Origin of the sequence: Streptomyces hilarionis, assembly GCF_024539675.1 — a bacterium.
In the GTDB taxonomy this organism is placed as follows: Bacteria; Actinomycetota; Actinomycetes; order Streptomycetales; family Streptomycetaceae; genus Streptomyces; species Streptomyces hilarionis.
The window spans coordinates 1-56,963 of record NZ_JAHHIT010000052.1; the positions used below are offsets into that span (position 1 = coordinate 1).

General features: G+C 73.4%; 50 protein-coding genes (1 of these 50 running past the window's edge). 11 read left to right on the top strand and 39 right to left on the bottom strand.

The features are described 5' to 3' along the window. Window positions 1-2,185, bottom strand: a 2,185-nt coding sequence (locus KMS84_RS13010; RefSeq protein ID WP_438818927.1) for a molybdopterin oxidoreductase family protein, incomplete at its 3' end; no start/stop codon positions are given. A gap of 450 nt (window positions 2,186-2,635) precedes the next feature. Here KMS84_RS13010 and KMS84_RS13015 point away from each other — a divergent pair. Next, complete coding sequence (locus tag KMS84_RS13015) at window positions 2,636-4,534, top strand: M1 family aminopeptidase (RefSeq protein WP_256916341.1); 1,899 nt, start codon at window positions 2,636-2,638, stop codon at window positions 4,532-4,534. 10 nt (window positions 4,535-4,544) lie between these two features. On the opposite strand, the gene KMS84_RS13020 is transcribed toward KMS84_RS13015, so the two are convergent. From KMS84_RS13020 to KMS84_RS13035, 4 genes are all read right to left on the bottom strand, one after another. Continuing rightward, a complete protein-coding gene (locus KMS84_RS13020; protein WP_256916342.1) occupies window positions 4,545-5,054 on the bottom strand; it encodes an O-acetyl-ADP-ribose deacetylase in 510 nt (169 codons plus the stop codon). A 30-nt stretch (window positions 5,055-5,084) separates the two neighbouring features. After that, window positions 5,085-6,497: a phytoene desaturase family protein gene (locus KMS84_RS13025; protein ID WP_256916343.1), complete on the bottom strand. Its 1,413-nt coding sequence runs from the start codon at window positions 6,495-6,497 to the stop codon at window positions 5,085-5,087. A 316-nt stretch (window positions 6,498-6,813) separates the two neighbouring features. Next, window positions 6,814-7,677, bottom strand: coding sequence for an inositol monophosphatase family protein (locus KMS84_RS13030; RefSeq protein WP_256916344.1), 864 nt, complete (start codon window positions 7,675-7,677; stop codon window positions 6,814-6,816). A 95-nt stretch (window positions 7,678-7,772) separates the two neighbouring features. Further along, window positions 7,773-9,602: a gamma-glutamyltransferase family protein gene (locus tag KMS84_RS13035; protein ID WP_256916345.1), complete on the bottom strand. Its 1,830-nt coding sequence runs from the start codon at window positions 9,600-9,602 to the stop codon at window positions 7,773-7,775. 310 nt (window positions 9,603-9,912) lie between these two features. On the opposite strand from KMS84_RS13035, the gene KMS84_RS13040 reads away from it, so the two are divergent. Next, entirely contained in the window at window positions 9,913-10,299 is a 387-nt protein-coding gene (locus tag KMS84_RS13040; protein WP_256916346.1) for a hypothetical protein, read from the top strand. 9 nt (window positions 10,300-10,308) lie between these two features. Here the strand turns inward: KMS84_RS13040 and hypE are convergent, their stop codons facing one another. The 17 genes from hypE to KMS84_RS13120 form a co-directional block, all read right to left on the bottom strand. Further along, window positions 10,309-11,409 carry a hydrogenase expression/formation protein HypE gene (hypE, locus tag KMS84_RS13045; RefSeq protein WP_285893477.1) on the bottom strand — a complete coding sequence of 367 codons (1,101 nt, stop codon included), beginning with the start codon at window positions 11,407-11,409 and terminating at the stop codon, window positions 10,309-10,311. Beyond that, entirely contained in the window at window positions 11,402-12,529 is a 1,128-nt protein-coding gene (gene hypD / locus KMS84_RS13050) for a hydrogenase formation protein HypD (protein ID WP_256916347.1), read from the bottom strand. The genes hypE and hypD overlap by 8 nt, the downstream gene beginning before the upstream one ends. Next, window positions 12,526-12,831, bottom strand: a complete 306-nt coding sequence (locus KMS84_RS13055; RefSeq protein WP_256916348.1) for a HypC/HybG/HupF family hydrogenase formation chaperone — start codon at window positions 12,829-12,831, stop codon at window positions 12,526-12,528. The genes hypD and KMS84_RS13055 overlap by 4 nt, the downstream gene beginning before the upstream one ends. Window positions 12,832-12,899: 68 nt before the next feature. Then, complete coding sequence (gene hypF / locus KMS84_RS13060; RefSeq protein ID WP_256916349.1) at window positions 12,900-15,296, bottom strand: carbamoyltransferase HypF; 2,397 nt, start codon at window positions 15,294-15,296, stop codon at window positions 12,900-12,902. Then, window positions 15,293-16,048, bottom strand: a complete 756-nt coding sequence (gene hypB, locus KMS84_RS13065) for a hydrogenase nickel incorporation protein HypB (RefSeq protein ID WP_256916350.1) — start codon at window positions 16,046-16,048, stop codon at window positions 15,293-15,295. Before hypB ends, hypF begins: the two co-directional genes overlap by 4 nt. 3 nt (window positions 16,049-16,051) lie before the next feature. Beyond that, window positions 16,052-16,450 carry a hydrogenase maturation nickel metallochaperone HypA/HybF gene (locus KMS84_RS13070; protein WP_256916351.1) on the bottom strand — a complete coding sequence of 133 codons (399 nt, stop codon included), beginning with the start codon at window positions 16,448-16,450 and terminating at the stop codon, window positions 16,052-16,054. 140 nt (window positions 16,451-16,590) lie between these two features. After that, window positions 16,591-16,695, bottom strand: a complete 105-nt coding sequence (locus tag KMS84_RS43450; protein ID WP_370745891.1) for a DUF6893 family small protein — start codon at window positions 16,693-16,695, stop codon at window positions 16,591-16,593. After that, entirely contained in the window at window positions 16,692-17,258 is a 567-nt protein-coding gene (locus KMS84_RS13075) for a hydrogenase maturation protease (RefSeq protein WP_256916352.1), read from the bottom strand. Before KMS84_RS13075 ends, KMS84_RS43450 begins: the two co-directional genes overlap by 4 nt. Next, complete coding sequence (locus tag KMS84_RS13080; protein ID WP_256916353.1) at window positions 17,255-18,685, bottom strand: hypothetical protein; 1,431 nt, start codon at window positions 18,683-18,685, stop codon at window positions 17,255-17,257. Before KMS84_RS13080 ends, KMS84_RS13075 begins: the two co-directional genes overlap by 4 nt. Then, on the bottom strand, window positions 18,682-19,374 hold the full coding sequence (locus KMS84_RS13085) for a DUF6084 family protein (RefSeq protein WP_256916354.1): 693 nt from the start codon (window positions 19,372-19,374) through the stop codon (window positions 18,682-18,684). Before KMS84_RS13085 ends, KMS84_RS13080 begins: the two co-directional genes overlap by 4 nt. Further along, on the bottom strand, window positions 19,371-20,027 hold the full coding sequence (locus KMS84_RS13090; protein ID WP_256916355.1) for a DUF5947 family protein: 657 nt from the start codon (window positions 20,025-20,027) through the stop codon (window positions 19,371-19,373). The genes KMS84_RS13085 and KMS84_RS13090 overlap by 4 nt, the downstream gene beginning before the upstream one ends. Next, window positions 20,024-20,560 carry a NifU-related iron-sulfur-binding protein gene (locus KMS84_RS13095; RefSeq protein WP_256916356.1) on the bottom strand — a complete coding sequence of 179 codons (537 nt, stop codon included), beginning with the start codon at window positions 20,558-20,560 and terminating at the stop codon, window positions 20,024-20,026. The genes KMS84_RS13090 and KMS84_RS13095 overlap by 4 nt, the downstream gene beginning before the upstream one ends. Next, the gene (locus KMS84_RS13100; protein ID WP_256916357.1) at window positions 20,557-22,338 is read right to left on the bottom strand and encodes a nickel-dependent hydrogenase large subunit; all 1,782 of its coding nucleotides are present in this window, start codon (window positions 22,336-22,338) and stop codon (window positions 20,557-20,559) included. The genes KMS84_RS13095 and KMS84_RS13100 overlap by 4 nt, the downstream gene beginning before the upstream one ends. Before the next feature lie 106 nt (window positions 22,339-22,444). After that, complete coding sequence (locus KMS84_RS13105) at window positions 22,445-23,518, bottom strand: NADH-quinone oxidoreductase subunit B family protein (RefSeq protein ID WP_256916358.1); 1,074 nt, start codon at window positions 23,516-23,518, stop codon at window positions 22,445-22,447. Window positions 23,519-23,618: 100 nt separating this feature from the next. Further along, a complete protein-coding gene (locus KMS84_RS13110; RefSeq protein WP_256916359.1) occupies window positions 23,619-25,361 on the bottom strand; it encodes an enoyl-CoA hydratase-related protein in 1,743 nt (580 codons plus the stop codon). A gap of 211 nt (window positions 25,362-25,572) precedes the next feature. After that, entirely contained in the window at window positions 25,573-25,830 is a 258-nt protein-coding gene (locus KMS84_RS13115; RefSeq protein ID WP_256916360.1) for a hypothetical protein, read from the bottom strand. Beyond that, window positions 25,817-26,131 (bottom strand): DUF6400 family protein, encoded by a 315-nt coding sequence (locus KMS84_RS13120; RefSeq protein WP_256916361.1) that lies wholly within the window; start codon window positions 26,129-26,131, stop codon window positions 25,817-25,819. Before KMS84_RS13120 ends, KMS84_RS13115 begins: the two co-directional genes overlap by 14 nt. A 287-nt stretch (window positions 26,132-26,418) precedes the next feature. On the opposite strand from KMS84_RS13120, the gene KMS84_RS13125 reads away from it, so the two are divergent. Beyond that, the gene (locus tag KMS84_RS13125) at window positions 26,419-27,087 is read left to right on the top strand and encodes a hypothetical protein (protein WP_256916362.1); all 669 of its coding nucleotides are present in this window, start codon (window positions 26,419-26,421) and stop codon (window positions 27,085-27,087) included. 92 nt (window positions 27,088-27,179) lie between these two features. On the opposite strand, the gene KMS84_RS13130 is transcribed toward KMS84_RS13125, so the two are convergent. The 9 genes from KMS84_RS13130 to KMS84_RS13170 form a co-directional block, all read right to left on the bottom strand. Then, window positions 27,180-28,709 (bottom strand): NCS1 family nucleobase:cation symporter-1, encoded by a 1,530-nt coding sequence (locus tag KMS84_RS13130; protein WP_256916363.1) that lies wholly within the window; start codon window positions 28,707-28,709, stop codon window positions 27,180-27,182. A 152-nt stretch (window positions 28,710-28,861) separates the two neighbouring features. Further along, window positions 28,862-29,881 carry a TIGR03842 family LLM class F420-dependent oxidoreductase gene (locus KMS84_RS13135; protein ID WP_256916364.1) on the bottom strand — a complete coding sequence of 340 codons (1,020 nt, stop codon included), beginning with the start codon at window positions 29,879-29,881 and terminating at the stop codon, window positions 28,862-28,864. Window positions 29,882-29,892: 11 nt separating this feature from the next. Then, the gene (hydA, locus tag KMS84_RS13140; RefSeq protein WP_256916365.1) at window positions 29,893-31,296 is read right to left on the bottom strand and encodes a dihydropyrimidinase; all 1,404 of its coding nucleotides are present in this window, start codon (window positions 31,294-31,296) and stop codon (window positions 29,893-29,895) included. A gap of 94 nt (window positions 31,297-31,390) precedes the next feature. After that, window positions 31,391-32,233, bottom strand: coding sequence for a nitrilase-related carbon-nitrogen hydrolase (locus KMS84_RS13145; protein ID WP_256916366.1), 843 nt, complete (start codon window positions 32,231-32,233; stop codon window positions 31,391-31,393). A 180-nt stretch (window positions 32,234-32,413) separates the two neighbouring features. Further along, window positions 32,414-34,030, bottom strand: a complete 1,617-nt coding sequence (locus tag KMS84_RS13150) for a PucR family transcriptional regulator (RefSeq protein WP_256916367.1) — start codon at window positions 34,028-34,030, stop codon at window positions 32,414-32,416. Window positions 34,031-34,068: 38 nt separating this feature from the next. Beyond that, the gene (locus KMS84_RS13155; protein WP_256916368.1) at window positions 34,069-35,352 is read right to left on the bottom strand and encodes an aspartate aminotransferase family protein; all 1,284 of its coding nucleotides are present in this window, start codon (window positions 35,350-35,352) and stop codon (window positions 34,069-34,071) included. After that, window positions 35,349-36,191, bottom strand: a complete 843-nt coding sequence (locus KMS84_RS13160; RefSeq protein ID WP_256916369.1) for a nitrilase-related carbon-nitrogen hydrolase — start codon at window positions 36,189-36,191, stop codon at window positions 35,349-35,351. The genes KMS84_RS13155 and KMS84_RS13160 overlap by 4 nt, the downstream gene beginning before the upstream one ends. A gap of 203 nt (window positions 36,192-36,394) precedes the next feature. Further along, window positions 36,395-37,873 (bottom strand): hypothetical protein, encoded by a 1,479-nt coding sequence (locus KMS84_RS13165; protein ID WP_256916370.1) that lies wholly within the window; start codon window positions 37,871-37,873, stop codon window positions 36,395-36,397. Between the two features lie 220 nt (window positions 37,874-38,093). Continuing rightward, window positions 38,094-38,345, bottom strand: a complete 252-nt coding sequence (locus tag KMS84_RS13170; RefSeq protein WP_256916371.1) for a helix-turn-helix domain-containing protein — start codon at window positions 38,343-38,345, stop codon at window positions 38,094-38,096. A gap of 32 nt (window positions 38,346-38,377) precedes the next feature. Here KMS84_RS13170 and map point away from each other — a divergent pair, with 32 nt between their 5' ends. Continuing rightward, window positions 38,378-39,148 carry a type I methionyl aminopeptidase gene (gene map / locus KMS84_RS13175; RefSeq protein ID WP_256916372.1) on the top strand — a complete coding sequence of 257 codons (771 nt, stop codon included), beginning with the start codon at window positions 38,378-38,380 and terminating at the stop codon, window positions 39,146-39,148. Window positions 39,149-39,569: 421 nt separating this feature from the next. Continuing rightward, complete coding sequence (locus KMS84_RS13180; protein ID WP_256916400.1) at window positions 39,570-42,131, top strand: ATP-dependent Clp protease ATP-binding subunit; 2,562 nt, start codon at window positions 39,570-39,572, stop codon at window positions 42,129-42,131. A 3-nt stretch (window positions 42,132-42,134) separates the two neighbouring features. Here KMS84_RS13180 and ggt read toward each other — a convergent pair whose 3' ends face one another. After that, the gene (gene ggt, locus KMS84_RS13185; protein ID WP_256916373.1) at window positions 42,135-43,961 is read right to left on the bottom strand and encodes a gamma-glutamyltransferase; all 1,827 of its coding nucleotides are present in this window, start codon (window positions 43,959-43,961) and stop codon (window positions 42,135-42,137) included. Between the two features lie 142 nt (window positions 43,962-44,103). Between ggt and KMS84_RS13190 the strand changes: the two genes are divergently transcribed. Together KMS84_RS13190 and KMS84_RS13195 are read left to right on the top strand one after the other, a co-directional pair. Beyond that, window positions 44,104-44,850, top strand: a complete 747-nt coding sequence (locus KMS84_RS13190; RefSeq protein ID WP_256916374.1) for a hypothetical protein — start codon at window positions 44,104-44,106, stop codon at window positions 44,848-44,850. A gap of 79 nt (window positions 44,851-44,929) precedes the next feature. Further along, window positions 44,930-46,498, top strand: a complete 1,569-nt coding sequence (locus KMS84_RS13195) for a CocE/NonD family hydrolase (RefSeq protein ID WP_256916375.1) — start codon at window positions 44,930-44,932, stop codon at window positions 46,496-46,498. A 51-nt stretch (window positions 46,499-46,549) separates the two neighbouring features. Here the strand turns inward: KMS84_RS13195 and KMS84_RS13200 are convergent, their stop codons facing one another. The 6 genes from KMS84_RS13200 to KMS84_RS13225 form a co-directional block, all read right to left on the bottom strand. After that, entirely contained in the window at window positions 46,550-47,293 is a 744-nt protein-coding gene (locus tag KMS84_RS13200) for an amino acid ABC transporter ATP-binding protein (RefSeq protein WP_256916376.1), read from the bottom strand. A 134-nt stretch (window positions 47,294-47,427) separates the two neighbouring features. Beyond that, window positions 47,428-47,847, bottom strand: a complete 420-nt coding sequence (locus KMS84_RS13205; RefSeq protein ID WP_256916377.1) for a DUF6278 family protein — start codon at window positions 47,845-47,847, stop codon at window positions 47,428-47,430. Window positions 47,848-47,913: 66 nt separating this feature from the next. Beyond that, on the bottom strand, window positions 47,914-48,693 hold the full coding sequence (locus KMS84_RS13210) for an exodeoxyribonuclease III (protein ID WP_256916378.1): 780 nt from the start codon (window positions 48,691-48,693) through the stop codon (window positions 47,914-47,916). A 30-nt stretch (window positions 48,694-48,723) separates the two neighbouring features. After that, window positions 48,724-49,359 (bottom strand): MBL fold metallo-hydrolase, encoded by a 636-nt coding sequence (locus KMS84_RS13215; RefSeq protein ID WP_256916379.1) that lies wholly within the window; start codon window positions 49,357-49,359, stop codon window positions 48,724-48,726. 33 nt (window positions 49,360-49,392) lie between these two features. Further along, complete coding sequence (gene pcaDC / locus KMS84_RS13220) at window positions 49,393-50,721, bottom strand: bifunctional 3-oxoadipate enol-lactonase/4-carboxymuconolactone decarboxylase PcaDC (protein WP_256916380.1); 1,329 nt, start codon at window positions 50,719-50,721, stop codon at window positions 49,393-49,395. A gap of 413 nt (window positions 50,722-51,134) precedes the next feature. Next, window positions 51,135-51,890, bottom strand: a complete 756-nt coding sequence (locus KMS84_RS13225) for an SDR family oxidoreductase (protein WP_256916381.1) — start codon at window positions 51,888-51,890, stop codon at window positions 51,135-51,137. Between the two features lie 77 nt (window positions 51,891-51,967). Between KMS84_RS13225 and KMS84_RS13230 the strand changes: the two genes are divergently transcribed. From KMS84_RS13230 to KMS84_RS13245, 4 genes are all read left to right on the top strand, one after another. Continuing rightward, entirely contained in the window at window positions 51,968-52,837 is an 870-nt protein-coding gene (locus tag KMS84_RS13230) for a helix-turn-helix transcriptional regulator (protein WP_438818926.1), read from the top strand. A gap of 150 nt (window positions 52,838-52,987) precedes the next feature. Beyond that, entirely contained in the window at window positions 52,988-53,293 is a 306-nt protein-coding gene (locus KMS84_RS13235) for a hypothetical protein (RefSeq protein ID WP_256916383.1), read from the top strand. Then, window positions 53,290-53,982: an ABC transporter ATP-binding protein gene (locus tag KMS84_RS13240; RefSeq protein WP_256916384.1), complete on the top strand. Its 693-nt coding sequence runs from the start codon at window positions 53,290-53,292 to the stop codon at window positions 53,980-53,982. Before KMS84_RS13235 ends, KMS84_RS13240 begins: the two co-directional genes overlap by 4 nt. Then, window positions 53,979-56,342, top strand: a complete 2,364-nt coding sequence (locus KMS84_RS13245) for an ABC transporter permease (RefSeq protein WP_256916385.1) — start codon at window positions 53,979-53,981, stop codon at window positions 56,340-56,342. The genes KMS84_RS13240 and KMS84_RS13245 overlap by 4 nt, the downstream gene beginning before the upstream one ends. Window positions 56,343-56,476: 134 nt before the next feature. Here KMS84_RS13245 and KMS84_RS13250 read toward each other — a convergent pair whose 3' ends face one another. Next, window positions 56,477-56,963 carry the end of an SWIM zinc finger family protein gene (locus KMS84_RS13250; protein WP_438818928.1) on the bottom strand. The gene runs 1,334 nt beyond the window's last position, so only the last 487 of its 1,821 coding nucleotides appear in the window; its start codon lies off the right edge, out of view; its stop codon occupies window positions 56,477-56,479.

Here is a 56,963-nt window from a genome sequence, read left to right on the forward strand (position 1 = left end):
GAATCCCACCAGATAGCGGCGTTCCGCTTCGGTGAGGACGGGCGCCCGGGCCGGCGGACGGGCGGGGGACCGGCGTCCCGGCCGACGGGGACTGCACGCGAACCGGCGTGGACGCCTTGGTCAGGGACACCGCGCACACCTTCAGCTCGGGCTGGAAGGACAGCGGGTCCACGGCGTCGCTGGTGACGGCGTTCACGCTGAGGTACTCGCCGAACAGGTCGTTCCAGTGGAACGGCGCGAAGCAGGACCCGGGCAGCACCCGGTCGGTGACGACGGCGGGCAGCACGGCCCGCCCGCGCCGCGACGCGACCTCGACGGAGTCGCCGTCGGCGAGGCCGAGCGCGGCCGCGTCCTCGGGGTGCACCTCGACGAACGGGCCCGGGTCGAGCTTGTTCAGCTTGGCCACCCGGGCGGTCTTGGTCAGGGTGTGCCACTGGTGCTGGAGGCGTCCGGTGTTCAGCACGAACGGGTAGTCGTCGTCGGGCATCTCGGCCGGCGGGACGTGCGGCCGCGGGTGGAAGACGGCGCGGCCGGAGGGCGTGGGGAAGGTGGGCGTGCCGTCGCCGTCCACGTACCGGATCGGGTTGCGGTCGGGGCCGTCGGCGGTCGCGGCCGGCCACTGCACGGGCCCGGAGCGCAGCCGGTCGTAGGTGACCCCGCGCAGGTCGTAGCCGGTCGCCGGGTTGTGCGCCTGCTTGATCTCCTCGAAGATCTGCTCCGCGCTGTCGTAGGAGAAGCCTTGTTCGTATCCCATCGCGCGGGCGACGGCCGCGATGAGGCGCCAGTCGGCCGTGGCCTCGCCCGGCGCGTCGGCGGCGGGCCGGGCGAGGGTGAGGTTGCGCTCGCTGTTGACGAGGACGCCCTCGGTCTCGGTCCACAGGGCGGCGGGCAGGACGACGTCGGCGTAGGCGTTGGTCTCGGTGTCGGCGAAGACGTCCTGGGTGACGACGAACTCGGCGGCTTCCAGGCCCTCGATGACCGTCCTGCGGTTGGCGACGGAGGCGACCGGGTTGGTGCAGATGATCCAGCAGGCCTTGATCTCCCCGTCGGCCATCTTGCGGAACATCTCCACGGTGCCCTTGCCGACGCCGTCCGCCCTGATGCTGCCCGGTGCGATCCCCCACATCCGCTCGACGAAGGCGCGGTCGGCGTCCACGAGGACGGAGCGCTGGCCGGGCAGCCCGGGCCCCATGTACCCCATCTCCCGGCCGCCCATGGCGTTGGGCTGACCGGTCAGGGAGAAGGGCCCGCTGCCGGGGCGGCAGATCGCGCCGGTGGCGAGGTGGAGGTTGACGAGCGCGTTGGTGTTCCAGGTGCCGTGCGTGGACTGGTTGAGGCCCATGGTCCAGCAGCTGGTCCACTCCCCCGCCTCGCCGATCAGCCGGGCGGCCTCGCGCAGGTCGGCCTCGGGGATGCCGGTGAGCTCCGCGACGGCGGCGGGCGGGTAGTCGGCGAGGAAGTCCGGCATCGCCTCCCAGCCCTCGGTGTACGCGGCGACGAAGTCGGGGTCGGTGTGGCCGTTCTCGTGCAGCAGGTGCAGCAGGCCGTTGAGCAGCGCCAGGTCGGCGCCGGGCCGGATCTGGAGGAACAGGTCCGCCTTGGCGGCGGTGGCGGTGCGGCGCGGGTCGACGACGATCAGCTTCGCGCCGGCCTTCACCCGGTCCATCATGCGCAGGAAGAGGATGGGGTGGCAGTCGGCCATGTTGGAGCCGATGACGAGGAAGACGTCGGCCCGGTCGAGGTCCTCGTAGGAGCCGGGCGGGCCGTCGGCGCCCAGGGACAGCTTGTAGCCGGTTCCCGCGCTCGCCATGCACAGCCGGGAGTTCGACTCGATCTGGTTGGTGCGCAGGTAGCCCTTGGCGAGCTTGTTCGCCAGGTACTGCGCTTCCAGGCTCAGCTGCCCGGACACGTAGAGGGCGACCGCGTCGGGGCCGTGCTCGTCGACGATCCTCCGCAGCCGTCGGGCCGTCTCGGCGATCGCCGTCTCGACGGGGGCGGGCTCCGGCTCCTCGCCGCGGTCCCCTCGCACGAGGGCGGTGGCGAGACGGCCCGGCGCGGCGAGCATGTCGGCGGTGGTCGCGCCCTTGGTGCACAGCCGTCCGGAGTTCGCCGGATGGCGCTTGTCGCCGGAGGCCTTGAGCACGGTCCGGCGGCCGTCCGGTCCGCGGCCGATGTCGAGGACCATGCCGCAGCCGACACCGCAGTACGAGCAGACCGTGCGCACCTTCGTCTCGCTCGCGCAGTCGGTCCGCGGGTCCGGCGCGGCCACGGGCGCCCCTTTCTGTCTGACGATCAGCCTGGTGAGAGCCTCTGCAAGCCTCTGCGACGGTACGAACCGTGCATTACGCAGGTGTCTCCCCGACCGGCGGCCGGGGGTTAAGCCCGGCGCACAGCGCGCGCCGACGGGCTGTGAGCGTCGCCCTGTCCCGCGGCGGGGCGGCCCCGGGCGGGCGGGTGTCGGCGGACGGGGAGGGGCCGCCGCGCGCGGAGAGTCCTTTGCCCCCACCTGATGGCATGGTCGCGTCAAATCTGTCAGGCTTCCGGCAACCGTCGCGCACCGCCCTCCGGCACACCCACACCGCGAGGGACAGCAACCGAGCAGGCCGGACACCCGGCCGCCGCAAAGGAGCCATGTGTGAGACCCACGCCCCGCAAGGCCCTCGCCGCGAGCGCACTCACCCTCGCCGCGCTGGCCGCCGTGTCGCTCCCCGCCACCCCCGCGACAGCCGCGCCGGCCGCCGCACCGACCGCAGGGGTCGCGTCCGCCGCGCCCCCGGCCGCCGGTCCGGCCGCCGCCTGCACGCCCGCCCAGGTCGTCGCCAACGGAGGCTTCGAGAGCGGCGCCTCGCCGTGGACGCAGTCCTCGTCCGGCGTGATCACCAGCCGCGCCGGCCAGAGCGCCCACGGCGGCTCCGCCTTCGCCTGGCTGGACGGCGTCGGCGGCACCCACACCGACACGCTCTCCCAGAGCGTCACGATCCCCGCCGGATGCGCGGCCGCCACGCTCACCTTCTGGCTGCACATCGACACGGCCGAGACGACCTCGTCCACCGCCTACGACAGACTGACGGCCAAGATCGGCGCGACCACGCTGGCCACCTACTCGAACCTCGACAAGAACACCGGCTACGTGCGCAGGTCGTTCGACGTGTCGGCGTTCGCGGGCCAGACCGTCACCCTCGCCTTCACCGGGACCGAGGACTCCAGCCTCCAGTCGAGCTTCGTCCTCGACGACATCGCGCTCGACACCTCCGGCGACACCGTGCCGCCCGCCGACTCCACCCGCACCCCGGCCGCGCCGTCGTACACCGTCAGCCTCACCGGCAACACCGCCGGCACGGTCTGGACGGGCCACGAGAGCGCGACCTTCACCAACGCCTCCTCCAGCGCGCTCTCCGAGGTGTACCTGCGGCTGTGGGACAACTACCACGGCACCTGCTCCGCGATGCCGATCACGGTCGGCAACGTCACCGGGGGCGTCGCCGGAGCCCTCTCGGTCGGCTGCACGGCGTTGCAGATCACCCTCGCCGCGCCCCTCGCCCAGGGTCAGAGCGCCACGATCGGCTTCGACCTGGGCATCACCGTGCCCAGCGGCGCCGACCGGTTCGGCCACGACGGGGCGTTCAGCTTCATCGGCAACGCGCTGCCCGTGCTGGCGGTCAAGGACGGGGCGGGCTGGCACCTGGACCCCTACACGAACAACGGCGAGTCGTTCTACTCGCTGGCCGCCGACTTCCGGGTCACCCTCGACCACCCGACGAGCCTGCTGGTGCCCGCCACCGGAACCTCGGTCGACACCCCGGGCTCCAGCGGACGCACCGTGACCACGGCGACCGCCTCCAAGGTGCGCGACTTCGCCTGGGCGGCCGGCCCGTTCGCCAAGATCTCCGGTGTCTCCACGGCCGGGACGCCGATCAACGTCTACTCCGTCTCGGGCATCAGCTCGGCCAACGCCCAGTCGATGCTCACCACCGCCAAGTCCGCGGTGGACGCCCACGCCGCGCGCTTCGGCGCCTACCCGTACGGTGAGCTGGACGCCGTCATCGACAACAACTTCTGGTTCGGCGGCATGGAGTACCCCGGGTTCGTCCTGGACCTCGTCAGCACGACGGCGCTGACCCACGAGATCGCTCACCAGTGGTGGTACGGGATCGTCGGCGACGACGAGTACAACAGCCCCTGGCTGGACGAGTCCTTCACGGACTACGCCACCGACCTGGCGCAGGGCAAGACGGGCAGCGGGTGCTGGAGCGGCGTCTCGTGGGCCTCGTCCGCCGAGAAGATCACGAACTCGATGGCCTACTGGGACGCGCACTCCTCCCGGTACTCGACCGTCGTCTACGGGTACGGCAAGTGCGCGCTGCACGACCTGCGGCGGCTCCTCGGCGACACGGCGATGGCCAAGCTGCTGAAGGACTACGCCACTTCGCACTGGTACGGCGTGTCGACCACGGCCGAGTTCAAGGCCGCCGCCCAGGCCGCCACGACCACGGACCTGACGTCGTTCTGGACCACCCACCGGATCGAGGGCTGATCCACGGCCGTCAGCCGACCTGCCGGGCGAACGCCTCGTAGGCCCGCTCGTCGAAGAGGACGAACCTGACCTCCTCGACGTCCGTCCGCGCGGCCCGGACCGTCTCCACGGCGATCCGGGCCGCGTCGTCCATGGGCCAGCGGTAGACACCGGTGGAGACCGCCGGGAAGGCGACGGTCCGGGCGCCCTGCTCGTCCGCGACCCGCAGCGACTCGCGGTAGCACGAGGCCAGCAGGTCCGACCGGTCCTCGGTGGCGCTGTACACGGGACCCACGGTGTGGATCACCCAGCGCGCGTCGAGCTCGCCCGCGGTCGTGGCCACCGCCCGGCCCGTGGCGAGCCCCTTGCCGTAGGACGAGGCGCGCAGACGACGGCAGTCGGCGAGGATCTCGGAGCCGCCCCGGCGGTGGATGGCGCCGTCGACGCCCCCGCCGCCGAGCAGTGAGGAGTTGGCCGCGTTGACGATGGCGTCGACGGACTGACGGGTGATGTCCCCCTGGACGAGGGTGATCGTGGTCATGACCGTGTGTATATCAAGGCCGCCCCCCGTTCAGACCTGCTGCCGCAGCCTGCGCCACACGGCCTTCGCCGCGTTGTGTCCCGACATGCCGTGCACGCCCGGCCCCGGCGGCGTGGCCGAGGAGCAGAGGAAGACGGCCGGGTGCGGGGTGGCGTAGGGGAACGCGGTCAGCCGGGGGCGCAGCAGGGCCTGGAGCCCGGAGACGGCTCCGGTGGCGATGTCCCCGCCGACGTAGTTGGCGTTGCGGGCGGCGAGTTCTGCGGGACCGGCCGTGGCACGGGCGAGGACGCGGTCGCGGAACCCCGGTGCGAAGCGCTCCAGTTGGCGTTCCATGACGTCGGTGAGGTCGCCGGTCCAGCCGTTGGGCACATGGGCGTACGCCCAGAAGACGTGCTTGCCGGCCGGTGCGCGGGTGGGGTCGACCACGCTGGGCTGCACCGTGATCATGAAGGGCCGCTCGGGCGCCCGGCCCTCGCGCGAGGCGGCGCGCAGGGCGGCGCCGATCTCCGCGCTGTCCGCGCCGATCTGCACGGTGCCCGCGCCGCGGGCCTCCTTCGCCGTCCACGGGACCGGACCGTCCAGCGCGTAGTCGATCTTGAAGACGCCGGGTCCGTACGTGTACTTCTCGTAGTGGTTGCCGAAGCCCGCGATGCGGGCGAGCGCGGTGGGCGAGGTGTCGAAGACGTAGGCGCGGGCCGGAGGCAGGTCGTCCAGGCGCTTGACCTCGTAGTCGGTGTGGATGCCGCCGCCGAGGTCCTCGAGGTAGGCCGCGAGCGCGTCCGAGAGGGACTGCGAGCCGCCGCGGGCCACCGGCCAGCCGCGGGCGTGCGCGGCGAGGGCGAAGACCAGGCCGACGGCTCCGGTGGCGAGGCCGGTCAACGGGGCCATGACATGGGCGACGAGACCGGCGAAGAGGGTCTTGGCCGGCTCGTCGGTGAAGCGCCGCACGAGCCAGCTGGACGGGGGCAGGCCTGCCAGGCCGAAGCGGGCCAGGGTGACCGGGTCGCGCGGGAGCGCGGTCAGCGGCAGCGACATGAAGTCGCGGACGAGGGTGTCCCACCTGGGCAGGAACGGCTCGACCAGGCGGCGGTAGGCGCCGGCGTCGCGCGGGCCGAAGGAGGCGGCCGTCTCGGCGACCGACCTCGACAGCACCGCGGCGCTGCCGTCGAGGAACGGGTGGGCCATGGGCAGCTCGGCGTGCAGCCATTGCAGCCCGTAGCGGTCCAGCGGCATGGCGCGAAAGGCGGGCGAGTTGATGCCCAGGGGGTGCGCGGCGGAGCACGGGTCGTGCCGGAACCCGGGCAGGGTGAGCTCCTCGGTGCGGGCTCCCCCGCCCACGGCGTCCCGCGCCTCGAACAGCGCCACGGAGAAGCCGCGTCTGGCCAGCTCCACCGCCGCGGTCAGCCCGTTGGGCCCCGCTCCCACCACGACCGCATCGAGCATCGACGGCACTTCGACCCCTTCGTCAGCCGGTGGCCCCCGTAGACCGGTGGCCCCCGCGGTCAGGATATGCCGGGGGTACGACGACGCCTGCGGCGCGGGGGACGAACGGGCCACGGCCACCCGTCACCCGTCACCCGCCGGCCGCCGGCCGCCGGCCGGAGAACGATCCGGCACGCGGCCGTCGAGACGGCGCGCGAGTCGGTCGGCGCGGCACGTGACGCCGCCGCGGCCCGAGGGCGCTGACCGCGGCGGTACGAGCCCGCACCCGACCGGGTGCCTCGCCCGCGGTCCGGGGGCGCGTGGTCGGCGGGTCCGTTCAGGAGGCCTCTCGGAGGGAGCCGACGCCCGAGAGCAGTCCCGCCACGTGTCGGGCCGTCGCCGCGTCCCGGGCCGCGGTGAACGGCAGGGAGTTGCCGCCGGTGATGCGGAACGGCTCGCCGCTGAGGGTGAGATGGGCTCCGCCCGCCTCCTCCACCAGGAGCAGTCCGGCCGCGTGGTCCCACGCCGCCTCCCAGCTGAACGCCGTGGCGTCCACCTCGCCCCGGGCGACGGCGAGGTACTCCAGGCCGGCCGACCCGCAGGGCCGCGGAGCGACGCCGTCCGTCCACAGCGGCAGCAGGGCGCGCTTTTGCTCGTCGGTCGTGTACAGGGGGTGCGAGGTGGCCACCGTCAGGGCGCGGCCGGGCTCGGGCGGGCCGGCGAACAGCCGCTCGCCGTCGAGGAAGGCGCCGCCGCCGCGTACCGCCGTGGCCAGTTGGCCGCGGGCCGGGGCGTAGGTCCAGGAGGCGAGCAGGACTCCGTGCCGGACGAGCGCGACCAGGGTGCAGAAGCCGTCGTCGCCGTGCACGAACTGGCGTGTCCCGTCGACGGGGTCGACGATCCAGACCGGCGTGTCGCCCTGTATCGCCTCGTACGTGGCCGGGTCGGCGTGCACGGCTTCCTCGCCGACGACGACCGATCCGGGCAGCAGGGCGCCGAGGGCCGAGGTGAGGAACAGCTCGGCGTTGCGGTCGGCGTCGGTCACCAGGTCGTGCGGGCCGGCCTTCTGGTCGATCTCGTGCTCCGCGAGCTGCCGGAAGCGGGGCATGATCTCGGCCGCGGCGGCCTCGCGGACCGCCTCTTCCACGTCGGCGGAGTGACGGGCGAGAAACTCGTCGATGGTTTCCTTGTCTTCGATCATGCCTCCATGAGAGCACGCCCCACTGACAATCCCCGCCCGCCCGGTGCATCCCGGGTGGAATCGGGATGAAGAACCGGGGGCGGCGGTCCGCGTGGTCAGCGGCCGACGGCGTACCCCTGCATCCCGCGCGGGTTGGCGGCCGCCGACAGGACGCCGGTCTCCGGATCGCGGGCGACCGCGCACAGCCGGCCCTCGGACCACGGGTCGCCGACGGTGACGTCATGGCCGCGCCGCCGCAGCTCCCGGACCACCTCCGCGGGCATGCGGGACTCCACCGTGACGCTGCCCGGCCGCATCCCGCGCGGGTAGAACGAGCCGGGGAAGCCGTCGTTGTGCCAGTTCGGGGCGTCGATCGCGCCCTGGAGGTCCAGGCCGCCGCGGACGGGCGCGCGAAGGGTGACGGCCAGCAGGAAGTGCAGCTGCCACTGGTCCTGCTGGTCGCCGCCGGGTGTGCCGAAGGCCAGCACCGGCACGCCGTCGCGCAGCGCGATCGAGGGGGTGAGGGTGGTGCGCGGGCGGCGGCCGGGGGTCAGCGAGTTCGGCAGCCCGTCCTCCAGCCAGGTCATCTGCAACCGGGTGCCGAGCGGGAAGCCGAGCTCGGGCACGACCGGGTTGGACTGCAACCAGCCGCCGCTGGGCGTGGCGGCCACCATGTTGCCCCAGCGGTCGACGACGTCCAGATGGCAGGTGTCCCCGCGGGTCTCTCCCCCGGCGCTCACCGGCGGCTCGCCCGGAACGGCGGACGTCGGGTTCCTGGCGACCGTCGGCTCGCCGACGCCCATGGGGCTGAAGCCGGGTTCGTCGACGGCCACCACGTGGGCGTGCCCGCTCAACCGGGGGGCGCGCCCGCCGGGGCTGCCGGGCCGCAGCTCGTAGGACGCCCTGTCGCCGATGAGCCGCCGTCGCCGCGCGTTGTAGGCGGGGTCGAGCAGTTCGGCCAGCGGGACGTCGGCCGCGTCGCCGTACCAGGCCTCGCGGTCGGCCATGGCGAGCTTGCAGCCCTCGATCAGGAGGTGGACGTAGTCGGCGGAGCCGTAGGCGGGCAACTCGGGCGGCAGCAGCGCGAGTTGCTGGAGCAGGGCCGGTCCCTGGCTCCAGGGGCCCGCCTTGCAGACGGTCCAGCCGTTCCAGTCGTGGGCCGCCGGCTTCTCGTACGTCGCGGACCAGGCGGCGAGGTCGGCGGCCGTCAGGACGCCGGTGTGCCGTTCGCCGCTGGTGTCGAGGGTGGGCCGGGCGGTCTGCCGGACGAGCGCCTCGGCGACGAACCCGGTCCGCCACACCTCACGGGCGGCGTCGATCCGCGCCTCGCGGCCGCCGGCGCCCGCGGTCTCGGCGAGCAGCCGCTTCCAGGTCGCGGCGAGGGCGGGGTTGCGCAGCAGCTCCCCGGGCCTCGGCGGCCTCCCGTCCGGCAGGTAGACCGCCGCCGACGAGGTCCACTCCGTCTCGAAGAGCCGCCGCACGGTCTCGACGGTCGCGCCGACGTTGTCCACGGGCGCGTGCCCGTGTTCGGCGTAGCCGACGGCGTACTTCAGCACGTCGTCGAGGGATTTGGTGCCGTGGTCGCGCAGCAGGAGCATCCAGGCGTCGAACGCGCCGGGCACCGCGGCGGCGAGGGGTCCCGTTCCGGGCACGAGGTCGAGACCCAGTCCCCGGTAGTGCGCGACGGTCGCGCCGGCCGGGGCCACGCCCTGGCCGCACAGCACCCGGACCTCGCCGCCGGCGGGCGCGAGGAGGATGGGCGCCTCGCCCGCGGGCCCGTTGAGGTGCGGTTCGACGACGTGCAGGACGAAGGCCGCCGCCACGGCCGCGTCGAAGGCGTTGCCGTCGTTCTCCAGCACGGCCATCGCCGACTGCGCGGCCAGCCAGTGGGTGGCGGAGGCCATGCCGAACGTTCCCTGGAGCGTGGGCCGGGTGGTGAACCGCATCCCTCACCGTCTCCCCGTGATGCGTCGCCGGAAATGCGTCACAGTATGCACGAGCGTGGGAACAGCGGTTCGGGACGCCGGGCGTCGTCCGGTCGCGGGCGGCCACACCCGCACACGGGCGCCGCCGCCCCGGTCGGCCCCGTCGCCGTGCGGTCCGGCGCCGGGGTCCCGCAGGGGTCGGCGATATGCGCGGAACGGAACGCAAAGGGATAATCGAGGTGGATGTGTCCCGGGGCGCCGTGGCGCCCCCCAATCCCCCGGCCGACACGGGCCGACACGAACAGGCCGACACGAACAGGCAGGTCGAACCATGTCGAAGAAACCAGGGTCGTCCGAGCCCTCGCACGGCGGGGGCCCGAGCCGTCACGAGGGCGCCGGGCAGCACGGCTGGTCGCCCGACGTGGACGAGACCCGTCAGCAGGACAACCCGAGCGCCCGACGCTCCTTCCACGCGGCCGAGCACGCCGGCGACAGGGGTCCCGGCCGGACCAGGTCCGCCGAGGAGACGAAGTCCGTCCCGGGCGGCACGGTCGAGAGCCGCAACGCCCGCGGGGAGGAGTACGGCGACGCCGACGAGAAGGGCCGGCGCGACACCGGGCGCAGGGGACGCGCCCAGCGCCCCAGCGGCGCCAGGGACGCCTCCGCCACGACCGGCGTCGACCCACAGGACCCGCCGGCCGGGCGGGACGGGCGCTGAGCGCCGCCCTCAGCAGATCCGCGGCAGCTGCTCCCCGATCGGCAGATCGACCACCCGCGTCCCGCCCAGGCCGGTGGCGGCCACGACCATGCCGGGGTGCGCCTCCACGGCCTCGCCGATGATCGCGGACTGCGCGCCCAGCGGATGCGCGCGCATCGCCTCCAGGACGGCGTCGGCGTGCTCGCGCGGGACGAAGGCCACCAGCTTGCCCTCGTTGGCGATGTACATGGGGTCCAGGCCGAGGATGGCGCAGGCGTTGGCCACCGCGGGCGGCACCGGCACGTCGCGCTCGCGGACGACCACCCCGGCGCCCGAGGCGGCCGCGATCTCGTTGAGCGAGGCGGCCAGGCCGCCCCGGGTGGGATCGCGCAGCACGTGCAGATCCGGGGTGACGCCGAGCATCGCGTCGACCAGGCCGCCGAGCGCCGCGCAGTCGCTCTGGACCTCCACCCCGAACTCCAGGCCCTCGCGCACGCTCATGACCGCCACGCCGTGCGCGCCGATGGCGCCGCTGACGATCACGACGTCGCCCGGGACGACCCGCTGCGGGCGCAGGTCGACGCCCGCGGGGACGAGGCCGACGCCCGCGGTGTTGACGTAGATCCCGTCGCCGTGCCCGGCCTCGACCACCTTGGTGTCGCCGGTGGCCACCTCGACCCCGGCGGTGCGGGCGGCCGCGCCCAGCGCCTCGGCCACCCGCCGGACCACGTCCAGCTCGACGCCCTCCTCCAGGATGAACCCGCAGGAGAGGTAGGCGGCACGGGCTCCGCTCATGGCGAGGTCGTTGACGGTGCCGTTGACCGCCAGGTCACCGATGCTGCCGCCGGGGAAGAACAGCGGCCGCACCACGTAGGAGTCGGTGGAGAACGCCAGCCGGGCGCCCCCGAGGGAGAGGACGGCGGCGTCGCCGAGCTGCGCCAGGGCCTCGCCGCCGTAGGCGGGGGCGAAGATCTGCTGGACCAGCTCGGCGGAGAGGACTCCCCCGCCGCCGTGGCCCATGACGACGCGGGGCCGGTCACGGACCGGCGCCGGGCACGTCCAGGCTTCCAGGTCGAGGACGGGGGCCGGTGCCGGGGCGGGGAGACCGGTGGTGTCCGTGGTGTCAGACAACGGGGCTCGCCTCCCGGGCCGCGGCGGTCGGCATGTCCAGCCGGCGGTAGAGGTAGTACGCGGCGCAGGCGCCCTCGCTGGAGACCATGGTGGCCCCCAGCGGGGTGCGGGGGGTGCACAGGGTGCCGAAGGCCTCGCACTCGTGCGGCTTGAGCAGCCCTTGCAGGACCTCCCCGCTGCGGCACGCGGCGGGCTCCTGCGTCCGGATCCCCTCGACCGAGAAGCGGTGTTCGGCGTCGTGGTCGCGGTACTTCGGCGACAGCCGCCAGCCGCTGTCCGGGATCACGCCGATGCCGCGCCAGGCCCGGTCGGTGACCTCGAAGACGTCCTCCAGCATGGCCCGGGCCGCCGGGTTGCCCTCCGGGCGGACGGCGCGGGCGTAGGCGTTGTCGACGGTGTGCTCGCCGCTCTCCAGCTGACGAACGGCCCGGCGCACGCCTTCGAGGATGTCGAGCGGCTCGAAGCCGGTGACGACGATCGGGACGCGGAACCGTTCGGCCAGTTCCGGGTACTCCTGCACGCCCATCACGCTGCACACGTGCCCGGCCGCGAGGAAGGCCTGCACCCGGCAGCTCGGCGACGACATGATCGCCTCGATGGCCGGCGGCACCCGGACGTGGGACACCAGCATGCTGAAGTTGCGGATGCCCAGCTTGCGGGCCTGGTGGACCGTCATGGCGTTGGGAGGCGCCGTCGTCTCGAAGCCGATGCCGAAGAACACGACCTCGCGGTCGGGGTGCAGGCGCGCGATGCGCAGCGCGTCGAGCGGCGAGTAGACGACGCGCACGTCGCCCCCCTCACCGCGGACCTGGAACAGGTCCCGCCCGGTGCCCGGCACGCGCAGCATGTCGCCGAAGGAGCAGAAGATCACCCCCGGGCGGGAGGCGATCTCCAGCGCCTTGTCGATGACCTCCAGCGGGGTCACGCACACCGGGCAGCCCGGCCCGTGGATCAGTTCGACCTCGTCCGGCAGGAGTTGGTCGATGCCGTGGCGGATGATGCTGTGCGTCTGGCCCCCGCACACCTCCATCAGCGCCCACGGCCTGGTCACCGTGGCGTGGATGTCGTCGAGGAGCCGGCGCGCCAGCTCCGGGTCCTGGAACTCGTCGATGTACTTCACTTCCGCGCCTCCCGCACCGCGTCCTCGTCGGCCCCGACTGCCGCCGCCGCTTCCCAGGGATCGCCGAACTCCTCCTGGAGCATGCCGAGTTCGGCGAAGAGTTCGAGCGTCTGCCGCGCCGACTCCTCATCCAGCCGTTGCAGGGCGAAGCCGACGTGGACGATCGCGTACTCGCCGACCCGGAGGTCGGGCAGGTACTCCAGGCACACCTCCTTGACCACGCCGCCGAAGTCGACGGTGGCCATCCGGGTACCGTCCCGCTCCTCGATGTCCAGCACTCTGCCGGGTACCGCCAGGCACATGGGCCTCTCCTCGCCGTCGGTCGCGCGTTGCCAGGTCGGGTGGTGCAGTCGGGTGGCCGGCCGGGTGCTCAGCCGGGCGGCGGCCCGGTGGACGCCGCCCGGGCGGCCACCATCAGCTGGCCCAGCGCCAGTCCGCCGTCGTTGGGCGGCACCAGACGGTGCCGCAGGACGGTGAAGCCGTCCTCGCGCAAGGCGGCGGCGCAGGCCGAGGAGAGCAGCGTGTTGGCGAACACGCCGCCGGTCAGGGCGACCGTGTCCGGCCCGTGCCGCTCCCGGGCCAGGGCGCACAGGCGATGAACCAGGGCGGCGACGCCGCGATGGAAGCGCGCCGCGACGACGGCCGGGCCGAGGCCCGCGCGCAGGTCGTCGACGATCGCCGCGAGCACCGGCGCCGGATCGGCCCGGACGGGGCCGCCCGCACCGTCGCGCGCCGCGTGCAGGGCGAAGGCGTACGCGGTGGAGTCCTCGGAGGGCGCGCGCAGAGCGGCGCCCTCCAGCTCGACGGCGGCCTGCGCCTCGTAGCCGGCGCGGTGGCACACCCCGGCGAGAGAGGACACCGCGTCGAAGAGCCGGCCCATGCTGGAGGTCGGCGCACAGTGCAGGCCGCACTCCAACTGCCGCTCCAGCACGCGCAGTTCCTCGGGCGGGCAGGCGGCCGTACAGGCGAGGTCCGCGGACCGGGGGATGCCGGCCGCCCTCAGGTGGGCCAGCGCCATGCGGTAGGGGCGGCGCACCGCGGCGTCGCCACCGGGCAGCGGGACGTACGCGAGGTGCCCGATCCGGGTGAAGCCGTCGTAGTCCGCGAGCAGGAACTCCCCGCCCCACACGGCCCCGTCGTCGCCGTGGCCCGTGCCGTCGAAGGCGACGCCGATCACCGGCCGGGCGCCGTCCAGGCCGTGCTCGGCCATCGCCGAGGCGACGTGCGCGTGGTGGTGCTGCACGCGCACGACGGGACGGCGCGCGGCGTTCCGCTCGGCCCACCGGACGGAGCGGTAGCCCGGATGCCGGTCGGACGCCAGGACCTCGGGCCGTACCCCGGTGAGGGACTCCAGTTGCCCCACGGCCCGTTCGAAGGCCTGCTGCGTGCCGACGTCGTCCATGTCGCCGATGTGCGCCGACAGCCAGGCCCGGCGGCCGTCCGCCAGGGCGAAGGCGTTCTTCAGGTCCCCCCCGACGGCCAGGACCGGCCGCACGGGCAGCGGCAGCGTGAGCGGCAGCGGGGCGTGACCGCGGGAGCGGCGGATCACCAGCGGCTGCCCGTCGCAGACGCGGACCACGGAGTCGTCGCACGGGACGTGGATGGGCCGGTCGTGGGTGAGCCAGGCGTCGGCCAGGTGCGCGAGCCGCTCCAGGGCCTCGGCGTCGTCGGTGACGATCGGTTCGCCGGACACGTTGCCGCTGGTCATGACGAGGAGGCGGGGGCCGTCCGGGTCGCCGGGCAGGCCGAGCAGCAGCTGGTGCAGGGGGGTGTACGGCAGCAGGACGCCCAGGTCGGGGCTGCCGGGCGCGACGGCCTCGGCGGGCCGCGGGCCCGCGGCCGCGCCCGGCGCCCGCGGCCGCCGCCTCATGAGGACGACCGGCCTGACCCGGTCCTCGAGCAGGCTCCGCTCCTCGGGGCCCATCCGCACCAGGGGGCGGACGTCGTCGGCGCTCGCGGCCATGACGGCGAACGGCTTGTCCCCGCGCGCCTTGCGGCGCCGCAGGAGGGCGACCGCCGCCTGGTTCGTGGCGTCGCAGGCCAGGTGGTAGCCGCCCAGGCCCTTGACGGCGAGGATCGCGCCGCGGGCCAGCAGGGCGCGCGCCTCGGTGACCGGGTTCCCGTCGAGGGCGCTCGGCGGCTCCGGCCGGCGGGCGACGAGCAGGCGCAGCCGGGGCCCGCAGGAGGGGCAGGCGACCGGCTGCGCGTGGAAGCGGCGGTCGGCGGGGTCGGCGTACTCACGGGCGCAGTCGGGGCACATCGCGAACCCGGCCATGGTGGTGTGGGCCCGGTCGTAGGGCACGCCGGTGACGATCGTGAAGCGCGGGCCGCAGTGGGTGCAGTTGACGAACGGGTGGCGGTGGCGCCGGTCGTCGGGGTCGGCCAGCTCGGCGAGACAGTCCGCGCAGGTGGCGGTGTCCGGGGAGACCAGGGTGCGGGCGGGTCCGTCGGTCCGGGAGGTGAGGATGGCGAAACCGGAGCCGCCGACGGAGGGCACCTCGCGGTGGTCGACGGAGTCGACGCGGGCCAGCGGCGGCGCCTGGGCGCAGATCCGCTCGCAGAACCGGTCCACGGCTGAGGCGGCGCCCTCGACCTCCACGACCACGCCCTCCGGGGTGTTGGTGACGTGCCCGGACAGCGCGAGTTCGGTGGCGAGGCCGTACAGGTAGGGCCGGAAACCCACGCCCTGCACCACTCCCCGGACGGTGACGAGGCGCCGTCGCGGGGCGTCCTCGGCGGCCGGGGCCGGAGCCTGCGGAGCGCTCACGGGTGGGTGTGGGCCATCGTGGCGGCGGCCTCCGGGTGCGCGTGCGGGTGACCGGCGCGGGTGTGCGTGCCGGCCATGACGGGCGCGTGGACGGGCGCGCCGTCCGCGGCCGCCAGCGCCCGGTCGAGCAGCGCGCCGACCCCCTGCGCCCGGCGCGCCGAGGTCAGGATCACCTCGACTCCCGGGTTCACCTGCTCCACGTTGGCGCGGAAGGCGTCCTCGTCGAACTCGACGGCCTGGGCGATGTCGGTCTTGGTGATCACGACGAGGTGGGCGAGCCCGAAGGCGGTGGGGTACTTGAGCGGCTTGTCCTCGCCCTCCGTCACGGAGGCGAGCGCGACCCGAAGCGTCTCCCCGAGGTCGTAGGAGGCCGGGCAGACCAGGTTGCCGACGTTCTCCACGAACAGCAGCCGGGTGCCGTCGGGCAGCCACCCGTCCAGGTGCCCGGCGAGCATCCCCGCCTCCAGATGGCACAGCCCGTCGGTGAGCACCTGTTTGACCGGGACGCCCGAACGGGCCAGGCGCGCCGCGTCGTTCTCGGTGGCGAGGTCGGCGCTGAGCGCCGCGACGGGAACGGACCGCTCCCGCGCCCGCAGCAGTTCGCGTTCCAGCAGCGCGGTCTTGCCGCTGCCCGGACTGGACAGCAGGTTGACGACCGCGGTGCCGCGGTCCGCGAGCCGGGCGCGCAGTTCGTCGGCGCTCGCGTCGTTCTTCGCGAGCACGGCCTGGCGCAGGTCGACGACACGGCACATGGTTCAGCGCTCCTCGGACAGCGGTTCGCGGGTGGTCGCGCACGCGGGGCCGCCGTCCACCCAGTGCACGTCGGCGATCTGCAGCTCCCGGCCCGCGAGGAGCTCGGTGTCCGTCCCCCCGCAGACCGGGCAGGTCAGCCGGGGCGGCATGCCGACGGCCCATTCGTGGGCGTGGGGCGAGCAGCGGGCCCGCCCCGGCACGGCCTCGGTGACGAGTTCGGCGCCTTCCAGCAGGGTTCCGGCGCAGACCAGTTCGAAGCAGAAGGCGAGCGCGTCGGGGACGACGCCGGCCAGTTCGCCCACCAGGAGCCGGACCGACCGCACCGCCGTGACGTCACCGGCCCGCTCGGCGGCTTCTGCCACCTGGTCGACGACGGCCAGCGCGACGGACATCTCGTGCATGGGTCTCCGTCCTCGCGCGGGCTGCCTCCGGTCGGCCTTCATTAGAGGCGTGCGCCGCCGGGTCGCACGGCCCGGCGCGCCGTCGCCGACCGGCGGGTACGCCGTTCGACGCAACGGGACGGCGCCGCGGCGGGCGCCGTTCACATCCGTCGGATCCGCAGATAGCGCCGCACGTCGGGAAGCACCTCGACGCCGAGGGCCACCAGGGCCGCCAGGGCCGCACCGCCGATGACGAACTTCTTCATCCCGTCTCTCCTCGTGTCGAGATCCCGCCGGCCGTGGCCCGCGGCGCGGACTCTCCCGGCCCGCCGTCGTGCAGCAGCTCTTCGATCAGCCGGACGGCCTCCGGCACGGCGTCGGACACCGGCGCGCTGAGGCCGACGCCCTCGTCCACCGAGGCCGGTTCGCATCCGACGACCAGGACGCGTCGCGGTGGTTCGCCGCCCGTCCCGGCGCACAGGGTGCCCAGCAGGGCGAGGACGGCGTCGGGGGTCATCCGGTGGCCGTCCAGCGCGGGCGCGGGCGGCGCGGGGCTCGCGCCGCCGAGGTCGTGTTCGATCACGTACAGCGTGCCGGGGGCTTCGCCGCGCGCCGTGGCGTCCACCAGGACGAGGGTGTCGTAGCCGTCCAGGAGCTGGTAGGCGAGGTGCACTCCGCGCACGCCGACGTCCACGACCTCGACGTGCGCGGGCAGTCGGCGTCCGGCCAGTCGGCGGGCGGTCTCCACGCCGAAGCCGTCGTCGCAGAGGAAGACGTTGCCGATGCCCGCCACGAGCGTCCGGGGGCGGGCCGGTGGGGAGGGGTTCATGCGCCGTCCTCCAGCGGGGTGACCTCGTCGGGCTGGAAGTACAGGAAGCGTCCCTGCTCGCGGCGGATGTCGGCGCCCGGGTCGCCCTCGACCGTGACCGCCAGGTGCACGGCGCCGTCGACGTCGTGCAGCACCGCCTCGACCGTCGCGGTGCGGCCGTGCAGGAAGATGTCCTGCGCGTCGGTGCGGCGCCGGCCCGGGCGCAGCTGGACGCGGCTGCCCTTGCCCACCCGTCGGCCGTCCACCGCGACGTGGTCGCGCGCCGGGTCGAAGCCCGCCTCGCTCGCGGGGTCCCACCAGGGGGTGTCGGGGCGCCGCACCCCGTGCTCGTCGGGGAAGCCGTCGTCCGGGGCGGCGGGGCCCGGGCCGGTCGCCTCGCGCAGCCCGCGCACCGCTCCGTGCAGGCGTTCCAGCACCTCGGGGGGCATCGAGTCCGCCAGCTCGATCACGGCGGCCGCCCGCTCGTCGGTGCCCCTGGCCTCGCGTTTCTCCTCGTCGGTGAGGGCCGCGGTGCGCAGGGCGAGGATCTCGTCGATCTCGGTGGCGTCGTAGAGCGCGCCGGGGCTCTCCGGCGCGATGGCCGGATGGTCCTCCAGGATGATCGGCGAGGACAGCACGAGGTCGGCGCTGCCCCGCTCGCCGGCGAGCACGGGCCAGGTGTGCAGGTTGCGGCAGGCGGCGACCGCGCCCCTGGCCCACTCGGGGGGGTCGGTCATCGACAGGAAGGATCCGGCGCTGAGGGCCATGAGCGTGTGGGTCGCCACCAGCGAGTGCGGCAGCGCCGCGTCCCGGCCGGCCTCACCGCCGTCGGGCGGCGTCCAGGCGCTGGTGTTCTCGACGACGGCGGTCAGCCGCACGGCCCGGTAGGGGCCGTCGAGTTCGCGGGCGGACAGCCGGACGGTGCCGCAGGCCTCCTCCCACCGCCGCAGCAGGCGGCCCACCGTGCGGCCGGCCGCGTCCAGGACGGGTCGGGCGTCCTCCCCGGCGGGCCGCCGGAAGGGTACGGCGACGCCGTCGCCGAAGAGGTCGTCCACCGGGGCGACCACCTCGACGCGCTCCTCGGCCCCCTCGTCCCAGGGCATCAGCACCCGGTCGTCGAGGCGGAGTTCGCCGACCGTGTCGAAGCCGCCGTCCGGGCGGGCCCGCTGCACGGTGCGCCGCCGGGCGCGCAGGAAGCGCACCTCGACGGAGAGGGTCGCGCCGGCCGCCGGCTCCATCAGGCACTCGGTGTGCTGGAAGTCGTGCTCCTCGCACTCGGCGCCCCAGCCGGGCGGCACCAGCACCCCGAACTGCCAGCGCAGCCGGTTCTTCGCCGCCGAGGCCCGGTAGGGGTAGAGCACATAGCCCTCGAACAGGACGGCGTCGGCGACCTGCCGGGCGAGGGCGAATCGCGCCTGCGTCGCGGAGGCGAACGCGGTGACGGTCACGGGTCCGTCCTTCCGGTGGTGCCGGTGAGCGCGCGCAGCGGGTCGCTGCGGGGCGCCTCCGAGGCGCGGCCGTCGTCCAGGAGGGCCTGCAAGGTGGCCTCCCAGGAGGGCAGGGCGCGCCGGGAGCGGTAGGCGAGCAGGGCGTCCATGGTGTCGCTCGGCAGCCGGATCCAGCCGCAGCCGGGGAAGTGCTGCTCGACCATCTCCCGCCAGGTCGCCACCGGCATCCGGAAGGCGGCCTCCCGGTCCCACGGCACCGGTTCGACCCGGAAGCCGCCGGCTCCGGTGAACGCCGTGCCGGAGAACAGCATCAGCAGCGGGACCTCGCCGCCCGCGAGGGCGGTGAGGTAGCGGGTGGCCGCGATGTCCATGTCGTAGGTGCACGGCACCACCAGGTCGGTCTCGGTCTCGCCGGTGAAACCGGGGACCATCAGGGCGACTTGGGCGAACTGCACCGGTTGCAGGGTGCTGCCCCAGCGGGAGCGCTCGCCGAAGAGGTCCGCCAGTCCGTCCGCCTCGGCCGCGTCGTAGCCGCGGCGGGCGGGCTCGACGCGCAGCTGGCAGCGCAGCGCGAGCGCGTGCACGGGGGTGTCGCCGGACGCGGTGATGCGCAGCCGGAAGACGAGGGTCGGCCCGGCGGCGTAGCGGTCGGCGCGCACGCCCGTGCAGGCGAAAGAGAACTCGGTCACGGGCGCGCCTCCTCGTCGACGGGCCTGACACGTCGGGCGACGTCCGCGAAGAACGCGTCGAGCGCGGCGCGCGCCTCGGCCCCGCCGTCGAAGCCCTGCCACAACAGGCGCATGCGGCCGACGAGTTCGTAGCAGACGTCAACGGGTACGAGGTGGCACTCGAAGCGGCCGTCGGTGCGGCGCAGCAGCAGTGCCTCCACGTCGGGTTCGAGGAGTGCGGCGAGGGGGCTGCTTCCGAGGACGGCCGTCCAGGTGGCCGGTTCGAGTTCGCTCTCGGTGGCTCCGGCCGGGCTCGGGTAGAGGGCGACGAGCCGGTCGAGCGCCGCGTTGCGGAACAGGAAGGCGACGCCGACGGGGATCTGCAGGGCGTCCCAGGTGCTCTCGTCGAGGCGGTGACCGGGGTCGGTGAGGTAGCGGGCCGGGACCGTGCGGAAGCGGCCCGCGGCCGCGCCCGGCTGTTCCATCAGCAGGGCGCAGGCGGCGCAGGCGCAGACCAGGGCGCGCTTCTCGGTGTCGACCAGGTGGCGGTGGTCGGCCTCGGACACGGTCGCCGCGCACAGTTCGCACCGCTCGGGCCGGGGCGTGCGCTCGGTGCGGAACCGGCGCAGGCCTGCGGGGCGCGCGTGCCGGGCGGGCGCCGGGGAGGCGCTCACCTGGTGCCCGTCGGCGCCGGGCCGGTGCCGATCTGGAGGAGGGCGGGCCCGGCGGGCGCGGTCTGCACCTCGACGTCCGTGACCTCGGGTGCGAAGCAGGCGAGGGCCGCCCGCGCGGCTTCCCGGGCGCCCGCGCCGGAGCCGCAGCCGCAGCCGCCGGCCTCCCGGGCCCGCAGGGTCAGCGCGCCGCTCTCCTCGTCGAACTCCACGACGTCCAGGGCGTGTTCGCGGACGCTGTCCAGGGCCCGGGCGATGCGCGTGTCGCGGTCCTCGGGGTGCAGGTCGTGCAGGACGAGCAGGCTCGCGACGAGTTCGTCGCCGAGCAGGCGGGCCGACGGGTCGCCCGGAGCGTCGGCCAGCAGGTGCAGGGTGCGGGCCAGGCCGGCGCCGTAGAAGTCCATGAGGGAGCGGACCAGTTCCTCGGCGGCCGCGGCGGCGGCCGGGTCGCTCCCGGCCAGCCGGTCCAGCACCTCCTCGACCCGGCGTCCGGTCCGTTCGGCGTCGACGGGTCGCGCCGCCGTCGGCGCGCTCATCCGCCCAGTCCGCTCAGGCCGGTGGGGACATGCATCGACTTCACCGTCTTGCCGCCGCCGACGTACATGTGGACGCCGCAGGGCAGACAGGGGTCGAAGCTGCGGACGGCGCGCATGATGTCGATGCCCTTGAAGTTCTCCGGGGTGTTCTCCTCGAAGATCGGGGTGTTCTGCACCGCGTCCTCGTACGGGCCCGGGGTGCCGTAGGAGTCGCGGACGCTGGCGTTCCAGGGGGTGGGCGGGTACGGGTGGTAGTTGGCGATCTTGCCGTCCCGGATCACCATGTGGTGGGAGAGGACTCCGCGGACCGCCTCGGTGAAGCCGACGCCGACGCCCTCCTGCGGCACCTCGAACTTCTCCCAGGTCTGGGTGCGTCCGGCGCGGACCTCCGCCAGTCCCTTCTCGGCGCAGTGCAGGGCGACGGCGGCGGCGTACGCCTGGAAGTAGGTGCGCGCGCGGTTGCGTTCCAGGGCGTTGGACCACTTCGGGATCCGCCACTCGAAGGTGGTCTCCGGTTTGGTCATGGTGCGCGGCAGGTTGATGACCACGCTGTGCCCGGTGGCCTTGACGTAGCCGATGTCGACGAGCCCGGACAGGGCGGTGGACCACAGGCGGGCGATGGGGCCGCCGCCGGTGTCGAGGGCGAGGTGGTCCTTGCCGTCGAACCAGCGCGGGGACATGACCCAGCTGTACTTGTCGTCGAAGTCGCGCTTCTGCGGGGCGGGGATGGTGTGCTGGTTCCACGGGTGGCGCGGGTCCACCGGGTTGCCGAGCGGGTCGTGGGTGACGAACTGCTCCGCCCCCTGCCAGTCCTCGTAGTAGGAACTGCCCAGCAGGATGCGGATGCCGAGGTTGATCTCGGTGAGGTCGTTGGTGACCAGCTTGCCGTCCACGACGACACCGGGGGTGACGAACATCTTCCGTCCCCAGTCGGTCATGTTGGCGTAGGTGAAGTCGCAGTGCTCGGGGTCGTTGAGCGCGCCCCAGCAGCCGAGCAGGACACGGCGGCGGCCCACTTCCTCGTAGCCGGGCAGCGCCTCGTAGAAGAAGTCGAACAGGTCGTCGTGCAGGGGCACGACGCGCTTCATGAACTCGACGTAGCGCATCAGCCGGCTGAGGTAGTCCGTGAAGAGCTGCACGGAGGCGATGGTGCCGACGCCGCCCGGGTAGAGCGTGGAGGGGTGCACATGGCGGCCCTCCATCAGGCAGAACATCTCCCGGGTGTAGCGGCTGACCTGGAGGGCCTCGCGGTAGAACTCCCCTTCGAGGGGGTTCAGCGAGCGCATGATGTCGGCGATCGTGCGGTAGCCGTGCTCGGCCGCGTGCGGGGCCTCGGTGCGCTCGGCGAGTTCGAGGACGCCGGGGTTGGTCTCCTTGACCATCTTCTCGCAGTAGTCGACCCCGACCAGGTTCTCCTGGAAGATGTTGTGGTCGAACATGTACTCCGCGGACTCGCCGAGGTTGATGATCCACTCGGCCAGGTGCGGCGGCTTCACGCCGTACGCCATGTTCTGCGCGTACACCGAGCAGGTGGCGTGGTTGTCGCCGCAGATCCCGCAGATGCGGCTGGTGATGAAGTGGGCGTCGCGCGGGTCCTTGCCGCGCATGAAGACGCTGTAGCCGCGGAAGACCGACGAGGTGCTGTAGCACTCCGCGACCCGCTTCTGCTTGAAGTCGATCTTCGTGTGGATGCCGAGGGAGCCCACGATCCGGGTGATCGGGTCCCAGGCCATCTCCACCAGGCCGCTGCCGTCGCCGGCCGCCTTCGTCGTTGCCATCGTGTGCCGTGCCCTTCGTTGCGCGGGGGTGCTCGGTCGTGGGGGGGGTGCGCTGAGCAGAAACGGGTCGGTCGCAGGTCGTGCGCGGGTCAGTCGCGGCGGGGTGTCACCAGGGCGGCCGGTAGCCGGTGGTGATCTTCTGCCCGGTACGGCGCCACCTGGGCTCCTGGTCCACCGTCCTCGCCGTGATCGAGCGCAGTCTGCGGACCACGGCTCCGTAGGCGCCGCTGGCCGTGCTGGAGACCTTGGCGCCGGGCGGCTCGTCCATGAACGGCATGAACTTGTCGGGGAAGCCGGGCATGGTGCACGCGATGCAGATGCCGCCGACGTTCGGGCAGCCGCCGATGCCGTTCATCCACCCGCGCTTGGGCACGTTGCACTTGACGACCGGTCCCCAGCAGCCCAGCTTGACCAGGCACTTCGGGGAGTCGTACGACAGGGCGAACTCGCCCTGCTCGTAGTAGCCGGCACGGTCGCAGCCCTCGTGGACGGTGGCCCCGAACAGCCAGGTGGGCCGCAGCTTGTCGTCCAGCGGGATCATCGGCGCGGCGCCGGTGGCCTGGTAGAGCAGATACGTGAGCGTCTCGGAGAAGTTGTCGGGCTGGATGGGGCAGCCGGGGACGCACACGATGGGGATGCCGGCGTGGGACTTCCAGTCCCAGCCCAGGTAGTCGGGCACGCCCATCGCGCCGGTCGGGTTGCCCGCCATGGCGTGGATGCCGCCGTAGGTGGCGCAGGTGCCGATGGCGACGACCGCCAGGGCCTTCGGGGCCAGCCGGTCGATCCACTCGCTGGTGGTGATGGGCTGGCCGGTCTCCGGGTTGTCGCCGAACCCGCACCAGTAGCCCTCCGGCTTGATCGCCTCGTTGGGGATCGACCCCTCGACGACCAGCACGAACGGGTCGATCTCGCCCCGCTCCCCCTTGAAGAACCACTCGATGAACGTGTCCGAGCCGCCGACGGGACCGCATTCGAAGTCGATGAGCGGCCAGTGGACGGCGATCTTCGGCAGCCCCGGCAGCACGCCGAGCACGATCTCCTCGATGCTCGGCTGCATGGCCGCGGTCAGCGCGACGGAGTCGCCGTCGCAGCTCAGACCCGCGTTGATCCAGAGGATGTGGATCGTGGGCGTCTCGTCGGCGGGCGCAGCGCCGTCCGTCTTCGCCGTCGCCTCAGTCATGGGACCGCCTCCTGGGGAGGTGAGGGATGAGAGCCTGCGTTCAGGCCGTCGTTTCTTCGTAACAGGCGCGGGGCCGGGACGGGACGTCGGCGAGGGCCGTTCAGGTGACGTCCGCGGTGGAGGGGGCCGGGCCCGTTTCGGCAACCGCGGCCGGGGCGAGGTGCGGCGGGGTGCACGAGGGCCGCTCCTTGTGGACGAAGCTGCGGCGCAGTGCGTGGTACGGCGCGTCGGGGTCGTCGAAGGTCCGGCGCATCCGGGTGAGCTCCCGCTCGCGGAAGGCCGCCAGCGCGGTCGCGCTGCGCGGTCCGTCCCGCCCGGCCTTCTTGGCGGCGATCCGGGACGCGGTCGCCGGGAGCGCCGCCAGCCGCAGGGCCAGGCCGGCGACCTCGCGCGCGAAATCACCGGGACCGCTGTCGACGACGCGGTCGACGAGCCCGAGGCGCAGCGCGCCCTTCGCGCTCACCGGCAGGGCGTCGCTCAGGAGCCGCCCGGCCGTCTCGGGGCCCACCCTGCGCGGGAGCGTGTGGGTCCAGTACTCCGAGCCGTACAGGCCCATCAGGCGGTAGTGGGGGTTCAGCACGGCGCCCGAGCGGCACCACACCTCGTCGGCCGCGAGGGCGAGCATGACGCCGCCCGCCGCGGCGTTTCCCGCGAGCGCCGAGACCACCAGCCGGTCCGTCGTCGTCAGGACCGCCTCGACCAGGTCGTCGATGGCGTTGATGTTCGCCCAGGACTCGGCCGCGGGGTCGTCGGCCGCCTCGATGACGTTGAGGTGGATCCCGTGGGAGAAGACGTCCCGTTCGCCGCCCAGCACCAGCACCGACGTGGGACGCCCGCACGCTTCCCGGTAGGCGTCCAGCAGACGCCGGCACTGCTCGGTGCTCATGGCGCCGCCGGGGAAGGAGAAGGAGAGGAAGCCCGCGTCGCCGTCCTCGCGGTAGCGGATGTCCGCCCAGGTGCGGCGCCGGTCGGACGAGAGGGCCGCGGGCCTCTCGGGCAGCGGCGGCAGCCGGTCGCCCAGGGCCCGCACGGCGGGCAGCTTGAACGTGGGGGGCCGGCCGGGTGCGCGCCGGGGCCGCAGCTCGGGGATCCACACGGCGCCGTCCCGGGTGGCCCGGCAGATCGCCCCGGCCCTGGTCGCCAGCAGTGCGCCGGGACGGCCGCGCAGCACGTCCTCGGGGTGACCGCCGTGCAGGTACCACTCGCCGCCGAGGAGCGTGTCCAGCACGCCGGGCTGCGAGTCGGCGGCCCTCAGCTTGCGCAGGACGGTCCGCGTCGAGTCCTCGGCCCAGTCGATCCGCCGGACGCTCTGGTCGAGGTGGGGACGCGTGCGCAGAGGGGCATCCCCCGTGGCTGCGGGGCCCTGTCCGCGCGGCACGTGCACGCCCCCGGCGAAGCGTTCCACGGCGAGCAGCAGGGCCTCCAGCGCGGCATCGGCGATCTCGCCCCGGTACAGGTCGCTCTTGGACACCGCCTCGGGAAGCCGGCAGGGCGCCTCGGCCCACACGTCCCCCGCGTCCATCTCCCGGTCGGCCTGAAGCACGGTGACGCCCCACCGATCGACGCCCTCGTGGATCGCCCAGTCGAGGGAGGACGGCCCGCGGTCGCCCACGGGCCCCGGATGGACGACGAAGCAGGGATACGCCGCCCAGACCTCCTCGGGGATCGCCGACTTCAGCATCGGCGCCACGACGAGCTGCGGCGCGTGCCGCCGCACGGCCTCCGTCGGCGAGCGGTCCGGCAGGGCGAGCTCGACGGCCACCCGGTGGCCGCGGTCGCGCAGTTCGGCGTGGACGCGCTGGGTCAGGCTGTTGAACGCGCTGGCCAGGATCAGGATGTGCACGGCTGCCTCCGGGCGGGCGGGCGAACGGCCGGCAGCGAGGGGCCGCCGACGCGATCCTCGGCCACGGAGGGTTGGCGGCCCCGGCGGCAGGCGGCGCGGTCATCCGAAAGCGGACCCCGATGCGCCGTCCGGCCCCGCCCGCACCGGCCCGGGGCCCGGCGGTGCGATGACGCGGGGGGCCCGGCCGGGCCGGGCCGGCGGCGTCCGGTGGTCAGCGGCGCCGCAGGGCGTCGGTGACGCGCTCCCACGGGGTGCGGGTGGCGCCGAAACCGGTCTCGTGGGACCAGAGGTGGGTGCAGGAGGGGCACTGGAGGTGGAGCAGGCTCCCGGCGTGGGAGAGCAGGTAGCGCCAGTGCTCCGAGCAGGTGCGCCCCTCCTCGCAGGTGGCGCACCCGCGGTGGTCGCCGCAGTTCGGGCACGCGACCCAGGCGCGGCGGCCGACGTCGGCCTGCGGGTCAAGCGGCAGCATGGCCGTCTCCCCGCCGCGGCAGCACGCCGGCGGCGACCAGGTCGTCGTACACCCGCTGCTGCTCCGCGCTGAGTCCGGAGTACAGCAGCCCGTACGCCGCCTCCTCGCCCCGCAGGGCGGCCACGGGGTCCCAGTCGGGGCCGAGGGCGTCCAGGACGTGGGCGCGCCGGAGCATTTCGTGCGCGCTGAGGTCGACGACCAGGTCGGCCGGGGGCGGGTCGTCGCGCCGGTCCGCCGTGGGCCCGCTCGGCGCGGCGGGCTCGTCCGGGTCGCCGGGCAGGGCGCGGTCGTGGGTGGACATGCGACCGAACGTAGGCAAACGGTCCTCACCCGGGCAAGAGCGGGTGGGAGACGTCACAGAGGGACGAACGCACCGAGGACACCCTCGGTCGGCCCGAAGAGTCCCGTTGGCGTGATTTGCGAGCTTGCACCCCAATGGGACGCCGATGCCGGGGAATTGACGCGCCCTTCGTCACCGCCCGTGCACGCAGCGAGTTTTCGCTTCCGCCCCACAGGGAGTCGTGTGAGACTGACGTCCACCGTCCGCATCGCGGACCCCGTCCGCACCGTCCCCCACGAAAGTGCGCCGTGCGCTCTCTCCCACTGCCGCTCACCCTCACCGCGCGCCTGTCCCCCGTGGCCGTGCTCGCCTGCGCGGGCTGGGCGCTGACGTCCGGACCGCTCACCGCCACCCAGGACACCGCGGCCAAGGACACGCAGAAGACCCAGTCCGAGACGACGGCCGCGCCGTCCACGACGGCCGCGTCCAAGACGTACGGCGCCGCGCCCGCGCCCTGCACCGGCGTGGCCGCGAAGACGATCACGACGCTGGTGCCGGGCGCCAAGACGGCCGGCAAGGAGATCCCGTCCACGGACACCGGTCTGCGCCGCACCTGCTCGTGGAACGCGCTCAAGGGGTACGACTACCGCTGGCTCGACGTCTCCTTCGAGATCACGGACTCGGACGACGCGGCGCAGAGCTCGTACAAGGAGCGCATCAAGGAGAAGAGCGGCGGCGGGGCGGTGCCGGGGCTCGGGAACGCGGGCTACTCCGTGGTCAACCTGACGACGGAGGACAAGCAGCAGACCCGGGAGGGCGTCGTCATCGCCCAGGTCGCGAACGCGCTGGTCGTCGTCAACTACAACGGCAGCGACTTCGAGTCGAAGAAGGCGCCTTCCACCGACGAGATCAACAAGGGTGCGATCAAGGCGGCCAAGGAAGCGGTGGCGGCCTTGCAGAACGCGCCGAAGGCCTGACCGCTCGGGGCGCCGAGCGGGCGAAGGCCGGAGGAGCGTGAGCGCCCCTCCGGCCGTTCGGCGCGGCACGCGCGACGTCATCGTCCCGCACGTCAGACGGCGGACTCCTCCCGGCCTCGGCGCAGCAGCATCAGGCCCAGGTACACGACGGTCGAGGCGCCGAGACCCACCGCCCAGCCGTAGTCGGCGAGGGGTTCCAGCGCCGGGATCGGCCGGCCGTCGATCAGCGGCTGGAAACTGGCGCCGCCGACGGCGAGGACGCCGCCCGTCACGAAGGCGACCACCGCCCGCCAGTTCCAGCCGGCCTCGTACCAGTAACGGCCGCCCGCGCGGTACAGGTCGGCCAGGTCGAGCCGGCCGCGGCGCAGGATCCAGTAGTCGGCGATGAGGATGCCGGCGACCGTGCCCAGCAGACCGCCCACCAGGCCGAGCCAGGTGAAGATGTAGCCCTGCGGGTCGGAGTACAGCTTCCACGGGAAGATCAGCACGCCGAGGACGCAGGTCGCCAGGGCGCCGGTGCGGAAACTGATCCTGCGCGGCGCGATGTTGGAGAAGTCGAACGCCGGCGAGACGAGGTTGGCGGCGATGTTCACCGACAGGGTCGCCACCAGCACCGTCACCAGGGCGAACAGCAGCCCGAAGACGTTGTCCGTCTTGGCGGCGAGCTGTACCGGGTCCCAGACGGCCTCGCCGTAGACGGCCTGGGAGCCGGAGGTGACCAGCACCGACAGCAGCGCGAAGAGCGTCATCGTGGTGGGAAGGCCGAGCGCCTGTCCCCAGGTCTGCGCCTTCTGCGACTTGCCGTAGCGGGTGAAGTCGGGGATGTTCAGCGACAGCGTCGACCAGAAGCCGATCATGCCCATCAGCGACGGCCAGAACAGCTTCCAGAAGTCGCCGCCCCAGCCGAGCTTGGAGGGCTGGTCCAGCAACGGGCCGAAGCCGCCCGCCTTGTCGCTCATCCAGATCAGCATCACGACCGCGCCGACCAGGACGAAGGGCGCGGCCCAGTTCTCGAAGCGGCGGATCGTCTCCATCCCGCGGTAGATGATGGCGACCTGGATCGCCCAGAAGATGGCGAACGACAGCCACATGGTCCAGGGGTGGCCGCCGATCGTCCCGGCGTCGGACCAGCCGTTGCCGATCAGCTTCCCGGCGAGGAAGTAGATCGCCTCGCCGCCGATCCAGGTCTGGATGCCGAACCAGCCGCACGCCACCAACGCCCGCACCACGGCGGGGAGGTTGGCGCCGCGCACGCCGAAGGAGGCGCGTGCGAAGACCGGGAACGGGATGCCGTACTTCGGCCCCGCGTGCCCGGTGAGCAGCATGGGGACCAGCACGATGAGGTTGGCCAGGCCGATGGTGAGCACCGCCTGCTTCCAGTCCATGCCGACGGCGATCAGACCGGAGGCCAGCGTCCACGACGCCGTGTTGTGGGCCATGCCGACCCACAGCGCGGAGAAGTTGTACGTGGTCCAGGTGCGCTTCTCCACGGGGACGGGGAGCAGGTCGTCGTTGGCGTAGGGGCCGCTGGGCGGCGGTGAGCCCGGGGCGAGCTCCACGCGTCCGTCGGGACGGGTGACTTGGTCGGCCATGGGTATGGCCGTGGGAGCGGTGTCGGTCATGGGCAGGCCAATCAAACGAGGGGCGGATCCGGAAAGGCCGTGCGGGTCTCCGGGTCCCCTCCTCCGGGGAGGTGGAGGAGGGGAGAACGGGAGTGGGGGGAAGGGGAGTTGCTCCTGAGGACGAGTGGGCGGGCCCCTGGGGACGGGCCGGGTCAGCCGCCCACGGCCGGGATGACGGTCGTGCCGTAGGCGTCGATGGTGGCCTCCTGCGCGTCGTGCATGTCGTAGAGGGCGAACTGGTCGACGCCCAGCTCGCGCAGTGCGGTCAGCTTCTCGATGTGCTTCTCGACCGGTCCGACGACGCAGAACCGGTCGACGATCTCGTCGGGCACGAACGCGGTGTCGGGGTTGTCGGCCCGGCCGTGGTGCGAGTAGTCGTACCCCTCACGGGACTTGATGTAGTCGGTGAGCTCGTCGGGGACGGCGGCGGAGTGCGCGCCGTACTTGGAGACGAGGTCGGCCACGTGGTTGCCGACCATGCCGCCGAACCAGCGGCACTGCTCGCGCGCGTGGGCGAGCGCCTCGGGCGAGTCGTCCTCGGTGACGTACGCCGGGGCGGCGACGCAGATCTTCACCTCGGCGGGGTCGCGGCCGGCGGCGACGGCGGCGTCCTTGACGGCCTTCACCATGTACTCGGTGAGGTAGAGGTCGGCGAGCTGGAGGATGAAGCCGTCGGCCTCCTCGCCGGTCATCTTCAGCGCCTTGGGACCGTACGCGGCCATCCAGACGGGCAGCTGCGCGCCCTCCTTGATCCAGGGGAACCTGACGACCGTGCCGCCGAGGTCGGCCTCCTCGCCCGAGCCGAGCGCCCGGATGACCTTCATGGCCTCGCTGATGCGGGCCAGGGTGTTCGGGGCGCGGCCCGCGACGCGCATCGCGGAGTCGCCGCGGCCGATCCCGCACACGGTGCGGTTGCCGAACATGTCGTTGAGGGTGGCGAAGGTGGAGGCGGTGACCTCCCAGGTGCGGGTGCCGGGGTTCGTCACCATCGGCCCGACCGTCAGCCTGCTCGTGTTCGCGAGGATCTGACTGTAGATCACGAACGGCTCCTGCCACAGGACGGCGGAGTCGAAGGTCCAGCCGTAGGTGAAGCCGTTGCGCTCGGCGCGCTGCATCAGCTCGACGACCCTCGTGGCCGGCGGGTCGGTCTGAAGGACGAGTCCGAAGTCCATGTGCGCTGCTCCTAGTCGAGGTACTGGCAGGTGGAGCGCGGGGTGTAGACGCCGTGACCGGCGTGTCCGGTGTACTCCCGCTCGGTGATGACGAGTTCGCCGCGCGACAGGACCGTCTCGACGCGGCCGGTGAGCCGTCTGCCCTCGTACGCCGAGTAGTCGACGTTCATGTGGTGGGTCTCGGCGGAGACGACCTGCTCGGCGTGCGGGTCGTAGATGACGACGTCGGCGTCGGCCCCCGGGGCGAGGGTGCCCTTCTTGGGGTACATGCCGAACATGCGGGCCGGGGTGGCACAGGCGATCTCGATCCAGCGGCGGCGGCTGATGTGCCCGTCGACGACGGCCTGGTGGAGCAGGTCCATGCGGTTCTCGACGCCCGGCAGACCGTTGGGGATCTTCGAGAAGTCGCCCCGGCCGAGCTCCTTCTGACCCACGAAGCAGAAGGGGCAGTGGTCGGTGGAGACGACCTGGAGGTCGTTGGTGCGCAGCCCCCGCCACAGCTTCGCCTGGTGCTCCCTGGGCCGCAGCGGTGTGGAGCACACGTACTTGGAGCCCTCGAAGCCGGGCTCGGCGAGGTTGTCGGTGGACAGGAACAGATACTGCGGACACGTCTCGCCGAAGACGGGCAGCCCCTCGTCGCGCGCCCGGGCCAGTTCCGCGACCGCTTCCGCCGCCGACACGTGCACCACGTACAGCGGGGCCCCGGCGACCTGCGCGAGCCGGATGGCGCGGTGGGTGGCCTCGGCCTCCAGAAGGGCCTTGCGGACCTCGCCGTGGAACCGGGGATCGGTCTCGCCGCGCGACAGGGCCTGCTCGACGAGGACGTCGATGGCGATGCCGTTCTCCGCGTGCATCATGATCAGTCCGCCGTTCTCGGCGGAGCGCTGCATGGCGCGCAGGATCTGACCGTCGTCGCTGTAGAAGACGCCGGGGTAGGCCATGAACTGCTTGAAGGAGGTGACGCCCTCCTCCACCAGCAGGTCCATCTCCTTGAGCGTGTCCTGGTTCACGTCGGAGACGATCATGTGGAAGCCGTAGTCGATCGCGCAGTTGCCCTCCGCCTTGGCGTGCCAGGCGTCGAGGCCCTCGCGCAGGCTGCGCCCGACGCTCTGCACGGCGAAGTCGACGATCGTCGTCGTGCCGCCCCAGGCGGCCGCCCGGGTGCCGGTCTCGAAGGTGTCGGAGGCGAAGGTGCCGCCGAACGGCAGCTCCATGTGGGTGTGGACGTCGACCCCGCCCGGGATGACGTACTTCCCGGTGGCGTCGATGACCCTCTCGGCGGTCCAGGCCCCGGCGGCCGGGGTGCCGGAGGCGGCGAGGGCGGCGATCCGGCCGTCCTCAATCAGGACGTCGGCGTGGATCTCGTCGGACGCGGTGATGACGAGACCACCCCGGATGACGGTACGGCTGCTCATACTCCCTCTCCTGCCGTGTTCAACACTGGTGTCGTGCCTGGAGGGCGCCGCCGGCCCGGTTCCCGTGCCCCGGACCGGCGACGGCTGCGGCCGGTTACGGCGCGGTCAGCGGGGGGTAGGCGTCGGGACGGCGGTCCCGGTAGAACTGCCAGCGGTCGCGCACCTCGCGCAGCTTGGCCATGTCCAGGTCGCGGACGACGAGTTCGCTCTCCTTGTCGCTCGCCACCTCGCCGACGAACTGGGCTTCCGGGTCCACGAAGTACGAGGTGCCGTAGAAGTCGTTGTCGCCGAGCTCCTCGACGCCGACCCGGTTGATCGCGCCGACGAAGTACTCGTTGGCGACGGCGGCGGCCGGCTGCTCCAGCTGCCACAGGTAGGCGGAAAGACCGCGCGAGGTCGCCGACGGGTTGAAGACGATCTCCGCGCCCTCCAGCCCCAGGGCACGCCAGCCCTCCGGGAAGTGGCGGTCGTAGCAGATGTAGACGCCGATCCTGCCGACGGCGGTGTCGAAGACCGGCCAGCCCACGTTCCCGGGCCGGAAGTAGAACTTCTCCCAGAAGCCCTTCACCTGCGGGATGTGGTGCTTGCGGTACTTGCCGAGGTAGGAGCCGTCCGCGTCGATCACGGCGGCGGTGTTGTAGAGGACGCCCGGCTGCTCCTCCTCGTACATGGGCAGCACCAGGACGATGCCGTGCTCCTCGGCGAGCGCCTGGAACCGCCTGACGATCGGCCCGTCCGGGATCGCCTCGGCGTACTCGTAGAACTGCGGGTCCTGGACCTGGCAGAAGTACGGTCCGTAGAACAGCTCCTGGAAGCACAGGACCTGGGCGCCCTGCGCGGCCGCGTCGCGGACCGCCTGCTCGTGGACCTGGATCATCGATTCCTTGTCGCCGGTCCAGGCAGTCTGGAAGACGGCGGCACGGATCACTCTGCTCATCGGGACCTCCGGTCGCTCGGTGTACGAGGAGCCTAGGAAGCCGGCCGGTCCGCTCTGAGTGGCACGCTGTCACGCCTGAGGGCGTCCGGCGTGCCACCGTGTCACGTCTTGGTCGCCCCATGTTTCACCACCGTTTTCGCAGGTCGTTCCATGTTTCCGGGTGGTTGCCCGGGCTCGGGTTCAGCTTTGCTGCGCGTCGTGCGCGAGGAGCGCGATATGCACCGAGGCGGCCTGTTCGAAGTCGTCGAGGTCCACGCCGAGCCGGCCTTCTATGGCCTCCAGCCGGCGGTACAGCGCGGGCCGTGACACATGGTGGAGCTGCGCCGTGCGGGACTTGTTGCGGCCGGTGGCCAGATAGGTCCGCAGGACGGCGAGCAGGTCGTCCCCGCCCGCGCACAGCAGCCCGTCCAGCTCGCGCTCGGCGAAGGACTGCACGTGCGGGTCGTCCCGCAACAGCCGCACCAGGCCCCGCAGATGGACGTCCTTGAGCCGGACGACGGCCGGGAGGTCGAGCGCCGCCGAGGAGTCGGCGACGGCGTCGGCGACGTGCTGGGCCTCGCGCAGCCCGGCCGGCACGTCCTCCCACGCGGTCCGCGGGCCGGCCGCCGCGACGACGGTGCGGGGCTGCCCCGACTCGGTGCGCAGCCGGGCGGCGAAGTGGGCGGCGAGCCCGTCGGCGTCCTGGTCGCGGGCGAGGCTGAGCAGCACGGCGGTGGCCCCGTCGGCGAGCTCGGCGACCAGCCCGGGCAGGCCCAGCAGCCGCAGCGTCCGTTCGAGCCGGGCCGGTTCGCCGTCGCGCACCACGAGCGGGACGAAGGTGCGCCGGTTGACGGGCAGGCCGGCCGCCCGGGCCCGGGGCAGCAGGTGGCGCGCCGGCACCACGCCGGAGATCAGGTCGGTGAGCAGGCCCTGCGCGGACTGCTCCTCCCAGCTGTGGGCGGAGGCGCCGCCGAGCATGCGGTGCAGGACGAGGGCCTCGGCCGCCCGGTCGGCCAGCAGCCGTCCGCCCGCGGTGTCGCCGCGGTGGCCGCAGAGCATGATCTGCCCCCAGCGCTCGCCGCGTCCGCCCAGTTCGGCGCGGATCCAGCCGTCGCCCACGTTGCCTCCCCCCGTGCCGGAAGGACCTGGGTGGTGCCCCCATGCCTGGCGGGCGATGCGCTCCCAGTCCCGCAGCACGTCGTCGACCGCCGAGCGCTCCCCCGCCGTGGCCAGCACGCGGTGGGCCAGGTTGGTGACGACGACGGGACAGGCGGCGTGCTGGGCGATCTCGTCGAGCAGCAGTTGCAGTGGGGCGCCCGCGGTGATGAGCGTCGTCAGCGCGGTCCGCACGGCCTCCGACAGGCTGACGGCGGCGAACTTGCGCCGCACCAGCCGGGACTGGACCTCCTCGGTCAGTTCGGCGAAGGGGAACGGGCGGTGCAGGACCACCATCGGCAGTCCGCACCGCTCGGCGGCGCGCCGCATCACGTCCGGCGCGGTCGGGAAGGCCCGGCCCAGGCCCAGCACCACGGCGGCGGCCTCCGCGCGGTGCAGGGAGAGGATGTACTCGGCCTGCGCGTTCTCGTCGCCGGCGAGCAGCACTCCGGTGGTGAGGACCATCTCCCCGCCGCTGAGCATCACGCCGACGTCGGCCGCCTCGGCGACGTGCACCCAGCGCACCGGCCGGTCGAGCTGGGACGCGCCGGCCACCACCTCGGGCTCCCCGGCCAGCACCCTTTCCAGGGCGAGGACCTGACGGACCGACAGTGCGGGTTCCAGGGGCTCTGCGGGCCCCCGGGGATCCAGGGCGATGGTCATGGCGGTGTGTTCCCTCGGCTCAGGTGCTCAGGCCTGCCCTACTGCGTGCTCCGCAGGGCGCGTTCGAGGATCGCGGCGCCCTCCTCGGCCTCCGCCACGGTCAGGGACAGCGGCGGGGCGATGCGCAGGGCGCTGGTGTCGTGGCCGCCTCCCTTGCCGATCAGCAGGCCCTCGGCGCGGGCCGCCTCCAGGACGGCGGCCGCGCGGCCGGGGTCGGCCAGGCCGGTGCCGGGGCGGGTCAGCTCGATGCCGATCATCAGCCCGCGCCCGCGCACCTCCCGCACGCCCGGGTCCTGGGCGGCGACGGCCCGCAGCCGCTCGATGAGCAGGCCGCCGACCCGCCGGGCGTTGCCCTGGAGGTCGTGCTCCAGCAGGTAGGAGAGGTTCGCGAGGCCCGCGGCCATGGTGACCTGGGTGCCGCCGAAGGTGGAGATGCTGTTGGCGTCCAGGCAGTTCATGATCTCGGAGCGGGCGACGACGCCGCCGACGGACATGCCGTTGCCGATGCCCTTGGCGAAGGTGACGATGTCCGGCGGGCCGTTGCGGGCGTGCGCCTGCCAGCCCCAGAAGTGCTCCCCGGTGCGTCCCCAGCCGGTCTGCACCTCGTCGGCGATCCACAGGATCCCGTGCTCGTCCAGCACCTCGCGGAAGGCCGCGTAGAGGCCGTCGGGCGGCGAGGTGAAGCCGCCGACTCCCTGGATGGGCTCGGCGATCAGGGCGGCGGGCGCGCGCGTGTGCCCCAGCAGGTCCCTCAGGTCGGCGACGCAGGCGTCGATGAACGCCGCGTCGTCCAGGTCGGCGAACGGGCCGCGGCCGCGTACCCCGCCGTGCACGTACAGCGTCTGCAACGGGGACAGCGACGTCGGCGACCAGCCGCGGTTGCCGGTGATGCCGACCGCGCTGAAGGACCGCCCGTGGTAGCTGTTGCGCATGGCCAGGACGGTGTTGCTGCGCCGGTGGGTGGTGGCGAGCAGCAGGGCCGTGTCGTTGGCCTCGGTGCCGGAGGTGGTGAAGAAGACGCGGGCGTCGGGGATGCCGCTGACGTGCGCGATCCGCTCGGCCAGCTCGACCATGGGGCGGTTGAGGTAGAGCGTGGAGGAGTGGACGATGCGCCCGGCCTGCTCGCTCACCGCCTTGGTGACCTCGGGCAGCGCGTGCGCGGTCATCGTGGTGAGGATGCCGCCGAAGAAGTCGAGGTACTTGTTCCCCTCGGCGTCCCAGACGTGCCGGCCCTCCCCGTGGGTGATCTCCAGCGGGTCCTCGTAGTAGAGGGCGAGCCAGTCGGGCAGGACGAGGCGGTGGCGGTCGTGGAGTTCGCTCACGGCCGCACCAGCCCCTCGTAGGCGTCCGGGCGGCGGTCCCGGTAGAAGGCCCACTGCCGGCGGACCTCCTCGACGAGGTCGAAGTCGAGGTCGCGGACGACGAGTTCCTCCTCCTTGTCGCTCGCGACGTCGCCGACGAACTTGCCGCGCGGGTCGACGAAGTAGGAGGTGCCGTAGAAGTCGTTGTCCCCGTACTCCTCGACGCCGACCCGGTTGATCGCGGCGACGAAGTACTCGTTGGCGACGGCGGCCGCCGGCTGCTCCAGCTGCCACAGGTGGGCGGACAGGCCGCGGTGGGTGGCGGACGGGTTGTACACCAACTGTGCGCCCTGGAGGCCGAGTTGCCGCCACCCCTCCGGGAAGTGCCGGTCGTAGCAGATGTACACGCCGACCCGGCCGACGGCGGTGTCGAAGACGGGCCAGCCCGCGTTGCCCGGCCGGAAGTAGTACTTCTCCCAGAAGCCCTTGACCTGCGGGATGTGGTGCTTGCGGTACTTGCCGAGGTAGGAGCCGTCCGCGTCGATCACGGCGGCGGTGTTGTAGTAGAAGCCGGACTGCTCGACCTCGAAGACCGGGACGACCACGACCATGCCGGTCTCGCGCGCGAGGTCCTGCATCCGCCGCACGGTCGGGCCGTCGGGGACCGGCTCGGCCCAGCGGTAGTGCTCCGGCTCCTGGACCTGGCAGAAGTAGGGAGCGTTGAAGACCTCCTGGAACCCGATGATCTTCGCGCCCAGGCGGGCCGCCTCGCGGGCGTGCGCCTCGTGTTTCGCCACCATGGACTCGGTGTCGCCGGTCCAGGTGGCCTGGACCAGTGCGGCACGTACGACGTTGGCCATGAGCTGCTCCTTCGACAGGACGCCAGAGCCTCTACGCCCGTAGACGATGGTCGTAGAGGGACGAACGTAAGCCTCCTGGACGAGCTTGCCAAGACCATCGTCGTCAACCCGCGGGGTCGATCGCGTTTCACACTCCTGTGGGTGAGTCGCGACGCGTCCGGCCCAGCGCCGGTCCCGTCGGTCCCGCGCGCGCCGCGCCCCGCTCAGGCGGTGAATCCGGCCACCCGGAGTGCGTGCACCAGGTCCCAGCGGCGTTCCTCGGACACGGTGCGGGCGGCTTGCAGCAGCAGCGGGACGAGGGCCCGCGGATCCGGGGCGACGCTGCGGGCGGCCTCCTCCGGGGTGCGGACCCGGACACAGGCGTCGAGCAGGGCGCCGGCCTCCCGCCGCCGCCCCTCCCCGACCAGGGCCAGGACGGCCTGCCCGATCTCGGCGGCGGGGCGGGCGACGCCCTGGCGCAGGATCTGTTCGCCGTCCCCACCGCGCCCGACCGCGACCAGCGCGTCGGCCGCGGCGACGAGCCGCTCGGGCGGCAGGGAGGCCGCCTCCCAGAGCAGGGTGGTCCAGTCGGCGGCGAGCCCGGCGCGCTGGAGCTCCGCCGCCAGCAACGGGATCCTGGCGGCCGGCCAGCAGGCCAGCTCCACCAGCAGCGCGTGCGCCTCGCCGCTGCGGCCCTCGGCGCGCAGCCCCACCAGGCGCCGCACCGCCTCCACGGTCTCCCGCCGCGCGGCGGCGTCCAGCGGCTCGCGCTGCGGCCCGGCGTCGCGCTCCACGTGCTCGACGCGCTCCCCTCGCTCGACGGTCGCTCCGGCGAAGCGGGCGCCGCGCGGGGTGCGGCGCGTGGGCGCGGCGGGCGCGGGCACGGCGGGGTCGGCGGCGGGCGGCGCGGCGACAGGGGTCGCGTCGTCCTCGGCCATGCCGGCGAACCGGGCGCTGCCTCGACGTCGCTTGCGCTGCTTGGGCGCGGGGTCGGGTGCGGCGACGACCTCGCGGGCCGCTGGACGCGAGGCGGCGTCACCGGCCCCGGGCGGTGTCGTGACGTCGCCGGCATCGAGGGGGGCGTCGCCCAGGACACCGGGCCTGACCGCGGCCCCGTCGCCGTGGCCGGGACGGGTGTCGGGGCCGGGACGGGTGTCCGGGCCGGACGGCGGGGCCGGGCGAGGGGACGGCGCGGGGAGGCGGTCCAGGTGTGCCATGCGGTGGCGGAGTTCGGCGCACCGGGCGGTGGCGCGTTCGTGGTCGTCGTGGGCCCAGGCGAGCTCGAGGCGGAGCGCGTCGGCCTGTTCACGGGTGGCCACGGAGGCGAGCCGGCGGCCGAGGTCGGCGAGCCGGTCGGCGGCGTAGCGCTGCTCGCGGAGCATGACGTCGAGCCGGTCCCCCAGGGCGTCGCGGCCGCCGGGGCGGGCGTCGTGGGCGGTGAGCGCGCCGGCGTGCAGGGGCCGCAGCCGTCGCGTCTCCCGCGCGGCGGTCTCGGAGCCGTGGGCGGCGCCGAGGTCCTGGAGGAGCGCCTCCACCACGTCCCAGGGGGGCACCTCGCGTCCGTCCAGGCAGGCCTGCATGCCGTCGGGATCACGCTGCCAGAACACCGCGCACCAGCCGGCGCCCTGGTCCAGGCGCGCCAGCACCGCGTTCAGATGGCTCACGAACTCCCGCACCCCGCCCGGGAGTTGATGCACAGTCATCGCCGAACTCCCGCCCCGACCGGAACACTCCGCTTCGTAGCGAACACCAGTCGTGTTACAGCGGGGCTACGGGGAGTTTTCGAAGCGGACGCGACCGCGTCACCGCGCGGCCCCGGCCGAGCGGCACCTCACCGGACATCCCCCCGCGCGAGGGCGGGGCGGCGGCCGGGGCGAGGGTGGGACGGCGGCCGGGGCGAGGGATCCGGAGACGAGGCCGGGATCAGGCGGGGGCCAAGGCGCACAGTCCGGCCAGCTCGTCCATGGACAGGTCGAGCACCCGGGCCAGGGCGGCCACCGTGAAGAACGCCGGGGTCGGCGCCCGTCCGGTCTCGATCTTGCGGAGGGTCTCGGCGGAGATGCCCGCGCTCGCCGCGATCTCGGTCATGCTCCGGCCGCCGCGCGCTTCGCGCAGCAGCAGGCCGAGCCGCTCGCCGCGTTCGCGCTCTTCGGGGGTCAAGGGGGTGCGCACCATGACACCATTCTAATACCGGTATAGTAATTGGCATGGTAGAGCTGAAGACGGACCCATCGATCGACGCCATGTACGAGGCGGGCCAGGTCGTCGCCCGAGCCCTGACGGCCGTGCGCGAGGCCGCCGACGTGGGCGTCTCCCTGCTGGAGCTGGACGAGGTGGCGCACGACGTGCTGCGGGAGGCGGGGGCGTCGTCGCCCTTCCTGGGCTACCGTCCGTCCTTCGCGCCCACGCCCTTCCCCGCGGTGATCTGCGCGTCCGTGAACGACGCGATCGTGCACGGCGTCCCCACCGGCCGGCGGTTGCGCGACGGCGACCTGGTCTCGATCGACTGCGGCGCCGCGCTGAACGGCTGGGTGGGCGACTCCGCGATCAGCTTCGTCGTGGGCCGGGCCCGCCCGCAGGACGTCCGGCTCGTCGAGACCGCCGAGCGCGCCCTGGCCGCCGGCATCGCGGCGGCGGTCGTCGGCAACCGCGTCGGCGACATCGCGCACGCCGTCGGCACGGTCTGCCGCGGGGCCGGCTACGGGATCATGGACGACTTCGGGGGCCACGGCGTGGGCCGCCGCATGCACGAGGACCCGGCGATCCCGAACGAGGGCCGGCCCGGCCGGGGCCTGCCGCTGCGCCACGGCATGGTCATCGCGATCGAGCCGATGCTGATCGCCGGCGGGGGCGACGACTACCACGTCGCCCCCGACGGCTGGACCCTGTGCACCAACGACGGCTCGCGGGCCGCCCACACGGAACACACGGTGGCCGTCACCGACAACGGCCCGCGCGTACTGACGCAGCGGGGCTAGACGACAGGGACGCGACGGGACGGGGCGAGGCGACAGGAGGCGGGCGCCGGAGGCCGACAGCCCGGAAAAAACGCGGAGCGCGAGCCCGCGCCCGCGCCCGCCGGCGAGGCTCCCGCGTCCCGGCGAGGCCGCCGACGGGGAGTGCAGGGGCGGATCGCCGGGCAGGGGGCGGATCCCCGTGCGGGGGGGCAGAAGCGAATCCCCGATCAGGGGCGGACCGCCGGGCTGCGGGCGGCCCCGACGAGGGCCGGGGCGAGTCGCCGGGGATGCTGCCGCGGGCCGTCGGGCGGGGGATCGGGCGGGGCCGTGCCAGGGGTTCCTTTCCCGCGTGCCCGGCGTGGGCGGGCGTGCGAAGGTGGGTGTGACCGCCCCAGCCGAGGGCACCCCGCACCCGCATCGCACGTCCATGGAACGGAACGCCATGACCAACGGCTTCACCGGCCCGGAGGGCTACGGCGACTACGGAGACCCCTACGGCGAGTTCCTTGCCCGCTTCTTCGGCGGGCCCCGCCCCGGCCCCCGTCAGATCAACATAGGCAGGCTCCTCAGCCAGCCGGCGAGAGACCTCGTGCGCGGCGCGGCCCAGTACGCCGCCGAGCACGGCAGCAGGGACCTGGACACCGAGCACCTGCTGCGCGCGGCCCTGACGGCGGAGCCGACCCGCACCCTGCTCAGCCGGGCCGGCGCCGACCCCGACTCGATGGCGACGGAGATCGACGAGCGCTCGGGCCCGGCCCAGCACCCGCCGGGCGAGGCTCCCCCGCCCACCTCGCTCGCGCTGACCCCGGCCGCCAAACGGGCCCTGCTGGACGCGCACGACCTGGCCCGTTCCCGGGGCTCGGGGCACATCGGGCCCGAGCACGTGCTCAGCGCGCTGGCCTCCAACCCCGACTCCGCCGCCGGGCACATCCTCAACGCGGCCCGGTTCGCCTCGACGGGCATGCCGCCCGAGCCCCCGGACACCTCGACGCCCGCCGCCCGTGCCGCGGACCGCCAGCAGGCTACGGGCACCCCCACCCTGGACAAGTACGGGCGCGACCTCACCGAACTGGCCGGTCAGGGCCGGATCGACCCGGTGATCGGCCGGGACGACGAGATCGAGCAGACCATCGAGGTCCTCTCCCGGCGCGGCAAGAACAACCCGGTGCTGATCGGCGACGCCGGCGTCGGCAAGACCGCCATCGTGGAGGGGCTGGCCCAGCGGATCGCGGAAGGGGACGTGCCCGACGTCCTGCTCGCCCGGCGGGTGGTCGCCCTGGACCTCACCGGCGTGGTGGCGGGCACCCGTTTCCGCGGCGACTTCGAGGAGCGGCTGAACACCATCGTCGACGAGATCCGCGCGCACTCCGACCGGCTGATCGTCTTCATCGACGAGCTGCACACGGTCGTCGGCGCGGGCGGGGGCGGTGAGAGCGGCTCGATGGACGCCGGCAACATCCTCAAGCCGGCGCTGGCCCGCGGCGAGCTGCACATCGTGGGCGCGACGACGCTCGAGGAATACCGGCGCATCGAGAAGGACGCGGCGCTCTCCCGGCGCTTCCAGCCGATCCTCGTGCCCGAGCCGTCGGTCGCGGACACCCTGGAGATCCTGCGCGGGCTGCGCGACCGGTACGAGGCGCACCACCAGGTCCGCTACACCGACGGCGCGCTGGAGGCGGCGGTGGGGCTCTCCGACCGCTACCTCACCGACCGCCGGCTCCCCGACAAGGCCATCGACCTGATCGACCAGGCGGGCGCCCGGGTCCGGCTCGGCGCCCGCACGAAGGGCACCGACGTGCGGGCCATGGAGCGCGAGGTCGAGCAGCTCGCCCGGGACAAGGACCAGGCCGTCGCGGACGAGCAGTACGAGGAGGCGACCCGGCTGCGCGACCGCATCGTGGAGCTGAAGGAGCGCGTCGAGCGGGCGAGCGGCGAGGTCACGGTCGACGAGGGCCGGGACCTGGAGGTCACCGCGGAGGCGATCGCCGAGGTCGTGTCCCGGCAGACCGGCATCCCCGTCGCGAGCCTGACCCAGGAGGAGAAGGACCGGCTGCTCGGTCTGGAGGACCACCTGCACGAGCGGGTGGTCGGCCAGGAGGAGGCCGTGCGGGTCGTCGCGGACGCGGTGCTGCGCTCGCGCGCCGGGCTCGCGAGCCCGGACCGGCCGATCGGCAGCTTCCTGTTCCTCGGCCCGACCGGCGTCGGCAAGACAGAACTGGCCCGCGCGCTCGCCGAGTCCCTGTTCGGCAGCGAGGAGCGCATGGTGCGCCTCGACATGAGCGAGTACCAGGAACGGCACACCGTCAGCCGTCTGGTGGGCGCCCCGCCCGGCTACGTCGGCCACGAGGAGGCCGGACAGCTCACGGAGGTCGTCCGGCGCCACCCGTACTCGCTGCTCCTGCTGGACGAGGTGGAGAAGGCCCACCCGGACGTCTTCAACATCCTGCTCCAGGTCCTCGACGACGGCCGCCTCACCGACTCCCAGGGCCGCACGGTGGACTTCACCAACACGGTCATCGTGATGACCAGCAACCTGGGCTCGGAGGCGATCACGCGGCGGGGAGCGGGCATCGGCTTCGGCCCGGGCGGCGCGGACGCCGACGAGGAGGCGCGGCGCGAGCGGATCCTGCGGCCGCTGCGCGAGCACTTCCGGCCGGAGTTCCTGAACCGGATCGACGAGATCGTCGTCTTCCGTCAACTGACGAGCGATCAGCTGCGGCGGATCACCGACCTGTTGCTGGAGAAGACCCGCCAACTGGTGCGGGCGCAGGGCCTCACGGTCGAGTTCACCGCCGCCGCCGTCGACTGGCTCGCCGAGCACGGCTACCAACCCGAGTACGGGGCGCGGCCGTTGCGCCGCACGATCCAGCGCGAGGTCGACAACCGGCTCTCCCGGCTCCTGCTGGACGGCCGGGTCGCGCAGGGCGACCGGATCACGGTGGACGTGGCGGACGGGCGGCTGGCGTTCCGCACGCAGCCGCCCGTCCCCACCGCCGAACTGTGAGGGCTACCGCGCCGGGCGGACCACCTGGGCCGAACCGCCGCCGCGCCGTACGGTCTCGGCCGCGGCCAGCCACTTGCCGTTCGGCAGCCGCTGCACGCCCGTGGCGGCGCCGATCTCGGGGTTGAGCTTGAAGGAGTGCCCGAGGGCCTCCAGGCGGGCCCGCACTCCGGCGGGGCTGGTGTCGCCGTAGAGGGCGGGCTCCAGTTCCGTCTGGGCCGCGTTGCGCTGGCTGGCGCGGGGCGCGGCGATCGCGTCGACGAGCGGCAGCCCGCGGTCGAGGAACTCGGTCAGGGTCTGTAGCACGGTGGTGATGATGGTCGCGCCGCCGGGCGAACCGAGCGCCACGACCGGCCTGTCGTGCCGGTCGAGCACGATGGTCGGCGAGATCGACGAACGCGGGCGCTTTCCCGGACCGGGCAGGTTGGGGTCGTGGACGGCCGGGTTGGCCGGGGCGAAGGAGAAGTCCGTCAGCTCGTTGTTGAGCAGGAAGCCGCGGCCGGGCACCGTGATGCCGCTGCCGCCGGTCTGCTCGATGGTGAGCGTGTAGGAGACGACGTCGCCCCACTTGTCGGCGACGGTGAGGTGCGTGGTGTTCTCACCCTCGTAGGTCGTGGGCGCCGCGGTGCCGCCGGCGCCGCAGGCGGCCGGGTGGCGCGGGTCTCCGGGCGCGAGCGGGCTGGCGAGCACCGCGTCGTCCCTGATGAGGCAGGCGCGCGAGTCGGCGTACTTCTGCGACAGCAGCTGCCGGGTGGGGACGTCCTCGAAGGCGGGGTCGCCGACCCAGCGCCCCCGGTCGGCGAACGCGACGCGGCTGGCCTCGATGTAGCGGTGCAGGTACTGCGTCTCGCTCGCCTTCGCCAGGTTCGTGCGCTCCAGGATGTTGAGCGCCTCGCCGACCGTGGTGCCGCCCGACGACGAGGGCGCGATGGAGTAGACGCCGAGGCCGCGGTAGGCGGTCCTCGTGGGGGCCTGGAGCTTGGCGCGGTAGGCGGCGAGGTCCTTCGCGGAGAGCCGGCCGGGCCGGGCGTTCCAGCCCGAGGCCGGGTCCACGGGCGGGTGGTTCACCGTGGAGACGATGTCCTCGCCGAGGTCGCCGCGGTAGATCGCGTCGACGCCCCTGTCGCCCAACTCCTTGTAGGTGCGGGCGAGATCGGGGTTCTTGAACGTGGAGCCGACGGCGGGCAGCCGGCCGCCGGGCAGGAACAGCTTCGCCGTGTCCGGGAAGGCGCGGAAGCGGGTCTCGTTGGCGGCGGTCTGGGAGCGGAAGGTGTCGTCGACGGTGAACCCGTCGCGGGCGAGGCGCTCGGCGGGCCGCAGGAGCGTGCCGAGCCGTTCGGTGCCCCACCTCTTCAGCGCCGTCGCCCAGGTGGCGGGCGTCCCCGGGGTGCCGACGCCGAGGCCGCTGGTGACGGCGTCGGCGAAGGCGAGCGGCTTGCCGTTCTCCAGGAAGAGTCCGGAGTCCGCGGTCAGCGGGGCGGTCTCGCGGCCGTCGACGGTGTGCACCGTCCGCGACCGGGCGTCGTAGTAGACGAAGTAGCCGCCCCCGCCGATGCCGGAGGAGTAGGGCTCGGTGACGCCGAGGGCCGCCGCGGTCGCGACGGCCGCGTCGACGGCGTTGCCGCCCTTCCTCAGCACCTCGATGCCGGCCGCCGTGGCGTCCGCGTCGACACTGGCCACGGCGCCGCCGTAGCCGACGGCGACGGGCGTCTTGCCGACGGCCGTCCCTCCGGCGGCGGGTGGCGCGGCGCTGGGCGGCGCCGCGGCCCCCACCGCGACGACGGCGGCCGAGACCGCCAGGACCGACAGTTTCCGCGCGACAGGGCGACGCATCCGTACCTCCAGTCCGAACCGTCCGCGCAGCGTAACCACATTCGCGGAGCCCGGACAGACTCCTTCAAGGCACTGTCATACGACTGCCACACCTCGAACACGGGTACGCCTGGGGCCCGCTCGCCCGCTAGCATGCGCGCCCATGAACGACGACGTGCGCAACATCGTCCTGGGCGTGGTGGCCGCGGGTGTCAGTGCCGCGCTCGGCTGGCTGGCCCGGACCTATCTCTGGAGGCGGAGACTGCGGCGCAAGCAGGCGTTCTTCGGGCTGCCGGACAACTCCGAGTCGCTGCTCGTGGTGAACCGGGAGGCGGGCGGCGCCGAGCTGTCGGTGATGCGCAACGACGTGTTCGCGCTGCTGGAGCTCTCCGCGCTCATCAAGGACTGCAACGCCCACGCCCAGGTCGTCGGTCACGACACGGCCCGCCAGGGCTTCGGGGACCGCACGGAGTTCTGCGTCGGAGGGCCTTCCTCCAACCGCCGCATGGCGGCGCACCTCTCCTCCCTGCTGCCGGGCGTCCGGGTGAACGCGGACGCCGAGCCCGGCCCGGACCGCGGCGCGTTCCAGATCGGCGGCGAGGACTACCGGGTCGACGCGGGTGTCACCGAGTACGTGCTGCTGGCGCGACTGACGATGGGTCAGCGACAGGGAGAGCGCCCGGTGTTCCTGTTCTGCGGGCAGCGCGCGATCACCAACCAGGCGGCCACGCGCTATCTCGCCCGCCACCACGAGCGGCTGGCGCGCAAGTACGGCAACAGCTCCTTCGTCCTGCTGCTGAAGGTCGTCAACTCCCAGGCGTACGGCCCCGACGTCGTCGAGCTCGTCGCCGACGTGACGCGGCAGGCGCAGGCTCCGCTGCCCGAGCCGACAACTGTTACCGCCACGTAACTTACCGACGGGTTACCCGCGGTCGCCATTGAGGTTACCGTCGGGTCACTTTGTGACGCGGGAAGTTGAGGAGTGAAGCGTGGGACAGCACCGCAGGGCTCTGCGCACGACCGCCGCGGGCGCCGTCTCCGCCACCCTGATCGCCGGCGGGGTCCTGGGGCTGGCCCCCGCGGCCCACGCCGCCGCGAACGGCGTGCGCTTCGTCGACATCCCCGGGGACGGCGGCACCGTCCTCAAGGCGAACGTGGTCACCCCCGCCGGGGCCGACGGCGCCCGCCGCTACCCGCTCGTCGTGCTGCCGACGAGCTGGGGCTTCCCGCAGGTCGAGTACCTCGCCCAGGCGCAGCGGCTGGCCGACTCGGGTTACGTGGTGCTCAGTTACAACGTGCGGGGCTTCTGGCAGTCCGGCGGCGAGATCGACGTGGCGGGCCCGCGCGACGTGGCCGACGCCTCCAAGGTCGTCGACTGGGCCCTCGCCCACACCCCCGCCGACGCCCGGCACATCGGGATGGCGGGCGTCTCCTACGGCGCCGGGATCAGCCTGCTGGCAGCCGCCCACGACCCGCGCGTGCGGGCCGTCGCCTCGCTGAGCGGCTGGGGCGACCTCATCGACTCCATCTACTCGGGGCGCACCCAGCACCTCCAGGCCGCCGCCGTGCTCGACACCGCCGGCACGGTCACCGGACGGCAGAGCGCCGAGTCCCGGGAGGTCTTCTCGGCCTTCTACGCCGGCGACCTGACGAAGGAGAAGGACCTCGTCGCCTGGGGGAAGAAACGTTCCCCCGCAACCTACGCGGACCAGCTCAACCGCAACGGCGCGGCGGTGCTGCTGGCCGGCTCCTGGGGCGACACCATCTTCCCGCCCGCGCAGTCCGCCGCCTTCTACGAGCAGCTGACCGGCCCGAAGCGGCTGGAGTTCCGTCCCGGCGACCACGCGACCGCCGAGATCACCGGCCTGTTCGGCCTGCCCAACGACGTGTGGAGCGACACCGAGCGCTGGTTCGACCACTACCTCAAGGGCGAGGACAACGGCGTCGACCGCGAGGCGCCCGTCCGGCTCACGTCGCGTACGGGAGGCGGGTACGAGGGGTATCCGGACTGGAAGTCGGTGGGCGCGACGCGCAGCAAGATCGCCCTCGCCGGCGAGACCACCCTCCACACGAACGTCGACTCCGGCGCGGACGGCGGGATCGTGTTCCTCTCCAGCATCCTCGACCAGGTCGCCCGGCTGCCCCCGGTCGCCTCGATCCCCCTGCTCCCGCGCCGGTGGGCCGCGGTGTGGCAGTCGCCGAAGTACGCCACGGTCCAACGGGTGCGGGGTGCGGCGACGGTGCACACCACGGTCACCCCGACCGAGGAGAGCGGCACCCTCGTCGCCTATCTGTACGACGTGGGGCCGCTCGGCCTCGGCAAGCTGGTCGACAACGCGCCGTACACCTTCCACGGGCGCACACCCGGCCGTCCGTTCGGTCTCGACCTGGAGATGTTCTCCACGGCCTACGACGTCCCGGCGGGGCACCGGCTCGCGCTGGTCGTCGACACGGTCGACCCGCTCTACAAGGAGCACAACCCGTCCGGCGCGCGGCTGACCTTCTCCTCGCCGGCGAACGACCCGTCGTACGTGTCGGTCCCGCTGCACGAGCAGTGATCTCCGGCCGCTGCCGGGGCGGGCGCGCCCCGTGGCCGCCGTCGTCCGGGTTCAGTGCTTGAGGATCTTGGAGAGGAAGTCCTTGGCGCGGTCGCTGCGCGGGTCGGTGAAGAACTCCTCGGGGGTGCGGTCCTCGACGATGCGACCGTCGGCCATAAAGAGCACCCGGTTGGCGGCGGAGCGCGCGAAGCCCATCTCGTGCGTGACGACGACCATGGTCATGCCGTCGCGGGCCAGTTGCCGCATCACCTCCAGCACCTCGTTGATCATCTCCGGGTCGAGGGCGGAGGTGGGCTCGTCGAAGAGCAGGGCTTTGGGGTCCATGGCGAGGGCGCGGGCGATGGCCACGCGTTGCTGCTGGCCCCCGGAGAGCTGGGCGGGGTACTTGTCGGCCTGATCGGCGAGGCCCACCCGGTCGAGCAGTTCACGCGAGCGCCGGCCGGCCTCCTCCTTCGTGCGCCGGCGGACCTTCACCTGCCCGAGCGAGACGTTCTGCAGGACCGTCTTGTGGGCGAAGAGGTTGAACGACTGGAAGACCATGCCGACCTCGGAACGCAGCTCGGCCAGGCTCCTGCCCTCCTCGGGCAGCGGCCGTCCGTCGAGGGTGATGGTGCCGGACGCGATCGGCTCCAGCCGGTTGATCGCACGGCACAGCGTCGACTTCCCCGACCCCGACGGGCCGATCACCACGACCACCTCCCCCCTGCCGACGGTGAGGGAGACGTCGTGCAGGACATGCAGCTCCCCGAAGTACTTGTTGACGTCACGCAGCTCGATCAGCGGATCGACGGCCATGCGCAGCCCTACTCACTCTCAGCTGTGTCGTGGTCGCCGCAAACTAACCACATAAGGACGAGGTGAAGAAGCGACACGCATTTTGCGGCCATTAGCCGTATTTACCGCAGTCATGAAGTCGTTCCGCACAGCGCTCAGTGCTCGGCCACCTCGGCGTACAGCTGGGAGAGTTCCGGCGTTCCGGTCGCCGCCCACTCGAAGCCCGCCGCGACGACGTCGATCTCGCGCCCGGACGCCAGCCGGACGACCGCCTCCCCGCCGGGCGTGATCACCCAGGCGGCGCCGGGCACCGTGCGCACGACGACCGTCCCCAGATAGAGCCCCGCGTCGTGGCCGAACCAGGGCAGGTTCTCCTCGTCCTCGCGCCAGCGCGGCGGGAGCTGGTCGAGCTCCTCCAACGAGTCGGCGCTGTCGTCGAGTCCGATTCCCTCCCGGGCCGCGTGCGAGCGCAACACCTCGCATTCGGAGAGGAGTTCGGCGATCCCCTCGGGGTCCTCGGCCAGCACGGCCGCCCGGTGCTCCTTGCTCTTGTTGCCCAGGAAAGGGATGTTCATAAGCCCAGAGTGACACCGGCCCGGGCGTGCGCACCACAGGCGCGCGGGCCCGGGCCGCCCCGGCGCCTAGACGTCCAGGTCCACCACGACCGGGGCGTGGTCCGAGGCGCCCTTGCCCTTGCGCTCCTCACGGTCCACGTAGGCGTCCCCGACGGCCTTGGCGAACGGCTCGTTGCCGTACACCAGGTCGATGCGCATGCCGCGGTTCTTGGGGAAGCAGAGCTGGCGGTAGTCCCAGTAGGTGAACGGGTGGTCGTACTTCAGCGGGCGCGGGACGACGTCCGACAGGCCGGCCTCCCGCAGCGACGCCAGCGCCGCCCGCTCGGCCGGCGTGACATGGGTGGCGCCCTCGAAGGCCGCCACGTCGAAGACGTCGTCGTCGGTCGGGGCCACGTTGTAGTCGCCCAGCACCGCGAAGGGGCGGCTGCCCGCCGCGTCCCCCGCGACGGCGGCCCTGAGCGCCTCGAACCACCGCAGCTTGTAGGCGTAGTGCGGGTGGTCGACCTCGCGGCCGTTGGGCACGTAGACCGACCAGACGCGGACCGGACCGCAGGTCGCCGAGATCGCCCGGGGCTCCGGCGCCCCGTCGAACCCGGGATCGCCCGGCAGCCCCTTGACGACGTCCTCGACGCCCACCCGGGAGATCACCGCCACGCCGTTCCACCGGCCCGTGGCGTGCACCGCGGCCTCGTAGCCCAGTTCACGCAGCTGGTCGAACGGGAACTGCGCCTCGGCGACCTTGGCCTCCTGGAGGCACAGCACGTCGGTGCCGCTGCTCTCCAGCCAGGCCAGGAGCCTCGGCAGGCGGGCGGTGATCGAGTTCACGTTCCAGGTCGCGATGCGCATGCCTCACAACCTACCGGGCCCCACCGACACTCACAGGGCCGTGCTCTCCCCCGGGGCCAGCCGCAGGTGCTCCGCGCCGCCGAGGGCCCCGATCTGGTTGTCGTAGATCGGGCGGGCGAGGTCGGTGAGCATGGCGTCGTGGATGTCGTAGGCGCGCTGCGGCTTCACCTCGCGCACGTAGTCGATGACCTCGGAGATCTTGCTCCAGGGGGCCATGACCGGCAGCATCAGCGTCTCGACCGGCCGGTCGGGGACCGTCAGCGCGTCGCCGGGGTGGAAGACGCGGCCGCCGTCGACGAGATAGCCGACGTTGGTCACGCGCGGGATGTCCGGGTGGATCACGGCGTGCAGCTCGCCGTGGACCTGGACGTCGAACCCGGCGGCCGTGAACGTGTCGCCGTGTCCGACGGTGTGCACGCGGCCGGGGAAGGCGGCGGAGATCTTCCGCGCGACGGAGTCCAGCGTCCAGACCTCGACGGCCCGGTCGGTCTCCAGAGCGGTCCGCAGCCGCTCCTCGTCGAAGTGGTCGAGGTGCTCGTGCGTGACCAGGATCGCCTCGGCGCCGAGGGCCGCGTCCTGCTCGCTGAACGCGCCCGGATCGAGGACGAGGGTGCGCCCGTCCTTCTCGAGGCGGACGCAGGCGTGCGACTTCTTGGTGAGCTTCATGACTCCATCCTGCCCCCGGGCCGCGGCCGCCCGTCACTCGGTGGGCGTCGTCTCCTCCCGGATGACCTGCTGCGCCACCCGGAACGCGCTGTTCGCCGCGGGCATCCCGCAGTACACGGCAGCCTGGAGCAGGACCTCCTTGATCTCGTCCGGGGTGAGACCGTTGCGCAGCGCGGCCCGCGTGTGGGAGGCGAGCTCCTCCAGATGGCCGCCCGCGACCAGCGCGGTGAGCGTGACGCAGGAGCGCGAACGCCGGTCGAGGCCGGGACGGTCCCAGATCTCGCCCCAGGCGTAGCGGGTGGCGAACTCCTGGAAGTCGCCCGAGAAGTCGTCGGCCTCGGCCAGCGCCCGGTCGACATGGGCGTCGCCGAGGACCTCGCGGCGCACCTTCAGACCCGCGTCGTACGGGTCCGGGCGGCCAGGGGCCCGCGAGGGGTGCGGGGCCGGCGCCGGGGCGATCTCCGCGATGGCCTGCGGCTGGAGAGGCTGCTGCGTCTGCGGGGACTGCTGCGGCGGGTTCGGCAGCACTCGGACGGGGATGCCGGGGATCGCCGTCTGCCCGGTGCCGGAGTCGTAGGCGGGCTGCCAGGCGGTGGAGAAGTGCCGGACCAGCAGGTCGGTGACGGCCGCCGGCTGCTCCACCGGGACCAGGTGCGAGGCTCCGGGCACGACGGCGAGGCGGGCGTCCGGGATGCCGGCCACCAGGGTGCGCGCCTCGGCGGGCCCGGTGACCTGGTCGTCGGAACCGACGAGGACCAGGGTCGGCGCGCCGACGAGACCGATCTCCGCCCGCACGTCGAACGCCGCCAGCGCCTCGCAGGCCGCGATGTAGCAGCCGGGGTCGGTGGTGCGCACCATCTGCACGGCCCACTCCGTGATGGCGGGCTGCGCGGCCGCGAAGCCGCTGGTGAACCAACGGTCGGGCGAGGTGCGGGCGATGGGGTCGAGGCCGTTGGTGCGCACGATCACGCCCCGCTGACGGAACTCGTCGGCCGTGCCGAACCGCGGCGAGGCCGCGATCAGCGCGAGGGAGGCGACGCGTTCGGGATGGCGCAGGGCCAGCTCCACGCCCACCGCGCCGCCGAACGCGCAGCCCGCGTAGCCGAAGCGCTGCACCCCGAGCCCGTCGAGTGTGGCGAGCAGCCGCGCGGCGAGATCGGCGACCGAACCCGCCGGGTGGGCCGGGGCGCCGCCGTGGCCCGGCAGGTCGAAGCGGAACACCCGCCACTGCTGGGTCAGTTCGGGAACCTGGCGGTCCCACATGTGCCACGTGGTGCCCAGAGAGGGACCCAGGATCAGGACGGGAGCCTCTTCTGGCCCGTCAAAGCGGTATTGCAGGGTGTTCGACGGTGTCTCACTCACACCCCAGACCCTCTCACGTGTCACGGCCGCGATGGCAACGGGGGATCGACGCCCACCCTCCTGACCAGGCCGAAGACCGCGCGCACGGCACGGCGGCGCGCACAACGGACCTCGTCGCGGCGGGTGTTGCCCTCCCCGGGCGCCTCGCGGATCCCACGAGCCGGACCCCCCTTCGGGACGGCACCGCGCCACCGTGCCACCGATCCCGGCGCGACGGTGCGACTCGATCACTGCCGGACGGCTTCGTCCGAACCGGTGCTCAACCTGGCCCGGGCGGACCGGCGACGGGTCGACTCCCGCCTGCTCGTGACCGGCATTGACGCACCGCACGTCGGGGGCCGTGCCGGCCGGCCCGCCGTCCGAGGGGAGGCGGGTGGCCGGCCCCGCGTCCACCGCGGCGTGCGGCCGCCGCGTCACACCATGCCCCCGTTGGCGCGCAGGACCTGGCCGTTCACCCAGTGCCCGGCCGCGCTGGCGAGGAACGCGACCACCTCGGCGATGTCCTCGGGGGTGCCCAGCCGTTCCAGGGGCGGCGTCCGGGCGAGCCGCTCGATCTGCTCGGGCGTCTTGCCCTCGAGGAACAGGTCCGTGGCCGTGGGACCGGGGGCGACGGTGTTGACGGTGACGTCCCGTCCGCGCAGCTCGCGGGCGAGGATCAGCGTCATCGCCTCGACGGCCGCCTTGCTCGCCGCGTAAACGGCGTAGCCGGGGAACAGGGCGCCGACCACGGACGTCGAGAAGCCGACGAACGAACCGCCCGCGCGCAGCCGCCGGGCGGCCTGCCGGGCGACGACGAAGGCGCCGCGGACGTTGGTGCGGTGCACGGCGTCGAGGACGGCCAGGTCGAGGTCCGCGACGGGCGCGAGCGCCATCCGGCCGGCCGAGTTCACCACGACGTCCACGCCGCCGAACTCCGCCTGCGCCCGGTCGAACAGCGCGGCGACCTCCTCCTCGTCCGCGACGTCCGCCCGGACGGCGATCGCTCTCGCGCCGTCCGCGGTGATCGCCGCCACCGTCTCCTCGGCGGAGGCCGCGTCACGGGCGTAGTTCACCACGACGGCCAGGCCGTCCTGGGCGAGCCTGCGGGAGACCGCCCGGCCGATGCCGCGCGATCCGCCGGTGACGACGGCGACGCGCGCGTCCGCCGGAGCGTGGGAATTGATGGTCATGCCTCCACGATGCGCGGGTGCGGCCCGCGGAACCAGGGGATGCCGTCCCCTGGGTCGGCAGCCCGCCCGGACGCACAATGACAGACATGGGAGCTGCGAAGTACACCGAGCTGGGGGCCTTCCTGCGCTCACGGCGGGCCCGTATCCGTCCCGCCGACGTGGGGCTGCCGTCCGGCCCCCGGCGCCGGGTGCCCGGACTGCGCCGGGACGAGGTCGCGCAGCTCGCCGGAGCCTCCGTGGACTACTACAACGAACTCGAACGCGGCGCCGGGTCCCAGCCCTCCGAGCAGATGATCGCCGCGCTGGCGAGAGCGCTGCGGCTGACCGCCGACGAGCGCGACTACCTCTACCGCCTGGCGGACCGCCCGGTGCCCGTGCCCGGGTCGGCGGCCTCACATGTCCACCCCGGCATGCTCGACCTGCTCTCCCGTCTGACGTCGACACCCGCGCAGGTCATCACCGACCTGCACGTCACCCTCGTGCAGAACCCGCCGGCGGTGGCGCTGCTCGGGGACCAATCAGGGTTCCGGGGGCCCCGAGCCAGCTTCGTCCACCGGTGGTTCACCGAGCCCGACGCCCGGCGCCTGTATCCGGAAGCCGACCACGAGGGCCAGTCCCGCGCCTTCGTCGCCGACCTGCGGGCGGCCGCCGCCCGACGGCACGCCAAGGACACCGAGGCGGGCGCGATGATCGACTCGCTGCTCGCCGCCTCCCCGGAGTTCGCCGCCCTGTGGGCCGACCATGACGTCGCCTTCCGTCGCAACGACCGCAAGCGCCTCGTCCACCCGGTCCTCGGCCTGATCGAGGTCGACTGCCTCAACCTGTTCAGCGAGGACGGCCGGCAGCGGCTGCTCTGGTTCACCCCCGCCGTCGGCACGGACAGCGCCGGCGCCCTCGACCTCCTCTCCGTCCTGGGCACCCAGCAGATCTCCGAACCGACACCCTGAACCGGCGTGTCCGGCCGCTGAGCCGGCCGGTTTCCGAACCGTGATGCTGCCGGTCGCCGGCCTCCTCACCTGCGCGGTCGCACGCGGCGGCACGACCTGGACCCGCCCGTGTATACACACCGTGTATACACCGTGTGTAGAGTACGCGGCATGTCCATCGGTCACACCCTTTCAGGGCCCCTCGACGCCGGCCCGCACCACGGCCGCGACGTGGAGCGGGCCACCGCCGAGACGTCCGACCGGGCCGCCGCGCCGCGGCCGGGTCCTCTCGACGAGGTCCGCACTGCCGACAAGCACCCGCGCCGCACGCGGACCTTCACCCACCGCAGACGTGGCGGCGTCCTGGCGGATCGGCTGATCCGCGACCACGCCCCGTGCCCCCCGGAGGTCGGCCCGCGCCGCCCCGGACCGACCGCCGCCCGACCCGACCGACTCCGTGAGGCCGTGACCCGATGACGACTCCTCCCCCCGGCTCCCTGCTCGTCGCCGAGGACCTGCGCAAGGCCTACGGCCCGACCACGGCCCTCGACGGCGCCCACTTCTCCATCCGCCCCGGCGAGGTCGTCGCCGTCATGGGCCCGTCCGGCTCCGGGAAGTCGACGCTGCTGCACTGCCTCGCCGGCATCGTGCCGCCCGACTCCGGCTCGATCATGTACGACGGCCGCGACCTCGCCACGATGAGCGACGCCCGGCGCAGCGCGCTGCGCCGCTCGGAGTTCGGCTTCGTGTTCCAGTTCGGCCAGCTCGTGCCCGAACTGACCTGCGTGGAGAACGTCGCCCTTCCGCTGCGGCTCGACGGCGCCCCGCGCAAGCAGGCCGAGCGCACCGCCCTGGAGTGGATGAAGCGACTGGAGGTCGACGACCTCGGCAGGAAGCGGCCCGGCGAGGTCTCCGGAGGCCAGGGGCAGCGCGTCGCCGTGGCCCGCGCGCTGGTCACCGGACCGCGGCTGCTGTTCGCCGACGAACCCACCGGAGCACTCGACTCCGCCAACGGCGACCGGGTGATGGAGCTGCTCACCGAAGCGGCCCGCTCGGCCGACGCCGCCGTCGTCCTCGTCACCCACGAGACCCGGGTGGCCTCCTTCGCCGACCGTGAGATCGTCGTCCGCGACGGCAAGTCCCGGGACATGGAGCGCGCCATATGAACGTCCGCCAGTGGGCCAGGGATCTGGTCATGGGGGCCCGGTTCGCCGTCACCGGCGGACGCGAGGGCTGGATCCGCATGACGCTCACCGGCGTCGGCGTCGGCATCGGCGTGGCCCTGCTCCTGCTGTGCACCGCCCTGCCCAACGTGTTCGCCGCCCGGGGCAGGGTGGAGGAGGCCCGCTTCGACAACACGTTCGTGTCCTCCGACAAAGCCCCTCCCAAGGGAGACGGCACGTTCCTGATCGCCGACACCGACACCTCCTGGTACGACGACGACATCCGCGGCCGGCTCGTCGAACCCGAAGGCGCCCGGGCGCCCCTGCCCCCGGGGGTCGCGGCCTTCCCGGGCAAGGGCGAGATGGTCGTCTCCCCCGCGCTCGAGGACCTGCTCGCCTCGGACGGCGCCGAACTGCTGAGGCAACGGCTGCCCTACCGGATCACCGGCACGATCGGCGAGAGCGGGCTCATCGGCTCCCACGAACTGGCCTACTACGCGGGCGCCTCGGGGCTGAGGACCACGGACGCCTCCCCGGTGCACCGGCTGACCCGCTACGGCAGGCCGGACTCCTCGGGCACGGAGTCGGAGAAGAGCGACCCGGTGCTGCTCCTCATGATCCTGGTCGTGTTCGTGGTGCTGCTGACCCCGGTCGCCGTGTTCATCGCCGCGGCCGTCCGCTTCGGCGGCGAGCGCCGCGACCGTCGGCTGGCCGCGCTGCGCCTGGTCGGCTCGGACAGCCGCATGACCCGGCGGATCGCGGCCGGCGAGGCGCTCGCCGGCGCCCTGCTCGGCCTGGTCGTCGGCGCCGGCTTCTTCCTCCTCGGCCGTCAGACGCTGGGCTCCACCGAGGTGCTGGGCGTGAGCGTCTGGCCCAGCTACCTCGACCCCTCCCCCGTGCTGGCCGCGCTGGTCGCGGTGGCGGTCCCGGTCGCCGCCGTCCTCGTCACCCTGCTCGCGATGCGCGGCGTGGTGGTGGAACCGCTCGGCGTCGTGCGCGCGACCAGGCAGCGGCCCCGCCGACTGTGGTGGCGGCTGCTGCCGCCGCTGGCCGGCCTCGCGATGCTCTACCCACTGGTCGGCAAGGGCCGCGAGAACGGCGACTTCAACAAGTACCTCGTCATCGGCGGCGTCCTGCTGCTGCTGGTCGGGATCACCGCACTGCTCCCCTGGGTCGTGGAAGCGGTCGTCGTCCGCCTCGGCAGGGGCGCGCTGTCCTGGCAGCTCGCCGTGCGACGGCTGCAACTGAGCAGCGGAACCGCCGCGCGCATGGTCAACGGCATCGCCGTCGCCGTGGCCGGGGCCATCGCCCTTCAGATGCTGTTCACGGGAACGCAGAGCCAGTACGTCAAGGCCACCGGCCAGGACCCCGATCGGGTCCAGATGCAGGTCGACTTCAGCGACCGCAAGCCGCTGTCCGGCGTCGAGCGCGCCTTCTCCGGAACCAAGGGGGTCCGAGCCGCGGTGGCCCTGGCCATCTCGCAGTACGGCGACTCCCGCCGCGACCCCGAGAACACCAACGGTCTGACGGTGGGCGACTGCACCGCCCTGCGGGAACTCGCCGCGCTGCCCTCCTGCAAGGACGGCGACGTGTTCGTCACGCGCACGAGGAGCGGCTACACCGACCCCGACAACAGCGCCGAGATCGCCGTCGTGAAGCCCGGCCGACGGCTCTACATCGACCCCTCGTTCGGCGACTCCACCGAACGCGGCCTGGAGACGCCGTGGACCGTCCCGGCGAACGTGCGGGTGGTCGACGCGCGCAAGGACTCCCTGGGCGACTCCAACAGCCTGCTCGTCACCCCCGCCGCCCTGCCCGCCGCGGCCGCGCCCGCGCTGTACTCGGCCGGGGTCTACCTGCGTCTGGACCCGTCGGTGCCCGCGTCACGGGAGTACGTGCGCAACGTCGTCGCCCGCATCGACCCCCTGGCCCACACCTACGGCTGGTCGGCGACCGAGGAGGACGCCAAGTACGCCTCCATCCGCACCGGCCTGTTCGTCGGCTCCGCCTTCGTGCTGGCGCTGATCGGCGCGAGCCTGCTGGTCTCCCAGCTGGAGCAGCTGCGTGAGCGCAGGAAGCTGCTCTCCGCGCTGGTCGCCTTCGGCACCCGGCGCCGCACACTGAGCCTGTCGGTGCTGTGGCAGACGGCCCTCCCGGTAGGACTCGGCCTAGTCCTGGCGGCGACGGTGGGTGTCACCCTCGGCTCGGTGCTGCTGAAGATGACCCGCACACCGGTGGCCATGGACTGGTCGAGCGTCCTGACCATGACCGGGGTGGGCGCGGCGGTGGTCGCCGTGGTGACCCTGCTCAGCCTGCCGCCGCTGCTGCGGATGATGCGGCCGGAAGGCCTGCGCACGGAATAGCCCCCCCCGCCGCAGACCGACCACGGAACAGCCCGCCGCGTGACGGATGAGGGAGCTGCCCGTCGTGACGGGTGAGGGAGCTGCCCGCCCGTGTACCGGCTCGGCCCGCCACGCGGGCGGGCCGGTACGGCGGGTCAGAGCTCGTCCGGGCCGCCGAGGCCCGTGAGCGCGCCGACCGGGTCGGAGTCGGGGGTGCCTCTGGGCCACCAGTCGTCGTGGCCCGGTTCCGACTCGTACGCGTACCACAGCCCGTCCTGTCCGTAGCGCAGCTGGACGTGGCCGCGCGGGTGCGTGAGGTGGTTGCGGCGCGGGCGGAAGGCGGGGAGGTCGGCGGCGAGGAGCAGGGGGCGGGCCCGGTCGAAGCGGCCGGCCGGCGGGTCCCAGGACTCCTCCAGGACCGTCAGCCCGTCCGGCCCGCCCTGCCGCCAGGCGGCCACCGCGCGCGCCAGCTCGGCGGGAGTGCGGCCCGCGGCGGAGGCGAGGGAGGCGTAGAGCGAGCGGGTCGCGGCCGTGAGCCCGGAACCGGGACGCGACGCGGCGAGCCGTACGGCGTCCTGCCAGAGGGTCAGCCCCCCGATCTCGTCTCGGCCGGTGGTCAGCAGGGCGTGCGCCCGCGCCGCC

Bases quoted from the DNA above. Each gene is read 5' to 3' on its own strand.
- KMS84_RS13215 (WP_256916379.1), bottom strand. From the start codon at position 49,359: ATGAAGCTCACCAAGAAGTCGCACGCCTGCGTCCGCCTCGAGAAGGAC.
- KMS84_RS13075 (WP_256916352.1), bottom strand. From the start codon at position 17,258: ATGAACCCCTCCCCACCGGCCCGCCCCCGGACGCTCGTGGCGGGCATC.
- KMS84_RS13225 (WP_256916381.1), bottom strand. From the start codon at position 51,890: ATGACCATCAATTCCCACGCTCCGGCGGACGCGCGCGTCGCCGTCGTC.
- KMS84_RS13020 (WP_256916342.1), bottom strand. From the start codon at position 5,054: ATGACCACGATCACCCTCGTCCAGGGGGACATCACCCGTCAGTCCGTC.
- KMS84_RS13115 (WP_256916360.1), bottom strand. From the start codon at position 25,830: ATGCTGCCGCTTGACCCGCAGGCCGACGTCGGCCGCCGCGCCTGGGTC.
- ggt (WP_256916373.1), bottom strand. From the start codon at position 43,961: ATGCGTCGCCCTGTCGCGCGGAAACTGTCGGTCCTGGCGGTCTCGGCC.
- KMS84_RS13235 (WP_256916383.1), top strand. From the start codon at position 52,988: ATGTCCATCGGTCACACCCTTTCAGGGCCCCTCGACGCCGGCCCGCAC.
- KMS84_RS13245 (WP_256916385.1), top strand. From the start codon at position 53,979: ATGAACGTCCGCCAGTGGGCCAGGGATCTGGTCATGGGGGCCCGGTTC.
- map (WP_256916372.1), top strand. From the start codon at position 38,378: ATGGTAGAGCTGAAGACGGACCCATCGATCGACGCCATGTACGAGGCG.
- KMS84_RS13105 (WP_256916358.1), bottom strand. From the start codon at position 23,518: ATGACTGAGGCGACGGCGAAGACGGACGGCGCTGCGCCCGCCGACGAG.
- KMS84_RS13170 (WP_256916371.1), bottom strand. From the start codon at position 38,345: ATGGTGCGCACCCCCTTGACCCCCGAAGAGCGCGAACGCGGCGAGCGG.
- KMS84_RS13210 (WP_256916378.1), bottom strand. From the start codon at position 48,693: ATGCGCATCGCGACCTGGAACGTGAACTCGATCACCGCCCGCCTGCCG.
- KMS84_RS13150 (WP_256916367.1), bottom strand. From the start codon at position 34,030: ATGACCATCGCCCTGGATCCCCGGGGGCCCGCAGAGCCCCTGGAACCC.
- hydA (WP_256916365.1), bottom strand. From the start codon at position 31,296: ATGAGCAGCCGTACCGTCATCCGGGGTGGTCTCGTCATCACCGCGTCC.
- KMS84_RS13070 (WP_256916351.1), bottom strand. From the start codon at position 16,450: ATGCACGAGATGTCCGTCGCGCTGGCCGTCGTCGACCAGGTGGCAGAA.
- KMS84_RS13230 (WP_438818926.1), top strand. From the start codon at position 51,968: ATGACAGACATGGGAGCTGCGAAGTACACCGAGCTGGGGGCCTTCCTG.
- KMS84_RS13160 (WP_256916369.1), bottom strand. From the start codon at position 36,191: ATGGCCAACGTCGTACGTGCCGCACTGGTCCAGGCCACCTGGACCGGC.
- KMS84_RS13240 (WP_256916384.1), top strand. From the start codon at position 53,290: ATGACGACTCCTCCCCCCGGCTCCCTGCTCGTCGCCGAGGACCTGCGC.
- hypB (WP_256916350.1), bottom strand. From the start codon at position 16,048: ATGTGCCGTGTCGTCGACCTGCGCCAGGCCGTGCTCGCGAAGAACGAC.
- KMS84_RS13100 (WP_256916357.1), bottom strand. From the start codon at position 22,338: ATGGCAACGACGAAGGCGGCCGGCGACGGCAGCGGCCTGGTGGAGATG.
- KMS84_RS13180 (WP_256916400.1), top strand. From the start codon at position 39,570: ATGACCAACGGCTTCACCGGCCCGGAGGGCTACGGCGACTACGGAGAC.
- KMS84_RS13145 (WP_256916366.1), bottom strand. From the start codon at position 32,233: ATGAGCAGAGTGATCCGTGCCGCCGTCTTCCAGACTGCCTGGACCGGC.
- KMS84_RS13190 (WP_256916374.1), top strand. From the start codon at position 44,104: ATGAACGACGACGTGCGCAACATCGTCCTGGGCGTGGTGGCCGCGGGT.
- KMS84_RS13205 (WP_256916377.1), bottom strand. From the start codon at position 47,847: ATGAACATCCCTTTCCTGGGCAACAAGAGCAAGGAGCACCGGGCGGCC.
- KMS84_RS43450 (WP_370745891.1), bottom strand. From the start codon at position 16,695: ATGAAGAAGTTCGTCATCGGCGGTGCGGCCCTGGCGGCCCTGGTGGCC.
- KMS84_RS13035 (WP_256916345.1), bottom strand. From the start codon at position 9,602: ATGCGGTTCACCACCCGGCCCACGCTCCAGGGAACGTTCGGCATGGCC.
- KMS84_RS13135 (WP_256916364.1), bottom strand. From the start codon at position 29,881: ATGGACTTCGGACTCGTCCTTCAGACCGACCCGCCGGCCACGAGGGTC.
- KMS84_RS13030 (WP_256916344.1), bottom strand. From the start codon at position 7,677: ATGATCGAAGACAAGGAAACCATCGACGAGTTTCTCGCCCGTCACTCC.
- KMS84_RS13040 (WP_256916346.1), top strand. From the start codon at position 9,913: ATGTCGAAGAAACCAGGGTCGTCCGAGCCCTCGCACGGCGGGGGCCCG.
- KMS84_RS13130 (WP_256916363.1), bottom strand. From the start codon at position 28,709: ATGACCGACACCGCTCCCACGGCCATACCCATGGCCGACCAAGTCACC.
- KMS84_RS13165 (WP_256916370.1), bottom strand. From the start codon at position 37,873: ATGACTGTGCATCAACTCCCGGGCGGGGTGCGGGAGTTCGTGAGCCAT.
- KMS84_RS13025 (WP_256916343.1), bottom strand. From the start codon at position 6,497: ATGCTCGATGCGGTCGTGGTGGGAGCGGGGCCCAACGGGCTGACCGCG.
- KMS84_RS13095 (WP_256916356.1), bottom strand. From the start codon at position 20,560: ATGAGCGCGCCGACGGCGGCGCGACCCGTCGACGCCGAACGGACCGGA.
- KMS84_RS13200 (WP_256916376.1), bottom strand. From the start codon at position 47,293: ATGGCCGTCGATCCGCTGATCGAGCTGCGTGACGTCAACAAGTACTTC.
- KMS84_RS13055 (WP_256916348.1), bottom strand. From the start codon at position 12,831: ATGTGCCTGGCGGTACCCGGCAGAGTGCTGGACATCGAGGAGCGGGAC.
- KMS84_RS13120 (WP_256916361.1), bottom strand. From the start codon at position 26,131: ATGTCCACCCACGACCGCGCCCTGCCCGGCGACCCGGACGAGCCCGCC.